The 57,671-nt window shown below is 33.4% G+C and carries 43 protein-coding genes (2 of these 43 cut by a window edge); 15 read left to right on the top strand and 28 right to left on the bottom strand.

Annotated features, from left to right (window positions below; translation table 11 throughout):
* Both ACTU6T_RS13180 and ACTU6T_RS13175 read right to left on the bottom strand, forming a co-directional pair.
* Positions 1-155, bottom strand: the 5' portion of a protein-coding gene (locus tag ACTU6T_RS13180; RefSeq protein WP_460218660.1) for a hypothetical protein. The gene continues 352 nt to the left of window position 1, outside the view; 155 of the gene's 507 nt are visible here — the first part of the coding sequence; the start codon lies at positions 153-155; its stop codon lies off the left edge, out of view.
* A gap of 17 nt (positions 156-172) precedes the next feature.
* A complete protein-coding gene (locus ACTU6T_RS13175) occupies positions 173-712 on the bottom strand; it encodes a cupin domain-containing protein (RefSeq protein ID WP_460218659.1) in 540 nt (179 codons plus the stop codon).
* A gap of 259 nt (positions 713-971) precedes the next feature.
* Here ACTU6T_RS13175 and ACTU6T_RS13170 point away from each other — a divergent pair, with 259 nt between their 5' ends.
* Both ACTU6T_RS13170 and ACTU6T_RS13165 read left to right on the top strand, forming a co-directional pair.
* Positions 972-3,806, top strand: a complete 2,835-nt coding sequence (locus ACTU6T_RS13170) for an ATP-binding protein (RefSeq protein ID WP_460218658.1) — start codon at positions 972-974, stop codon at positions 3,804-3,806.
* A gap of 50 nt (positions 3,807-3,856) precedes the next feature.
* A complete protein-coding gene (locus ACTU6T_RS13165; RefSeq protein WP_460218657.1) occupies positions 3,857-4,546 on the top strand; it encodes a DUF5025 domain-containing protein in 690 nt (229 codons plus the stop codon).
* A gap of 62 nt (positions 4,547-4,608) precedes the next feature.
* Here the strand turns inward: ACTU6T_RS13165 and ACTU6T_RS13160 are convergent, their stop codons facing one another.
* Positions 4,609-5,565 (bottom strand): phosphoribosylaminoimidazolesuccinocarboxamide synthase, encoded by a 957-nt coding sequence (locus ACTU6T_RS13160; RefSeq protein WP_460218656.1) that lies wholly within the window; start codon positions 5,563-5,565, stop codon positions 4,609-4,611.
* A 54-nt stretch (positions 5,566-5,619) separates the two neighbouring features.
* Entirely contained in the window at positions 5,620-6,573 is a 954-nt protein-coding gene (locus ACTU6T_RS13155; RefSeq protein ID WP_460218655.1) for a PhoH family protein, read from the bottom strand.
* Between the two features lie 200 nt (positions 6,574-6,773).
* On the opposite strand from ACTU6T_RS13155, the gene ACTU6T_RS13150 reads away from it, so the two are divergent.
* The 7 genes from ACTU6T_RS13150 to dnaN all read left to right on the top strand — a co-directional run bounded on the left by ACTU6T_RS13150 (position 6,774) and on the right by dnaN (position 12,467).
* Positions 6,774-7,610 (top strand): SAM hydrolase/SAM-dependent halogenase family protein, encoded by an 837-nt coding sequence (locus ACTU6T_RS13150; RefSeq protein WP_460218654.1) that lies wholly within the window; start codon positions 6,774-6,776, stop codon positions 7,608-7,610.
* Positions 7,611-7,613: 3 nt separating this feature from the next.
* Complete coding sequence (locus ACTU6T_RS13145) at positions 7,614-7,910, top strand: putative quinol monooxygenase (RefSeq protein WP_460218653.1); 297 nt, start codon at positions 7,614-7,616, stop codon at positions 7,908-7,910.
* A gap of 7 nt (positions 7,911-7,917) precedes the next feature.
* Positions 7,918-8,331, top strand: a complete 414-nt coding sequence (locus tag ACTU6T_RS13140) for a hypothetical protein (RefSeq protein ID WP_460218652.1) — start codon at positions 7,918-7,920, stop codon at positions 8,329-8,331.
* On the top strand, positions 8,331-9,059 hold the full coding sequence (gene gldF / locus ACTU6T_RS13135) for a gliding motility-associated ABC transporter permease subunit GldF (protein ID WP_460218651.1): 729 nt from the start codon (positions 8,331-8,333) through the stop codon (positions 9,057-9,059). Before ACTU6T_RS13140 ends, gldF begins: the two co-directional genes overlap by 1 nt.
* Entirely contained in the window at positions 9,056-9,550 is a 495-nt protein-coding gene (locus ACTU6T_RS13130) for a hypothetical protein (protein ID WP_460218650.1), read from the top strand. The genes gldF and ACTU6T_RS13130 overlap by 4 nt, the downstream gene beginning before the upstream one ends.
* Complete coding sequence (gene gldG, locus ACTU6T_RS13125) at positions 9,537-11,207, top strand: gliding motility-associated ABC transporter substrate-binding protein GldG (protein WP_460218649.1); 1,671 nt, start codon at positions 9,537-9,539, stop codon at positions 11,205-11,207. The genes ACTU6T_RS13130 and gldG overlap by 14 nt, the downstream gene beginning before the upstream one ends.
* Before the next feature lie 141 nt (positions 11,208-11,348).
* On the top strand, positions 11,349-12,467 hold the full coding sequence (gene dnaN, locus ACTU6T_RS13120) for a DNA polymerase III subunit beta (RefSeq protein ID WP_460218648.1): 1,119 nt from the start codon (positions 11,349-11,351) through the stop codon (positions 12,465-12,467).
* Positions 12,468-12,544: 77 nt separating this feature from the next.
* Here dnaN and ACTU6T_RS13115 read toward each other — a convergent pair whose 3' ends face one another.
* The 16 genes from ACTU6T_RS13115 to mnmE all read right to left on the bottom strand — a co-directional run bounded on the left by ACTU6T_RS13115 (position 12,545) and on the right by mnmE (position 38,332).
* Positions 12,545-12,880 carry a DUF4870 domain-containing protein gene (locus ACTU6T_RS13115; RefSeq protein WP_460218647.1) on the bottom strand — a complete coding sequence of 112 codons (336 nt, stop codon included), beginning with the start codon at positions 12,878-12,880 and terminating at the stop codon, positions 12,545-12,547.
* Positions 12,881-12,972: 92 nt separating this feature from the next.
* Positions 12,973-13,557, bottom strand: a complete 585-nt coding sequence (locus tag ACTU6T_RS13110; RefSeq protein ID WP_460218646.1) for a methyltransferase domain-containing protein — start codon at positions 13,555-13,557, stop codon at positions 12,973-12,975.
* Between the two features lies 1 nt (position 13,558).
* A complete protein-coding gene (locus tag ACTU6T_RS13105; protein WP_460218645.1) occupies positions 13,559-14,359 on the bottom strand; it encodes a sulfite exporter TauE/SafE family protein in 801 nt (266 codons plus the stop codon).
* Positions 14,360-14,457: 98 nt separating this feature from the next.
* A complete protein-coding gene (locus tag ACTU6T_RS13100) occupies positions 14,458-15,465 on the bottom strand; it encodes a LacI family DNA-binding transcriptional regulator (RefSeq protein WP_460218644.1) in 1,008 nt (335 codons plus the stop codon).
* Between the two features lie 72 nt (positions 15,466-15,537).
* Positions 15,538-17,073 (bottom strand): T9SS type A sorting domain-containing protein, encoded by a 1,536-nt coding sequence (locus ACTU6T_RS13095; protein ID WP_460218643.1) that lies wholly within the window; start codon positions 17,071-17,073, stop codon positions 15,538-15,540.
* Positions 17,074-17,416: 343 nt separating this feature from the next.
* Positions 17,417-18,331 (bottom strand): glycoside hydrolase family 17 protein, encoded by a 915-nt coding sequence (locus tag ACTU6T_RS13090; protein ID WP_460218642.1) that lies wholly within the window; start codon positions 18,329-18,331, stop codon positions 17,417-17,419.
* A 27-nt stretch (positions 18,332-18,358) separates the two neighbouring features.
* On the bottom strand, positions 18,359-19,924 hold the full coding sequence (locus ACTU6T_RS13085; protein WP_460218641.1) for an MFS transporter: 1,566 nt from the start codon (positions 19,922-19,924) through the stop codon (positions 18,359-18,361).
* Between the two features lie 25 nt (positions 19,925-19,949).
* Positions 19,950-21,395 (bottom strand): glycoside hydrolase family 30 protein, encoded by a 1,446-nt coding sequence (locus ACTU6T_RS13080; protein ID WP_460218640.1) that lies wholly within the window; start codon positions 21,393-21,395, stop codon positions 19,950-19,952.
* A 56-nt stretch (positions 21,396-21,451) separates the two neighbouring features.
* Positions 21,452-22,744: a glycoside hydrolase family 17 protein gene (locus ACTU6T_RS13075; protein ID WP_460218639.1), complete on the bottom strand. Its 1,293-nt coding sequence runs from the start codon at positions 22,742-22,744 to the stop codon at positions 21,452-21,454.
* 17 nt (positions 22,745-22,761) lie between these two features.
* Positions 22,762-24,033 (bottom strand): glycoside hydrolase family 17 protein, encoded by a 1,272-nt coding sequence (locus ACTU6T_RS13070; protein WP_460218638.1) that lies wholly within the window; start codon positions 24,031-24,033, stop codon positions 22,762-22,764.
* Positions 24,034-24,044: 11 nt separating this feature from the next.
* The gene (locus ACTU6T_RS13065) at positions 24,045-27,491 is read right to left on the bottom strand and encodes a hypothetical protein (RefSeq protein ID WP_460218637.1); all 3,447 of its coding nucleotides are present in this window, start codon (positions 27,489-27,491) and stop codon (positions 24,045-24,047) included.
* Between the two features lie 126 nt (positions 27,492-27,617).
* Positions 27,618-28,439, bottom strand: coding sequence for a glycoside hydrolase family 16 protein (locus ACTU6T_RS13060; protein WP_460218636.1), 822 nt, complete (start codon positions 28,437-28,439; stop codon positions 27,618-27,620).
* Between the two features lie 40 nt (positions 28,440-28,479).
* Entirely contained in the window at positions 28,480-30,438 is a 1,959-nt protein-coding gene (locus ACTU6T_RS13055; RefSeq protein ID WP_460218635.1) for a carbohydrate-binding protein, read from the bottom strand.
* 12 nt (positions 30,439-30,450) lie between these two features.
* A complete protein-coding gene (locus ACTU6T_RS13050) occupies positions 30,451-33,624 on the bottom strand; it encodes a glycoside hydrolase family 2 TIM barrel-domain containing protein (RefSeq protein ID WP_460220770.1) in 3,174 nt (1,057 codons plus the stop codon).
* 324 nt (positions 33,625-33,948) lie between these two features.
* The gene (locus ACTU6T_RS13045; RefSeq protein ID WP_460218634.1) at positions 33,949-36,762 is read right to left on the bottom strand and encodes a LuxR family transcriptional regulator; all 2,814 of its coding nucleotides are present in this window, start codon (positions 36,760-36,762) and stop codon (positions 33,949-33,951) included.
* A gap of 163 nt (positions 36,763-36,925) precedes the next feature.
* Positions 36,926-38,332, bottom strand: coding sequence for a tRNA uridine-5-carboxymethylaminomethyl(34) synthesis GTPase MnmE (gene mnmE, locus ACTU6T_RS13040; RefSeq protein ID WP_460218633.1), 1,407 nt, complete (start codon positions 38,330-38,332; stop codon positions 36,926-36,928).
* 153 nt (positions 38,333-38,485) lie between these two features.
* Between mnmE and ACTU6T_RS13035 the strand changes: the two genes are divergently transcribed.
* Positions 38,486-39,643, top strand: a complete 1,158-nt coding sequence (locus tag ACTU6T_RS13035; RefSeq protein WP_460218632.1) for a redoxin domain-containing protein — start codon at positions 38,486-38,488, stop codon at positions 39,641-39,643.
* Between the two features lie 73 nt (positions 39,644-39,716).
* Here the strand turns inward: ACTU6T_RS13035 and ACTU6T_RS13030 are convergent, their stop codons facing one another.
* Positions 39,717-40,367: a rhomboid family intramembrane serine protease gene (locus ACTU6T_RS13030; RefSeq protein ID WP_460218631.1), complete on the bottom strand. Its 651-nt coding sequence runs from the start codon at positions 40,365-40,367 to the stop codon at positions 39,717-39,719.
* A 46-nt stretch (positions 40,368-40,413) separates the two neighbouring features.
* Between ACTU6T_RS13030 and ACTU6T_RS13025 the strand changes: the two genes are divergently transcribed.
* Positions 40,414-41,310, top strand: coding sequence for a lysophospholipid acyltransferase family protein (locus tag ACTU6T_RS13025; protein WP_460218630.1), 897 nt, complete (start codon positions 40,414-40,416; stop codon positions 41,308-41,310).
* Positions 41,311-41,386: 76 nt separating this feature from the next.
* On the opposite strand, the gene ACTU6T_RS13020 is transcribed toward ACTU6T_RS13025, so the two are convergent.
* The 7 genes from ACTU6T_RS13020 to ACTU6T_RS12990 form a co-directional block, all read right to left on the bottom strand.
* Positions 41,387-42,322, bottom strand: a complete 936-nt coding sequence (locus ACTU6T_RS13020; protein ID WP_460218629.1) for a PKD domain-containing protein — start codon at positions 42,320-42,322, stop codon at positions 41,387-41,389.
* Positions 42,323-42,336: 14 nt separating this feature from the next.
* Entirely contained in the window at positions 42,337-44,358 is a 2,022-nt protein-coding gene (locus ACTU6T_RS13015; protein WP_460218628.1) for a phage tail protein, read from the bottom strand.
* Between the two features lie 18 nt (positions 44,359-44,376).
* On the bottom strand, positions 44,377-45,834 hold the full coding sequence (locus ACTU6T_RS13010; RefSeq protein ID WP_460218627.1) for a RagB/SusD family nutrient uptake outer membrane protein: 1,458 nt from the start codon (positions 45,832-45,834) through the stop codon (positions 44,377-44,379).
* 6 nt (positions 45,835-45,840) lie between these two features.
* On the bottom strand, positions 45,841-48,867 hold the full coding sequence (locus ACTU6T_RS13005) for a SusC/RagA family TonB-linked outer membrane protein (RefSeq protein WP_460218626.1): 3,027 nt from the start codon (positions 48,865-48,867) through the stop codon (positions 45,841-45,843).
* A 274-nt stretch (positions 48,868-49,141) separates the two neighbouring features.
* A complete protein-coding gene (locus ACTU6T_RS13000) occupies positions 49,142-50,653 on the bottom strand; it encodes an aminotransferase class V-fold PLP-dependent enzyme (RefSeq protein WP_460218625.1) in 1,512 nt (503 codons plus the stop codon).
* A gap of 23 nt (positions 50,654-50,676) precedes the next feature.
* Positions 50,677-52,065, bottom strand: coding sequence for a phosphoglucosamine mutase (gene glmM, locus ACTU6T_RS12995; protein WP_460218624.1), 1,389 nt, complete (start codon positions 52,063-52,065; stop codon positions 50,677-50,679).
* Positions 52,065-53,132, bottom strand: a complete 1,068-nt coding sequence (locus tag ACTU6T_RS12990; RefSeq protein WP_460218623.1) for an acyltransferase family protein — start codon at positions 53,130-53,132, stop codon at positions 52,065-52,067. Before ACTU6T_RS12990 ends, glmM begins: the two co-directional genes overlap by 1 nt.
* A 40-nt stretch (positions 53,133-53,172) precedes the next feature.
* On the opposite strand from ACTU6T_RS12990, the gene ACTU6T_RS12985 reads away from it, so the two are divergent.
* The 4 genes from ACTU6T_RS12985 to ACTU6T_RS12970 form a co-directional block, all read left to right on the top strand.
* The gene (locus tag ACTU6T_RS12985) at positions 53,173-53,781 is read left to right on the top strand and encodes an acyl carrier protein phosphodiesterase (RefSeq protein WP_460218622.1); all 609 of its coding nucleotides are present in this window, start codon (positions 53,173-53,175) and stop codon (positions 53,779-53,781) included.
* Positions 53,771-55,489, top strand: coding sequence for a gamma-glutamyltransferase (ggt, locus tag ACTU6T_RS12980; protein WP_460218621.1), 1,719 nt, complete (start codon positions 53,771-53,773; stop codon positions 55,487-55,489). Before ACTU6T_RS12985 ends, ggt begins: the two co-directional genes overlap by 11 nt.
* A 9-nt stretch (positions 55,490-55,498) precedes the next feature.
* The gene (locus tag ACTU6T_RS12975; RefSeq protein WP_460218620.1) at positions 55,499-56,401 is read left to right on the top strand and encodes an ATP-grasp domain-containing protein; all 903 of its coding nucleotides are present in this window, start codon (positions 55,499-55,501) and stop codon (positions 56,399-56,401) included.
* A gap of 86 nt (positions 56,402-56,487) precedes the next feature.
* On the top strand, positions 56,488-57,671 hold the 5' portion of the coding sequence (locus ACTU6T_RS12970) for a hypothetical protein (protein ID WP_460218619.1). It continues 13 nt past the right edge of the window; only the first 1,184 of its 1,197 coding nucleotides appear in the window; its start codon is at positions 56,488-56,490; the stop codon falls past the right edge of the window.

Here is a 57,671-nt window from a genome sequence, read left to right as displayed (position 1 = left end):
ACATATTGTGATGTTAAACTTTTCATCTCGTTGACCTCAATTTCCCATGTTTCTAATTGCGGTGCATTATTATCATCATCACTACTACAAGCAACTAAAACACTAAAACCAATACATAGCATTAAGATTTTTAAATACTTTTTTCTGTAATTCATAATTTTAAATTTTATTGTTAAACAAATCGGATATTATATTTTTCACAAATCTTTGACACCATTCCAAAATCAGGTGGACCAACTGGTAATTCTGCCATTTCATAAAACATGTTTTCAAGTCCTGCTGGAAAAATACTTAGCATTACCTTAGCTTTCTCTTGACCAATTACTTTCCATGAATGAGGTATTCCTCTTGGACAAAAAATAATATCTCCAGCAGACAAGACCTTAACGTTATCACCAATACTCATTTCTAACTGACCCTTTAATACTTGAAACACTTCATCTTCATCTTCATGAACATGTTTTGGTATTTCCATCCCTGGATCATTATATTGTTCAATAAGTGTGTACTGACCTTTTGTATCTTTACCTTCAAGTTTAATAGTTTGATGATCACCCAAAACAATTTGTTTAAAGCCGTCAATGTTTCTGATAAGTTTTGGATCTTGAGGCTCATTATTATCTGATATCAAATCAGTTGATGCCACTATAGATGTAAAAGATAAAACTCCTAGTCCTGCAACTGATCCTTTTATAAAATCTTTACGTTTCATTAGTATTCTTTTTAATTTCAATTTTAAATTATTAATGATGTAAAGCTAGGATGAGAATCAATAATTAATTAATACAGAATTCTTAATTAATAACACATTTGTCTTATGGAAGAACAAATGCAACATTTCTGTTAAGCGATGCTATATATCTGTTAATTACTCAACAAGACTATTCGGATATTTGTTTCATTATTAATGATAATGAGCAAATTCATTTTTGTATCTTATCAGAGATTACTACCTTAATTAGAAAAACCAAATGGTTAAAAGCATCTTTTTATTAACTGTTTTTATCTCAACATTCTGTTTTAGTCAGGACAATTATACTTTGGATACGAAATATCCTGTTCATGATCTTATGACACATATTAAGATTATAGAAGATAGCATTGGGATATTATCTGCAGAACGTATTTTAAAAGATTCTACTCTAATATTAAAAGACAGGTCTCATTTTAAAAGATATCTCAAAACACATACGACATATTGGGGTAAAATTGATATTGTAACAGAGGCACCAACAAATGCATGGACATTACACTTCGAAGATAGATTTATTGGTCCCCCAGCTTGGGTTAAAAGTAATGGTAAAGTTGATGTCTATGCTTATGTTAATGACACATTAATTTTTCATAAAAAGTCAGGTGTTGAGTATCCTAAAAAAAATAGAGACATTAAAGCAAATTGGATATTAAATCAAGTAAGTCTAAATGAGCTTCCTTTAAATATTCCTGTAACTCTTATAATTAAAGTTAAAGGTAATCAGCTTGGCTATCCTGCTTTCTTCAATACTACAATAAGGAGTCCAGAACAACCTTTCTATCATCAAATATTTCAGTTTAATAACAGCTTTAACATTTTTATGTTTGGCGTAACCTTTATCATTCTATTGTACCATGTTTTACAATTCATCTATTTAAAAGAACGGGTCTTTTTATGGTTTTCAATTTGGTTGTTATTTTGCTCATTAACTCAAGCGATGACTATCGGCTTACTCATTGGGTCAATTACATCATTTAGATTTATATTATGGTCATTAATTGCCAATGGTATTTTTTATATGTTTTGGTTTTTTGGACGCTCATTTATAAGTTCTAAACACAAATACCCAGTTCTAGACAAGTTTATCTTAGGCCTTTCCTGTTTATTAATTGCTGAAATAGCATTGACTATAATCTATGTTTCCATATTTAATATACAACCGAAATTTTTAAGTGTAGGAGTGCATACTGTAGTCTTGGGTATCTACTCTGTTTGTAGCCTAATTTTATCAATTATTTTAGTTTTTAAAAAGGATATCCTCGCCAAATATTTTGGGTTTGGATCTATAATAGCATCAGTATGCTTAATCATTGGATCTTTATGGTCATTAGGTATAATCCGAATGACAAAACATTTTATAGATCCATATGCTACAGGAATGTTTTTGCAAATCGTAATTTATTCTTTTGGAATTGCTTACCGTAGACAGCAACTAGCATTAAAAACACAACGAGATCAATTAAAAGCGCAAGAAACATATGCCGAAATGCAACGGATAAAAGATCTTGATGATATCAAAACACGTTTTTTTGCTAATATAAGTCACGAATTCAGAACACCTTTATCCCTTATCTCAGGTCCAATTAATCGTGCACAAAATGAGCATTCGTTAAATAATGAAATCATTCTGAGTAGAAAAAATTATGAAATTATAAAAAACAATACTTCAAGATTGCACAATTTAGTAGATCAACTATTAGACTTATCAAAGATCGAAAGTGGTCAAGTTCATTTATCATTAAAACAAGGAGGCATTATACAATTTTTGCGATCTATCGTATTTTCATTTGAGAGTATGTCAGAACGAGAAAATATTAGCCTCAACACAAGTTTCCCAGAAGAATTAAATTCTGCGTTTTACGATAAAGACAAACTCGAAAAAATAGTGGTTAACATATTATCTAATGCTTTTAAATACACTTCTGAAAACGGCTCTGTTACAGTAACCACAGAGTATAACGACTCACATTTAGTATTAAAGATATCAGATACTGGAAAAGGTATTTCCAAAGAAGAATTGCCTCGGATTTTTGATAGATTTTATAGAGTTGAGGGTAGTGAAAAAAAAGGGTCTGGAATTGGTCTTGCGCTAACTAAAGAATTAGTAGATCTGCATAATGGTTCGATAAGTGTTACTAGTACCAAAAGTAAAGGAACTACATTTAAAGTTCGATTGCCTTTTACATTAACTAATTTACCAGAATCTATATCAATAGTTTCAAAATCAGAAACAACAACAGAAAGGAAAGCATCCTTAGTCACAAATCTTAACAACAACCCAATCATAACGCCATCAACAAAAAACAAAGAGTTCCCTATTGCCCTAATAGTTGAAGACAACAAGGATTTACAACACTATATATCTGAAGTAATTTCAGAACATTATAATGTTATAATTGCAATTGATGGGCTTCAAGGAGAACGTATGGCTTTTGAACATGTACCAGACATTATACTTAGTGATGTCATGATGCCAAAAAAGGATGGTTATGAACTTTGTCATATCCTAAAAACAAATTCTAAAACAAGTCATATACCTATAATTATGCTTACAGCTAAAGCTGGTCAAAACAATAAATTAGAAGGTCTCACTCAAGGTGCCGATGTATACATGACAAAACCTTTTGATGATAAAGAGCTTCTTTTACAGATGAAAAATCTCATAGATTCTAGAAAATATTTATGGGAACATTTTAAAGCATTAGACATGTTATTGGTAGATGAAATTGACGTCACTTCTATAGATGACAAATTCTTACAAGATGTATTTAAAACTATAAAGCATAATTTAGATAACGAGCATTTTGGTGTTGAGGACATAGCAAGACAAGTAGGGTTTAGTCGATCACAACTTCACAGAAAACTTAAAGCATTATCAGATAAGTCAGCAAATCAACTTATTACTGAAATACGATTAAATGAGGCACATAGACTACTAACCTTAAAAACAGGATCAGTGTCTGAAATAGCTTATGCTGTTGGATACACAAATTTATCATATTTTACAAAAAGTTTTAAAGTGCGATTTGGCGAGCTTCCAAGCAAAATTTAATTTTTCGCTTTTTTTTATATAAATTGCTCACTTAACCTAACAATTATTATATGAAATTATTTAAAAACTTAGCATTCGTATTAGTAGCATTAGTATCGTTCAATTGTAGCGATAGTGATAGTAGTGATGATGGCGATAATCAAGGGTTTGATGCTTCAGATTATGTGTATTTTATCTCTGGAAAAGTGGATGGTGTACCGTTCTTTTATGGTCAACTTGAAGCAGCTACGACTTTAGATTATAACTTAATTCACTCAGGAGCCTCAACAGTAGCATGTGCTTTTTCTGACACTGCAGGAATTAATTATTACTCTGGAGTTTATCCTAATTTTGATAATGACACAGAGCCGTACATGGGCATGGAATTTGTGCGATTTATGCTGTGCACTGAACTTAGCGATACCAATCAAGCAGAAGTATTTAATGACAGATTTCCAGTTGGCGATTATCAAGTTGCAACTAATAATGATGTCTATACTGGTACTACAGGTGCTATAGGTTTTGAGTATGCACCAAATGCATCTGAAGGTCCACTATACAATACAAATGGTGACCAAACTGGAAATAGTGTTACAATTACATCTACAACACCTTTTAATAGCTATATATTGGAAGTACAAGTTGGTACAGCACAATTTGTTGAAGGCACATTTTCTGCGACATTATATAACGAGTCTGACCCTACAGATACCGTACAAATAACTGAAGGTCAATTTAAACTTAGACCAAGTCTACAATAGTAGAATAGCTAAATAATATTATAAAAAAGGCTTAATTCTTTTATGGAATTAAGCCTTTTTAATTACTTATCTGAAAGATAGCTCAAAACATTAGCTTCTACCCTATTTTGGATATCAGAGACATCAGCTTTAATAAATGGTTCTCCCATGATATTTTCATAGAGCTCTATATAGCGTTCACTTACAGTTTCGATATAATCATCGCTCATTTCAGGAACTGTTTGCCCTTCTAGGCCTTGGAAATTATTAGAAATTAACCATTGCCTTACAAATTCTTTGGACAGTTGCTTTTGAGGTTCAGCATTATCCTGACGTTCTTGATACCCATCTGCATAAAAATAACGGGATGAGTCTGGTGTGTGAATTTCATCAATAAGAACAATCTTACCATCTTTAGTTTTCCCAAATTCATATTTGGTATCCACCAAAATCAAACCTCTAGAAGCTGCAATGTCTGTACCACGTTTAAAAAGTTTACGGGTATAATCTTCAAGTACCATATAATCCTCTTCTGAAACGATGCCTCGTTTTAAAATATCTTCTCTTGAAATATCTTCATCATGATCTCCCATTTCAGCTTTAGTAGCTGGTGTAATAATTGGCTCAGGGAATTGATCATTTTCTTTCAAGCCTTCTGGCATATCAACGCCACAAAGCAATCGACGTCCTGCTTTGTACTCACGTGCAGCATGACCTGACATATAGCCACGAATTACCATTTCTACTTTAAATGGTTCACATAGATGTCCAACTGCCACATTAGGATCTGGTGTCGCAGTTAACCAATTAGGCACCAGATCTTCAGTCGCTTTCATCATACTAGTCGCAATCTGATTTAAAATTTGTCCTTTGTAAGGGATTCCTTTAGGCATGACCACATCAAAAGCAGACAAGCGATCAGTAGCAATCATGATTAATTCATCATTATTAATATTATAGACTTCTCTTACTTTCCCTTTGTAAACACTTTTTTGATTTGGAAAGTTGAAATTAGATGCTATTATAGTTTTATTTGACATTTTGTTGTTTAAAATACACTTCGACTGCACTCAGTGTGATATCATAATTATTTACTAATCTCTATTTTCTATACTTTTATAAGCATCGATTACTTTTTTCACCAGCTTATGACGAATCACATCTTTATCATCGAGATAAATCATCCCAATACCATCAACATTTTTTAGCACAAGCAAGGCTTCTTTTAAACCAGAAATGGTACGACGTGGTAAATCGACCTGACCAGGATCACCCGTAAGTAAGAACTTTGCGTTTTTTCCCATTCGTGTGAGGAACATTTTCATTTGCGCATGAGTTGTATTCTGACCTTCATCTAAAATGACGAAAGCATTATCTAATGTTCGTCCACGCATAAATGCTAAAGGTGCAATTTGAATGGTCCCATTTTCAATAAAATGTGCCAATTTCTCAGCAGGGATCATATCACGAAGCGCATCATACAATGGCTGCATATAAGGGTCTAGCTTTTCTTTTAAATCCCCAGGAAGAAATCCTAGGTTTTCCCCTGCTTCTACTGCTGGGCGTGTTAAAATAATACGCTTAACCTCTTTGTTTTTTAAAGCTCTTACAGCTAATGCAACACCTGTATATGTTTTTCCTGTTCCAGCAGGACCAATAGCAAAGACCATATCATTTTTTCGCATACTCTCAACCAGTTTCCGTTGGTTAACCGTTTGCGCCTTAATGATTTTACCATTCACTCCATGAACAATAGCTTCGCCACTTTGCTCAGAAGTTTTATAATCATCACTACTTTGACTCGTAAGTACACGTTCAATAACATTTTCGTCAATCTTATTGTACTTTCCAAAATGTTCCATAAGCATGTTCATGCGTCGGTCAAATTCTTCTAGCAAATCTTCATCGCCATAAGCTTTGATACGATTTCCTCTAGCTACAATTTTAAGTTTTGGGAAGTATTCTTTTAGTATTTTGATATTGGCATTTTGAGCTCCAAAAAATTCTTTGGGAGTAATTTCTTCTAGTTCTAAAATAAGTTCGTTCAAAAGCGACTGGAATTATAAATTAATCTGTTTTGTTTTATTAGTTTTGTGATGAGACAAATTACTACTCATTCAAACCAAAAATAATTAAAACTATTTTATTCTTAAGTCATACTAAAGCTTAAAATATGATTAGTTTTTAACAGTTTTATTTTTAGTTTGATACGAGTTAAAATCATTTAAAAAATTCTATTGCTCAATACATGGCAATCATCACACTAACAACCGATTTTGGAGAGAAAGACCATTTTGCTGGAGCCATTAAAGGAGCAATTTATAGTGAGTTGCCTGAAGTAAGAATTGTTGATATCTCTCACTCGGTAGCACCATTTAATGTGCCTGAAGCTGCTTATATAATTCAGAATGCCTACAGTAGTTTTCCTAAGGGAACCATACATGTGATTGGGATTGATTCTGAACTTAACCCTGAAAACAAACATATCGCTGTTAAATTAGATGATCACTATTTTATTTGTGCCAATAACGGGATTATGAGTATGATTTGTTCCGAAATTGCGCCGCAAAAAATTGTAGAAATAAACATTCATGATCGTGTTGCTACTAGCTTTCCTGTGCTAGATGTATTTGTAAATGTTGCCTGTCATATTGCTCGAGGTGGTACCTTAGAAATTATTGGAAAAGTGATAGACAATATAAAACCCATAAAAAACTTGATTCCGTTTGTTAATGATGAAAAGAATCAAATTATTGGCAGTGTGATTTATATTGATAACTACGGAAATGTGATTACTAACATAAAACGTAAGTTTTTTGAAGGTGTTCAGAAAACTCGAGCTTATGAAATTTCGGCTAGAAGTTATAAGTTTAAAACTATATATGATAAATATAGTGATGCTATAAATTTTGAAATTCCAGAAGATAAGCGTTATGATGAAGGCAAAGGACTTGTTGTTTTTAACTCATCTGGCTATTTAGAAATTGCCGTTTATAAGAGTGATAATGCTACAGTTGGTAGTGCATCTTCTCTTATGGGGCTTAAAGTCATGGATACCGTTACTGTTAATTTTGCCAAACTCTAAACCATGTTTGTACGTATTGTAAAGCTAAGTTTTAATCCTTCAAAAATTGATGAATTCCTAAGTAATTTTGAAGCTAATAAATTAAAAATTAGAGCATTTGAAGGTTGTGAATTTTTAGAGCTTTATCGTGATAAAGACAATACAAATATCTTTTTTACGTATAGTTATTGGAAAACTGAAGCTGATTTAGAATCTTATAGACACTCCAATTTATTTAAAAGTGTTTGGGCAAAAACCAAACCTCTATTTAACAATAAGCCAGAAGCTTGGAGTGTAGATAAGTTGGCATCTCTTAATTAAATGTGTAATGCTAGGTAAAATCCATCTCTTTTTAGGCATATCCATCGTTATCATTTTTTTGTTGACAGGACAATACATGCATCATAAATATGATCATTTAAAAGATATGGAACTAATGAATCGTGCTTTATTTAGAGCAGGTCATTTATACATTTTACTCTTTGGTTTAATAAATGTTGCTATTGGTGCATATATCAAACCCCTGAAGCATAAACTACTCAGTAAGATTCAAAATTTTGGCTCTGTACCAATTATCATTTCCAGTGCATTGATTATTTATGCTTTTTTTACAGAACTACCAACAGAACATATCGAACGACCTCTAAGTCGTTTAAGTCTTTATATGGTATTTTTTGGTGTAACTATTCATGGTTTAATATCTTTGGTGAAACATAAACTCATAAATACTAAACAAAACTAATGCTTGCAATCTTAAAAAAAGAGATCAACACCTTTTTCGCATCACCTATTGGATATCTAGTGATTGCGGTATTTTTACTACTCAATGGCTTGTTTCTTTGGTTGTTTAAGGGGGATTTTAATATACTAGATAATGGTTTTGCCGATTTATCTAACTTCTTTTTGTTGTCACCTTGGATTCTCATCTTTTTGGTACCTGCTGTTACCATGCGTAGTTTTGCAGATGAAAAAAAACAAGGAACGTTAGAACTGTTACTCACAAAACCCATTAGCCATTTAAAGATTGTTTTTGGGAAATATTTAGGAGCACTTGTATTAATTAGTATTGCACTTATTCCAACATTACTTTATGTATATACGATTTCTAAGTTAGGTAATCCTGAAGGTAATTTAGATACTGGTAGTGTTATGGGGTCCTATTTTGGTTTATTATTTTTAGTTGCAGCCTATACTGCTATTGGCGTATTTGCATCTAGTCTTACCGATAACCAAATTGTAGCGTTTATAATTGCAGTATTTATTTGTTTCTTTTTCTATTTCGGATTTGAAGGCTTATCAAATTTCAACCTATTTGGTGATACCGTTTATATAGAAAAACTTGGTATGGAGTCACATTTTAAAAGTATGAGTCGCGGTGTATTAGATACTAGGGATATTGTCTACTTTTTAAGTATTTCAATCTTGTTTATTATTTTAACAACACTAAATATTAAACGTGCTAATCGATGATTATTACTATTCCATTAATTATTCTATTGTGTATCACATTTGTGCTCGTTTTCTTGTTTGTAAAAACTATAGATCGTCGAAAATGGTTAACTGTATTAGTGAGTCTTGCATTAACTCCATTAGTATACTTTTATGCAGTATACCCTATGATTAATATTTTTAGTAATTATCATCATCAAAAATATTTTTCTTCACAATTATGGAATGATAAACCTGCTTTACGCTATGAAATGGCTGATGACATGATGGCCTCAAACCTATTAATTGGCATGTCTAAAGCTGATGTAAAAACGCAATTAGGTAACTACGAATGGTTATCTTGGAATGATGAAAACAAATCCCATGATTCAAATAAATGGAATTATGCTTTAGGAATTGAGCCAGGAGCCTTTAATACAGAAAAAGAGTGTATAGAGCTCATTTTTAAAGATGATAAAGTAATAGAAGTTAAACCTTTTAAAGACGACGTGACATTTGATGTTGAAGACTAAAAAACATATTCTCACCATTGGTATTACCTTAGTAGTATTAATTGCTATTAACATTATATCAAGTAAGTTATATAAACGCTTTGATCTCACACAAGATCAGCGCTACACCTTATCAAATGCAGCTTTACAAACCATAGAAGATGTTGATTCGCCTTTAGTTATCGATGTTTTTTTAGAAGGGGATCTCCCATCAGAATTTAGACGTTTACGAGATGAAACGCAGCAACTTCTCGAGGAGTTTACCATTAATAATCATAATGTGAAATTTGATTTTATTAATGCACTGTCCGACGATAAAACTAGAGACCAAAGACTTCAAGATTTAGCAAGACGTGGTTTACAACCCTTCCAAATTAATATTAAGGAAAGTGGAAAATCAACTCAAGAGCTTATAATCCCATGGGCTTTAGCAAGCTACAATCAACAAACGGTTATTATTCCACTTATAAAAAACAAAATTGGAGCTACAGATCAAGAACTCGTTAATAGCTCAATTCAAAATTTAGAATATGCTTTCGCAGAAGGCTTTAAAAAGCTAGTACAACCAAAACAGAAAAAAATTGCGGTGTTGCGTGGTAACGGACAATTAACAGATATTTATGTGGCCAATTTACTCCGAAAACTTGGCGAGCATTATTTTCTAGCTCCTTTTACTTTAGATAGTGTTACTAGTAACCCGACACAAACATTAAAAGACATTAACTCCTATGACTTAATTATTTCTGCAAAACCTAGTGAGCCCTTTTCAGAAGAGGAAAAATATGTTTTAGACCAGTTTACTATGAATGGTGGCAAAAGCTTATGGCTTACAGAAAGCATTGTTATGGATAGAGATAGTTTACTTAATAATGCTGGTCAGGCTGTTGCTATTATGAAGGATTTAAATTTAAATGATTTCTTTTTCAAATATGGTGTGCGAATTAATCCTGTTATAGTAAATGACTTATACTCAGCTCCTATTCCGTTGGCAATAGGAGAAGGCAATAATACGCAATATCAACCTGTTCAATGGCCTTATTCCCCTTTAGCTGCGAGTAACCCAAACCATTCTATCACAACTAATTTGGATCCGGTTAAATTTGATTTTACAAGTCAGATAGACACCTTAAAAAATGGCATTGATAAGACGATATTATTACGCAGTTCTAAGCTCACAAAATTAGAGGGAGTGCCTCGTGAAATTAGTTTAGATGTTGTTACGCAAGAGCCTCAACCTGAAACCTATAAAGAACCTAACCAAACACTAGCCGTGTTACTTGAAGGCACATTTACTTCTGTGTACGACAAACGTGTTAAACCGTTTAAACTTTCTGAAGATAAAACACGAAGTATTCCTACAAAAATGATAGTAATTGCAGATGGTGATGTGATTAAAAATGAAGTGATTCGTAATCAACCTCAAGAGCTTGGTTTTGAGTTTTTGACCAAACGTAAATTTGGTAATAAAGAATTTCTAGAAAATGCAGTTAACTACTTATTAAATGATGACGGACTTATAAACATTCGTACCAAAGAAGTGAAGTTAGCATTTTTAGATCCTAATAAAATTGCAGATCAAAAATCAAAATGGCAAATTATTAATATTGCTGTTCCTCTTGTAATATTGGGGCTTTTTGGTTTCTTTTTTAATTATTTCCGTAGAAAACGATATACATAAACATACAACTCTACGCTATGTACAAGGCTAAGTATAGAACAGATTTTGTTAATAAGTTTGTTTTATAAAACAATCCCTTTAAGATATATTTGTAATGCACAAAACAAAGTGTTATAAAGTAAAAAACAATAAGACGAACGCATGAAATTTATAGTATCAAGTACTTATTTACTCAAACAATTACAAGTTTTAGGTGGTGTAATTAACAGTTCAAACACCTTACCCATTTTAGATAACTTTTTATTTGAATTGAAAGATTCAAAACTCACAGTTTCTGCAAGTGATTTAGAGACGACCATGTCTTCTACTTTAGATGTAGAAAGTGATAACGATGGTAGTATAGCCTTACCAGCACGCTTGTTACTTGATACTTTAAAGACCTTTCCAGAACAGCCATTAACATTTGTTGTAGAAGATAACAATACTGTAGAAATTAGTTCTAACCATGGTAAGTATGCCTTGGCTTATGCAAATGGTAATGAATTTCCTAAAGCTGTAGAACTAGATAACCCTAGTACGACAACTATATCTGGTGATATCTTAGCAACTGCTATTAGCAAAACTATTTTTGCTGCAGGAAATGACGATTTGCGTCCTGTAATGAGTGGAGTGTTCTTTCAGTTTTCGACTCAAGGTTTAACGTTTGTAGCTACAGATGCTCATAAATTAGTAAAATATACACGTGAAGACGTAAGAGCAGATCAAGTTGCAGAATTCATCATGCCAAAAAAACCCTTAAATCTTTTAAAAGGAATTTTAGCAGCAAACGATGAAACCGTAACTATAGAATATAATGATTCTAACGCCAAGTTTACTTTTGAAAATTCGGTATTAGTATGCCGTTTAATCGACGGAAAATACCCTAACTATGAAGCTGTAATTCCAAAAGAAAACCCTAATAAACTAACTATAGACAGGACTCAGTTTTTAAATTCTGTACGTCGTGTGAGTATATTCTCTAATAAAACGACGCATCAAATTCGTTTAAAAATTGCAGGTGCCGAATTAAATATCTCTGCAGAGGATATTGATTACTCTAACAAAGCTGAAGAACGTCTAACATGCGATTATCAAGGTGACGACATGCAAATAGGGTTTAACTCTCGTTTCTTAACTGAAATGTTAAATAACTTAAATGCCGATAACGTTCAATTGGAAATGAGTTTACCTAACAGAGCTGGAATTTTAACACCTATTGATGGTTTAGACGAAGGCGAGCATGTAACAATGCTGGTAATGCCAGTCATGCTGAATAGTTAGACTCAATGGTATTTAAATAAAACAAAAAACGCGCACTTTAAAAGTGCGCGTTTTTATTTACCTCTATATAAAAATAACTAACTAATAAAATTAAGAGATAAAGGATATCTTGGTGATTCTCCATGGCTTGCTCTTATGGCATTCATTATTGGAAATATAAACGATAATATACACAAAGCTATAAGTCCTAAAACACCAACAAAAACAAGTATTAATGGAATACAAATTAAGCTATATACTAACATACTTAATTGAAAATTAACAATATTCTTACCTTGTTCGTCCATTTGATACACATTCTCTTTTTGTGTTGCCCAAATGATTAACGGCACTATAAGTCCGCCAAATCCAGTAATAAATGTCAGTAACTGACTTAAGTGTGTTAAGACAATAAGTTGATTATCTTGTCTCATGATGATTATAATTTTTGATTGAACACCAATAGGACGCACACAATGTCAAAACGTTACAAGGTTTTATTTTTTTTAACGAAAAATGATAGTTTTTATTTTTTCAAAAGTCTAAAAAACAACTCATTACCTTGTCTATGTGATATTGAATTATAACAGGGTTCCATAATGTCGATATGAAATCTGTTTTCAAAAAGTGATATGTAAGTGGCCTTATTTCCTCCAAACGGTGGCTTGTCATTATGTAAGGGTTGATTAAACAGTAAACCAACGAGTGCACCAGAATTAGATAAGAGATGATACATATGCTCTACATATTTAATCCTGAGCTTAGGATCTAACGCGCAGAAAAATGTTTGTTCGAGAATTAGATCAAAACACATATCTAAATCAAAAAAGTTGGCATGTACTAATTGAGACTTAGGAAACTTTGGGGCTCTAGACTGAAGATTATTTAAAGCTGTTTTGGAGACATCGACGACGTAAACATTTTTAAACCCTTTATTATGAAGATATTCAGCTTCATAAGAATTACCACCACCAGGAATTAAAATTCGAATATTCTTATCAACGATTTGATCAACATAAGTCTTGATTGGAGGAGAAATTTCTCCTAAATCCCAGCGTGTATCATTAGTTTTATAACGGTTATCCCAAAAACTCTCATTAAGTGTTTCCATGTTAAAGTAACTCTTTAAGAATAATATAAATTCCCATAACTAAAACAAACCAGCCGAAGCCTTTTTTGAGTTTTTTCCCATCAATAAAGTTAGAAAGATAGACACCTATGAAAATACCAATGATAGCAATTGACGTAAATAGTAATAAAAAGCCCCAATCAATCTCTAGATTTTCAACGTCCCCAATAAAACCAATGAGGGATTTTATCGCTATAATTAAAAGTGATGTAGCTACGGCTTTTTTCATTGGGAGTTTAGCCAACAATACCAAAGCAGGTATGATTAAAAACCCACCTCCTGCTCCTACAATTCCAGTTATCACGCCAACAATAATACCCTCTATAAGTATTAAAGGATAATTAAATGATCTTTGTTGTGAAATTTTATCATCACAATTCTCTCGCTCTCTAATCATTGTAATTGAAGCTAGTAACATAATGATTGCAAAAAACACCATGATTGCGATATCTTTTGTAATGATGAAGTTTTTAATGGTTACTATTTCAGAAGGAATAATTGGAATTAAAAATCGTCGAGTGAGATATACAGCTATTAAAGCTGGAATTGCAAAAACTATAGCTGTTCTAAAATCAACAAGACCTTTTTTAATGTTTTTAAACGCACCAAATGCAGAAGATATCCCAACTACAAACAGCGAATAAGCCGTTGCAGTAACTGGGTTTAAATACATTAAGTATACAAATATCGGAACCGTTAATATTGATCCTCCGCCTCCAATAAGACCAAGAACTATACCAACCAAAAGCGCTCCTAAATACCCTAAAAGTTGTGTGATATCCATTGCACACAAAACTAATTATAAATAGTAATTAGAAACTAATATTTACGGAAGTAATTTTAAAACAGTAATAGATAAGTAATGCTTGAGTAAATAAAATATTATTTGGTAGTTCCTCTAAGGATTAATTTTGTTTTAATAGTCTTAGTAGTATTCGCTATAGGCTCCTTAGCATTTAAACGGTTAACAAGTATCTCTACAGACGTTTTACCAATATCTACAGTATGCTGTGAAATTGTTGACAATTTAGGATCTGTAAATTGAAGAACGTTTTCATCAGAAAATCCAATTATAGAAAGTTTTTTTGGGACATCAACACCTAGTTTTAAAGCCTTTTGCAACGCAACTACTCCTGAGGTGTTATCAATGGCTAATACTCCATCAATTGTTTTATCAGAGCTTAACGTGTTTTCTATTCGATCTTCTAAAGATTCATTATTAGCGATTGTAATTATATTAGGCTTGTTTTTATATCCAGAATATTCATCTAAAGCTTTAAAATACCCTTTAGCCCTAAGCTTACCAACGCTCAACTCATCAATACTACTTATAAGAACAATATTTTGTCTACCTTCAGATAGCAGATACTTAGTTGCCTCATATGCAGCTCCAAAATCATCAATAATAACCTTATCACAAGATATGTCATCTGAAACCCTATCAAACAATACAACAGGTATATTTTGCTGTAATATTAAATTGATATGATCAACTTTATTGGCTACTTGAGTTTCTTCAGCTATTGACATAATAAATCCATCAACACTACCATTAGACAATAGCTGTAAACTACTAATTTCCTTATCACGTGTTTCATTAGAAACACAAGTAATGATATTATAACCATGCTTAGTCGCTTCCTCTTCTATAGCAAATAAAGCCTTGGCAAAAAAATGATTTAAAATATTTGGAATGATAACACCAATAGTATTGGTCTTACTATTTTTTAAACTCACTGCAAGTTTATTAGGCTTATAGTTCAAAAATTTCGCAAGAGCCTTGACACGTTCAATGGTATCTGGGCTAATCTCATCACTATCATGTAATGCTTTAGATACTGTAGATACTGAAACATTTAATTGTTCAGCGAGTTGTTTTAGTGTAACCATGGTTGAATTGAATAAAAAAGAGTGTACTCTTTATAAAAATACACTCTTTTATTTTGATTAGAAAGGGTAAAATTATTTTTTAATCAATTTTACAGTTTTACTTCCAGTTGCCGAATTAATTTTGGCAAAATATAATCCATTATTTAATGTCGAAGCATCAATCGTTATATCAGTAGCATTTGGTGTTAATTCAACTACTTGCTTACCTAATACATCAAATACTTGAATAGATTCAATGTCTTGAGTTCCTACAACGGTCCAACTATCTGTAGTTGGGTTAGGGAATACAGTAAACTCATTTCTAGTTAAATCATTTACCCCTAAAGTATTTGTTGTACTGAAAAATATATTATCGATATATACAGTTCCATTCCCTGTAAATAATGTTTGCTTAATATCTGTTCCATCCCAAGTTCCGTTTACTAATGCAGGGTAGTTAGCAAAATGAGATAATGGAATAAATACGCTCACCCATTGTCCTGTTTCTAGAGGAGCATCTAATCCTGGTCCAAATCTAAAAAATGGTTCTTCAGGATTTCCACAACAAATAGTAGCGCTTAAAGAATCATCCACTAAAGAAAAGTTAAATCCAGTAGATGTTGTCGCATAATAATTTAAATGAACATAGGTATAAGTTCCAGTGGCATTAAAATTCTCACCTAATCCACTACCAAAGAAATCTAAGTTATCTAACTTCATTACTTTATCACCAGATAATGTTTCTTCGGTGATTGTAGATGCACCTCCACTAAAATCTTCAAAATTGAACCCAGCAAAATCTGATTCATTAGCATTACCACTCAATCCGCTATAGATATAAAAATCAGATCCTGTAGACCCGTTATTTTGAGGACCAGCTGTAGGTTCATCGGCAGGACATTCTGGGCAATCTGGACCACCACAATCAACACCAGTTTCGTTTCCATTTTGGATACCATCATCACATGAAGGAGGACATTCTGGGCAATCTGGACCACCACAATCAACACCAGTTTCGTTTCCATTTTGGATACCATCATCACATGTTGGGTCTGGAGCACCAACTTGTTCTATATCGTCAATATAATATGTTCCACCAACAGCAATTGGAGGACATGAACCACCTTCGCACGCAGGATCATAATCAGGTTGGATAACAATAGTTGAATATTTCTCAGTTCCTAAAAGTCCAGCTTGATCAGAAAAATCAAAAGTAACTTCAGTCCAAGTATTAGCCGTCGCAACTACAACATCTCTATTGTAAGTAGGAAATGGTCCTTCTCCCGTTGGTGCAATTTGCACCTGAAATCTTAATTGAAGATTTGCCTTAGTCGACCAAATTTTCATAGTAAACACAGTACCATTAGCAAAATCAACTAATGTTGTTGCTTGTCCAGGTGTCTCATATCCAAAACCTGCAAACCAAGCTGCACCAACATCTTTAACAGTCTCTAAAACTCTAGACGATGTATTAATACCACTTGGATCTGGATTAGCAATATTAGCAAAACCAATTCCATCAAATTGAAATGAAGCTGTCGTTGTTCCATCTTCATAGTCAAACGGTAACGATTGACCAAATACCATGGCCGTTGCCATTAAAAACGTTAACAATGTAATTTTTTTCATAGTTATATATATTAAATTAGTAATTATTCAAAATTTTTATTAAGAGTATTTCATTTTCTTAAATTTAAGTACTTAAGTCTAAGATTTTCGTATTTTATACCGCAACAAAAAACATACAATCAAAAATTATTTTGATTTTGTTTAATTATCTCATAAAAACCAGTAAACAAAGTCAATTGGAGCTATTATTTGTTTAATTTATTTATTTAGACAAAAGCTTTTTTAACTTTTATGTTGTGGTAATGTTGTGAAAAACATCAAACATGTATTGGTTTATTTCTTTCGGGAATTCTAATGTTGTGTTATAAATTTTCAGAATTCTAAAAACTCAAATACATTATTATTAAAACTTAAGGTTTTCATGCTTATCCCAAAGCCCCCAATATGCACCTACATCACCTTCATCTCCAGTTTTCCATGACTCGTCAAACGATGAGAAATAAAATATTGGTATATCATTTTCTTTAGTCCAAAGCATTGTATCAATAAAGTACTTCATTGCCTGTTCAGGACCTGCTTGAGCTCCTTTTAGCCCTCCTCCTTCACTAGGCCAACCAGTTTCAGTAATAATAATAGGTTTACCTTGAGCAGCGTCAACTACTTGACCATACATTGCTTGCATATGTCCTAAAGCATATTCAATTGGACAGCCTTCCCAATAGGGGTATAAGTTGGCTAATACAACATCAGAATTCTCTACTAACTCTGGGTGACGAGAAAACTCATAATATGCATCTACATATCCAACAGGTATATCTAAACCTGAAAGCGCCTCTCTAACTCTTTTGATATAATTAAGTAATTGTTCTAAAGACAAATCATTTCGATATAAGACTTCATTACCAACGGCAGCAACATCTACGTGACCTGCTTTAGCCAAGGCAATCAATCCTTCAATTTCCTTTTCGTTGTCTTCCAAATCATCACTCAACCAAGCCCCTACTAAGGTTTTTAAACCATGTTTTTTAGCAACAACTGGAATGTGCTCATTACCTTCTATACATGAAAACGAACGAATAGCTCCTGTAAAAGGCTTTAATATAGCTACACGACGTTCTACCTGTTCTATACTAATTTCATCACCAGGTTCTTGTCCATCTTCATACATACTAAAGCATATACCATGCATACCATCCTGAATAGTTTTTCTCCATAAAGCTTTTAATTCTTCTAAGGAATACTTTGTTGTGTCAATACCTTGCGTATTAATTTGACTATAGCCATTAGATTTATAATACGATTCTACTCTATACGACATTCTTTAATTCTATTTATTTGATTTGATTTATAATTCGCCTCGTCGTTCAACAAGTTCTTTCTTAATTTCTCTAGATCTGTCCTCACTTAAGTTATACTTCCACATAACCCAAACTGCGAGAGCAGCGGTTAGAGATGGAACTATGATATCTGCTATCCTTAGATTATTCATAGTTTCTACAGATTGCTCTGTAACATTTGGATCAAAACCAACAATACTTAAAATTACACCACCTAATACAAGTGCTATGGATTGTCCAATTTTAACCATTAACCAATAGATAGCTCCAAAAGTCCCTTCTTTTCGAGGCATCCCATTTTCTAATTCATCTAAGTCACATACATCTGCAGTCATGGACATCATTAAAGTAAACAGACCTCCCATACCAAAAGCAAACAAAGGAATTGGCAGAAAAATCAACCATGGCACTTCTGTACCTGGATCAATACTAAACCAAGACATTCCGATACTTTCTAATGTAGGGTTTATGGATTCAAAAATTGAACTTACACCAGCATTTAAAGACTGACCAAAGTCAGTTTGATTAAATTGATTATTTAAATCTTTATCAAAGCCCCACCATTTTAAAATATAGCCGACAATTGATAAGATTGTTGATATTATAAATGCTTTTTTCTTACCCCATTTATTTGCCATTCTTGAAATGATTGGTATTACAATAAACGCTGTGATTATAGCATTAATAGTATTAAACCACGCAGGCCACGTTCCTGCTAATTCATAACTTCCACTATACATGTAAAACACTATGATAAAAACACCGAACGCAGCTACTAATTGAAATCCGTTAAATACTAAAAAGGTAGCCCCACAAAGTTTCATAAAAGGCTTGTTTTTTGTGACTTGCTTAATACCTTCCCAGAGGTCTTTCATATTTGTAGCTAAAGACTTGAATGTTATTTCTTTTCTGTTTTTCATGTGAGATGAATCGATTCCTTTACAGAATAATGCAGGTAAAATTCCAAAAACAACACACATGGCACCAACAATAAGCGCCATTGTTCGAACACCTTCAGTTTGTGTATTAAAGGTGTCTGTATCAGGAATAATAACATACAACCAAGGAACAATCATCCAAGCTATTTGTCCCATGGTATTAGAAAATGCCATAAGTCGAGTACGCTCATTGTAATCTGAAGTCATTTCATATCCAAGTCCAACTAATGGTGTCGCGAACATCGTATTACCAATTAAGAATAATAATTGAATAACCATGACATGCCAAATAATGTAAGACTGTGATGCATCATCATCAATTTGCCACATTAAAAAGAAAAGTATACCACTAATGATTGCACCAACAAAAATGTAAGGTCGACGTCTTCCCCATTTTGATTTGGTGTTATCAGAAATGAATCCCATAATTGGGTCAGTAATGGAGTCAAATATTCGTGGTAAACCACCTAATAGACCAGCCCAAAGTGGATCAACACCCCAAGCTGTCAATAAGAAGAATTGAATAAAAACACCGAGTGTACCAGGTAAAATATTTAATATAAAATGACCTGCTCCAAAGGCTGCTTTTTGTCCCACTGGAACTTTATCTTTTGCTGCTGTTTTAATGTTCGACATAATTTTATTGGTGTTAGTTAATTTTCTATGATTTCGGAATTACAATCGTTTGAATTGCTTGACCGTTTATTTTAATATCTACATCGTTTTCGTATAAATTAAGAGTAAAATCTTTTGCAATATCACCTTCATTAAAGACTACTACAGCAATAGAACCATCCGGATTCTGAGCAGCAGTTATCATTAAATCTTTATCAGGATTTTGTACATCAATTACCATGGCATTTGGGCGAATGTATTTGCTGAAATGCGCCATTGTGTAGTATAATGGTGTAAAATACACTTCATCCGTATCAGGATTAACAATAACAGGAGCTATACACCAGTTTTTAAACCAATTTGGACCACCTTTGGTATCCAAAACCATATTCCAATCTACCCATCCATCTACCCAATTATTAAGGCATCCAATGATATCTCTAGCATATCGGTTAACAGGTGCGTATTTAGGATGATAATGTTTATCCTCTTCTGGAGCCCAAGTGTAACCCCAATCTGTTGCTTCTTTCTTCCAATACCATGTATCATCTTTCCATACAGGAATCTCTGCATCAACACAGGCTTCAGATTGTATTAAAAGTTTATCTGGAGCTTTATTGTGAGCATATTGTAATTCTTCAGGGAATACTTCAAATGTGCTGGCATACCAATGAATAGCAGTTCCATCAAAGTATTGAGACGATGCTTCGTCTTTAAATTGAGAATCTATCCATTCCTTTAAATGCTCTCTATTTTGATCATATCCTAAAATTTTAAGATCTCCCTTCCCATCTGCCTCCAACTTTGGCCCCAAATAATTCTGAACAAAGTTTGTCATTTCATCAGGTGTATAATGCATACTTTCCCAATTACTCCCATTTCCAAGAGGTTCGTTTTCTACTGTAAATCCCCATAAATCAATACCCTCAGCTTTGTATGCATCGGCATACTTTGAAAAAAACAATGCCCAAGTATCGTAATATTCGGAAAGAAGTTTACCTCCAACCCATTTGTTATTATCTTTCATCCAAGGTGCCGCAGTCCAAGGAGAACCAAAAATTTTAAATCCGTCTGTAGAAGCAGCCATAGCATCTTTTATAAACGGTATTAAGTCTGCTTTATCTTCCTCAATACTGAAATGCTCTAGATTTTTATCACCTTCAACTGGGGTATAAGAGTAATTACTCAATGAAAAGTCACAAGAATTCATATGTGTTCTTGTTAATGAGTAATTAGCGCCATCTTTACTGAAATACGCATCAATGATTTTTTTACGATTAGTTTTACTCATTTTATTTAACAAGTAAGCCGAAGCTTCGGTAAAAGCGCCTCCAAATCCTGTTATTTTTTGATATGTTTTATCAGGATTTAGTGTAATTACAATAGAAGAATCATTAGTAGATAAATTGGCTAGTTTTGTTAACTGATGTCCACTTGCAGACGTTTCATATACATCAACTTGTAATACCTTTTGTTTTTCAGTGCAACTCATACCAATGATAACTAAAGACAGGATTGAAAAAAATTTTACGACTCTCATTTTTACTGTTAATTTGACTTATGAGCAGTTATTTCTGCTTCTGTTGGCGGCACTAATACATCTTTCATTAAAGCCTCTTTATCTCCATTATAAGTTTTGGTGATAGGATTACCACCTCTTGTTAATCCTTTAAACACACCATTATCAACCATATCCCATAATGCAAATTTTGCTTTACCATCCACTGTAAACAAACCAAAATGATTTTCTGAACCTTCTGGATTGGCTGCATCTTTCCATGGCTCATCAAAGCCTTCAAAATAAAAGCATGATATGTTATTTTGATTTGTCCAATCTCTTATCAATTGATGGAACTTAGCTTCTTTGTACTCATCGGTTGCTTTGGCTCCTTCAGGACCATAAAAACTATTAGACACAGAAGCCCAACCTGTTTCTCCTATGTGAATGGGTTTATCTACTCCAATACGTTTCATATAATCATATACACTTTGATACTGAGATATTGAATAAGCCAAGGAGCGATCCATAGCCGAATCAATTTTTTCAATATCAGATAATTCATTCTCACTTTCTGGAACACCCCAAAAATCAGGATTGTAGTGGGTGTCATGCATTGGATATGTATGCATAGAAATGAAATCTACTGCCTTAATTAAGTCATTAAGATCCTCAACATGATAACTCTCTTCTCCTCCGCCCCATGACGCAAAATTATCTGAACTAGTCACCCATAACTCTTTTGGTAATTTTCCTGATTTTTTTAAATCTTGTAAATGGTTAACCCATTTTAAAATAATCCAAGGTTTTACATAATATTGCGCTTGCCATGTAACCATAGCTTCATTACCTACAGCTATAATCTTTACAATATCTGGGTATTGATTCGCTAAGGACACAGCTGTATCTATTTCTATCGCATTAGATGGATTATCTTGATTGTGATCTGGTTCCTTATCAGTAAATGCATCTTTACAATTAATCCAAACCCCAAGCATCACATACATTTCGAAGTCAGCGTCTTCTTGTTTCAATTCTGAAATTGCTTTTAATACATTGGTAGCATGTGGTAAATGCAATTTATAAGTTCGTAAGATACGGATGCCCATTGCGGATAATAATTTCATATCTTCCTTAAGTTCTTTGATTGTTGGTTCAATATCATGATTGGAATGTCTATAACCACCATAAGACATTGCTAGATATTCCGGATTACCTAATATATCCTGAGCCGTCATCTCTTTTTCTACCACTGTTTCTTCTTTAGATTTTGGTTTTTGGTTACATGACCACATAAGTACCAATACAACTGCAACAAAAACAATATATTTAGTCAATTTCATAATCTTGTTAATATTTATTAGCAATAACTCTTTATTGGCGGCACTAAAACATGTGACATCAATTCTTCTTTATTACCATTATATGTTTTAATTATAGGATTTCCATTTCTGGTTAAACCATTAAAGACCTTATTATCTACCAATTCCCATAATGGAAATTTAGCTTCTCCATTTATTTTAAATAAACCGAAATGATTTTCAGATCCATTAGGGTGATGTGCATCTTTCCATTTCTCATTAAACGCCTCAAAGTAAAAGCAAGAAATCCCTTCGGTATTAGTCCATTCGCGCATCATTTTATAATATAAGCCTTGCTTATACTCATCTGTTGCACGAGAACCATTAGGTCCATAAAAACCTTTAGATACTGTCGCCCAACCTGTTTCACCAATATGAATTGGTTTATCTACTCCAATATGTTTTAAATAATTGGATACATTAGTATAATGTTGCTTCGCAAAATCAATTGCACGTGTCATTGCCGAATGAATTTTATCAAATTCTAACAAATCTTCTTCAATATCAGGAACACTCCAGAACTCCGGATTATAATGTGTGTTGTGATATGGATAGGTGTGCATTGATATATAATCGACAGCGTGAATTAGTTTATTTAAATCTTCAGTGTGATAGAGGTGATCTCCTCCTCCCCAAGATGCAAAATCATCAGAACTTGTAATCCAAAGGTCTTTTGGGAGAATCCCTCCCGATTTTAAAGATTGTAAATACTCGACCCATTTTAAAATAACATTGGGTTGCACATAATAATTCTCAGCCCATTTTACCATAGCTTCATTACCAACAGCAATGATTTTAACAATTTCAGGGTAAGAAACTGCCAAAGAAACTGCTCTATCAATTTCACCAGCATTATTAGGACTCTCCACGTCATGATTAACCGGATAATCTGTCCATGCATTTAAGCAATCAATCCAAGCACCAAGCATGACGTACATTTCGAAATCACTATCTTCCTTATTTAATTCGGTGATAGCCTTTAAAATATTTGTAGCTTGTGGCAATTGTACATTATAAGTTCTTAGAACTTTAATGCCCATTGCTGATAATAGTTTCATATCTTCTTTGATATCATCTATTGTAGGTTGATGATCTCTAGACTTTTCACGATATCCACCATAAGATATAGCCTGATACTTCGGATTTCCCAAAATATCTTTAGCAGTTATCTGTTTTCGTGTATGCATTTCTTTTTGAGGTTTAGAATTTCCATTAAATGATATACCCATTGAAATCAAGACAAATACTATGATATTTAATTTCAATGTCATGATATCACTGTTTATTTTAATATTGAATTGCTAACATTAACTATAATCTTCTCTATTACACCCGAGCGATTAAAAATAGTATGACTTGAATCTTTATCTAAGGCCAAACCATTGACAGTAACACTTGAATTATCTGTATTAACAACATTGATATTATTGTTGTTAGCTAATTGGTATACGATAGGAACTTGACAATATGTAAATGCCAACGCACCTGCTTCCAGCTCAATATGCTTCCAATCTCCATGTACATTAACATATCTATACGTTTTTTCACTTTCCAAAAATTCATCCTTTCTCAACAAACATGGATTGAATGTTAATTGCCCGTCATTAACAAAAACACCTAATTCTCCAATTCTAGACAGTATATCTTCTTTTACTTGACCAGTCATTCCAGGCTGTTGTGCCCCTTTACCTCCAGGCGTATGTGAATAAGGATCTGTAGGAAATGCTCCATATAATTGAGGAGACTTATGTGCTCCAATACCTTCATTAATTTCATAATAGTGTTCCAATAATCTTCCAACTATCTCATCAGTTTCTTTGTCTTCTATTGCTTTGAGACAGCTCTCTTGAACCGCTAATTGCAACTTCGAAACCATGTGCCAATAAATTGAACCTAAACCTTCATAACCATAAAAAGTTCCAGAACGTCCAGTAAACGCTTTATGATTAAAGACGTCTTCAAAAGTTTTCAATAATTGAGCCTCTTCGCTTTTGGCTAATTCCGCATATTTAGAATCTTTAAATGTAGCTAGTGCCTCTTTTAAACTATTAGCATTATTGAAATTTCCATTGAAATGGTATTTACCTTCAATATCTCTAGTTATAATTTGAGCATTACCATCGTCTACGAGTTTAGTCAATAATTGCGAATCCTTAACTGCACTTTCAGGAATCGTATTTTTCTGCATAAAACGCGGTAATTCTTTATTAGGATACAGCAAATAACTATACTGATCTTCTCTAAACAATTTACTTTGCTTCATAGCATCTAGCACTTTCAATGACTCAACTCCAGACAAATATCCTGAACTTAAAGCCGCTACTTGACCTTCTAACATTTCGTCTAGATGAGAAATAGAGACTTCAGAATCATTCACTAAAGACATTAAATTATAGGCATGATGCAAATTATCAGTACGTTTATTTGCATCTATAGTATGCTCTAAATATTGCAAAGTGATGTTAATAAAATATTGCAATTTATCTAATGAAATTTGTTGTTTTGCTCCTGAGAATGCCTTATCATAGATAGTAGTTCTATATACACTTCCTGCTTCACCTAACCCATCCAAAATCATTTTTCTATCTGTATCAGAAATTGTTCCAGAGAGGATACTCTTGTTGGTATCTAAAGTATCTACTACACTATTGAAAAAAGTTACTAATTCCTCTGAAATTTCAGTAGAATTGGTAGCTGAACTTGATACCACTTTTTGAAAGAAATGAAGAAAGCGTCTCAAGTAATTTAAAGTCACCATAGAAACACCATTTCCAACTAAAGCGTTGTTAGCATCATTCCATTCAGGTCTCTGTGTATTTAACCAAATACCACCTTCTGGAATGAAATTAGATACTTTAGCTAAGACTGTGGCTAATATTTTTTCTACGAAGTTTACCCTACAAATTATAGCATTTTGATTTCTTAACAAAGCGCCATCAGCACCAATCTTTAATCGCAATTCATTAATTCTTTCGTCTGAAGCATCATCAAAATCGATGGTATCTTTTGGATTGTTTAAAGTCTCTTGATATGTTTTAATTCGATAAGGCACATTGGCATATACAAATACATCTTCATTGAAATAACTGGACAATAATCCAGGCTTATGATCTTCTATAAACTCTAAAAACTTTAACAAATAAATAATCTGATGATCTCCCCAATACCCAATGTAAGACCAAGGATCGTCTGGTTCAATAGTTTCCCAATCAAAACCTCCTTTAGTTACTCTATAAGGATTATAACCATCAAAAGTAGTAGCATTTAAAAATTTATGAATCATACTTTCTATAAACTCAGGATATGCATGTGCTAAAGCTTCCCAGTTTTGAAAAATATCTCTCCAATTGCCTTCATAATCTAATATTTTAGACCCATCTATTTCATTTCGTGTATTGATTGAAAATTTATTCCAAGGTCTACTAGGATCTCCGTGTCTTCGACTAAATTTCAATGGCATATATTCTAAGCAAAGACGTCTAAAATTCTTATCATCACTCTTATAGGCTATTGCTTTCAATTCTGAAACTGAAAACACTTCAGGCAATTCATTTAAAATTGAAGTCGCATTTTCAAACGCATTACGATTTGCGTTTTGCAAATAATTCTTAAAATCCCAAGTTTCAATATTATAATTATCATCAAAGATTCCTCCTCTCATGATATTAAACAGCGTATTAGCAAAATGTCTTGTATCTCTCTGTGAATCTGCAGTAAGTTGTATTCCATCTGCAGAAGCATTGAGTTCAATTAAGCGACGTGTACCATTATCAATATCATTTTGAACAGCACTTGTAAGTTGTTTATCTGCTTTGATACGATTCATAATCGCAGCAATTGAAGCATGATCTTGATTAACATTTCCTATTAATAACCACTCTCTTTTTCCATGAGGAGATAGTTCAATATCGGCATTGATGAAATAAGCACCTTTTTCAGCTCGTACATCAATTTCCTCTTTGATTCTATTATTTTTTCGAAAATCGTTAAGTTGAAGTGAAGATAATAGGTGCTTTGGGTTTTCAAACCCAACAGACCAAGCGATATTAGCTTTTAAAGCTTCACTTGGCTCAGCCTTGTCTACAATTATTGCACTTAAGGCATAAATACCTAAACCTGCTTCTTTCTCCAACTCACTTTTCTTGTAAGCATCTACCAGATTACTCACTCTGGTTTGCGTATCTGAAGGCACACCATAAGGCACAATATTTTGGAATCCATCAAGTATAGAAATACTTACTTCAGCATCTGAATCATTAATTAATGTCGATTGTTTTACAAACCCAAACTCATTACTTGAATTCCATTGATATCTAAAGGTGATTTTTAAATCATGATTAATTTCTTCGAAGATAATTTTGTTTCCGTAGATATTCTTATAGAGATTTCTAGTTGTGTTGTAAATTCCTTCTTGTCGAATTGAAAAAGGCTCCCAAAGATGTTTTGAATTTATCCAAAAAATAGATTTACTTCCAGTGATTTCAGTAGACTCTGTAATTTTATCATCAGTATAATATGGGAAGAATGAATATTCACTATTCTTTCTACCTGCTGACAAGCCTCCATTACTTGATATGAACATCCAGTGATTAGAATCACTAACAATGCTCATGAAAAATGGACGCATTTCATCACTATTAGATATCTTAAAATAAGACTCATTATCTATTACAAGTTGTTCCATGTCTGAACTTATGTTTAGAGTTTCTTCTGTAGGGGTATCTATCATAGTTGATTTCGTAAAATTATTATTCACTATATATTAGTTCGTTGCTAAAGCTGACTTTAGTTAAGTTAGTTATGAAGGTTGAAAGTTTATAATGCTCTCAACCTTCTATATTGGTAATTAAATTTGTTATTGGTATACCCTTACGTAGTCTACCATCATCGTTTGTGGAAAAACTGAATTAGCATTTGGTGGTCCTGGATAGTTTCCACCAACTGCGACGTTCAAAATGATATAAAATGGCTGATTAAAAACCCACTCTCCATCAACATCATCTGGTGTAATTTGATTGTACAGTTTATCATCTACATAGTAGTTGATATAATTTTCTCCCCATTCGACACCAAAAATGTGAAATCCAGTATCAAAACGATCATTTTCAAGTTCAAAAGCTTTTGTTACAGCTTCACCAGCAGAATAACCAGGTCCATGAACACTTCCATTGATTAATGTAGGTTCTTGACCTCTATTCTCCATGATATCTATCTCACCACATTGTGGCCAAATAACTTCATCGGAGTTTTGACCAAGCATCCAAAATGCAGGCCAAAGACCTTGACTCCATGGTAATTGGATTCTTGCTTCGAATCTTCCATATTGTTGCTCAAATTTATCCTTGGTTTGAATTCTAGCTGAGGTATATCCTGCACCTTCAAAAGATTCTTGAATAGCCGTGATTTTAAGCATTCCGTTTTCAATCTTAATGTTCTCAGGTCTGTCAGTATAGTACTGTAATTCATTATTTCCCCATCCAGGCAAACCGATATCCGAACCATCACCAATGTCATAGGTCCAAATACTTGAATCTGGAGCACCATCAACATCAAATTCTTGTGCAAGAGTTAAATTATTAAGTGTAGTTACTGTCTGTGTTTCATCAGTATCACAACCTACAAAGGTTAACAACATAGCGCAGATAAATGCAACTGAAATTTTAGATATCTTCTTCATTTTATAATGTTTTATATTATTACTATTCATCATAGTGTTTCTAATTTAATATCTGAATATCATCAAAGTAATATGTACTTCCATCACCAGCAAGACCATCAATAAATTCAAAAAACACGATAATTCTTTGATAATCTAGACTTGAATTATATACACTCGCAAAGTCCCATTCTAATTCCACCCATTCATTAGATGAAGTAACAATGGCATCAACAAAAATTTGGTTACCTCCACCAGCTGTCTCTAATGCTGCCCTAATAGGGATATTAGCTTTTGGCGACCAAATTTTCATCCTCAATTTCTGAGAAGTAGATAAATCGATTGGTGCATCTAAATCAAGTACATTTCCTGCAAAAAATTGTGCGCCAACAGTTTTAGTTGATCTCATTACATTGTTTGTTGGGTTTATACCAGTTGGGTCAGGATTAGCTTCAATAGCTGGATCGGCTCCTTCAAATCCAAAGAAATTATACGTTAATGTTGTAGATTCAAACCCTACAGGCAATGCAACCTGAGTAGCACCAGAATCATCAACATTATCAGTTGGGTCTAATACCTCTTTATAGTAATAGATATTATCGACAAAAATATTAGATACTGTTGCATCTGAAATAAAGAATAGTAATCCTAATTGATCACGTTGCGTCAAACCAGAGAAGTCTCCCAAAGGAATATCAAAACTAGCCCAACCATTTTCTACCAATTCAGAACTACCTAGAGTTACAGAACCAGAAATTTCATTAGATGTTTGAACTCCATTAAGAATTTCTAGTCTTACAAAATCACCAGCATCAATAACCTCTTGTACATTAATATCAACATGTAAATGCGTCATTTGAGTAGCATTAATAGGTGACACGTTTAAAAATGTTCCTATACCAACAAAATTTAAATCTGTATAGTTAATAACTTGTCCACCACCAATATTAAGAGGTGGAGCACCACCTTGAGTTGTTTGGAATGGAGCAAAGAACCCATTATAATAATCTACAGGAACATTTGCATAGGCATCACTAAATACAGAAATCACATTTTCAGGATCTCTAGTAGGTGTTGGTGCTTGAGTAAATTCGCCTAATGAAATAATAGATAGAGAACCATCAGCATCCACGCCATTTAAACTGGCGGTAATTACAGTTGGGATAGGCTCTCCCATAGGATCAAGTGGGCTAGCTCCAACTATATTAACAACACCTTGTTCATTAACTGTTGCGACACTTGTATTAGAAGACGTAAAATCAAAATATGCTGGCGCAGCAGATACGGTTATATCTTGACCATTAGCTATATTATTCGTTTGAGTTAATCCACCTAAAGTACGTTGCGACCCAATAAATGTAGTTTCCTCGAGGTCATTCCCATCCAAAATTGCAGGTCTTGGTTGCGCAATGGTTCCTAGTTTTTCAAATCTAATTTCATCAAACCATAACACATAACCAGAACCACCTGTGTTCTGAGTTCCAGCTGCATACCAAAACACACCGCGTTCAATTTCTAATTTTGAAGCATCAGGAATTGGAACAGTATATTTTGCCCAATTTGTACCAACACTAAAATTTGTTAGTGTAGCTTGATGTTTATTTTCAAAAAAGTCTTGACCAAAACCAACAGCATCTACACTAACTCCTTGAGATGCTTTAGCCCAAAATGTTAAGGCATCAAAACGTGTTAAATCTCTACCTGCTCCATCAATTCTAAGAATAGCACCTGCATAAGCTCCGTCTGGATTATCAGCATTTGGCACATCTATTCTATAAGACGCATTACTCTCATAACCTTCAGTATTATCTACAGAAAATGCATCAAACTTAGAATCGCCAAAAGGTTTATAAAAATCTTCTCCTAATCCAACAAAATTATCGGTAAACACATCTCCTTCAGAAGAAAATGTTGCGTCGACGACATCGTCAGAAAGATCTCTTTCACATCCGTATGCTAGGATTAAAACCAATCCCAGTATCAATGCTTTATTTAATTTTATTAATTTAATATTTTTCATGATATGCAATATTTATTTTCCAATATTAATGTGTACGTAAGTTCTAATTTCCCACTCTGAACCATCAGGAAATCCAACTGGGCTTAATGGTGGATCTTCAAATTCTGGCGCTTGATTTGGCAAGTATCTTGGAGAAAACTGATCTAATGACCTCCATGTTCCTCTAATTCCTATTCTGGTATTAGGCAAAATGAACCAATCTGGTTTTCCAATTGAAGTAGACACATCTAACATTAATTGTAATGGGAATGTTAAGTTGAAATCTCTATGGTAATCAAAAGGCCCCCAATCATTGATTTTAACATGCGTTTGAACGCTCATTTTCTTATAGATCATTCTAATATCTCCGCCAAAACGATCAATTGTTCGATCACTATCACCATTAGCTTGTCCATTACCATAATAGAAGTTACCAATCAATCCAAGTTCTGGGCTCATTTTAGATACCATTCTTGAATGCACTTCCCAAAGGTCTTCTGCAGGTACAGAATTTGGAAAAGCAAAAAATGTACGATTAGCTTGGAATCCAATGTGAGCATCCATAGTTGTTGGTAAGTGACGATATACAAATCCAAGGTTCATTGCAAACTTTGCATCTTCTGCTCTATCGTTATCCCACGAGTACATCCATGTTCCAGGTGTTGGGTCATAAGTGAATAAAATTTCACCAGCAGTAGTTTCTCTATTTCCATTTCTTACTGCAAAAGGATCATCAATTACATTACGTAATCGTCCAGGAGCACCTACGCCATCAGGCATTGGGTCTACTAGAGGCTTTTGCCACAAAAAGTTTGGAGCAATTTGGAAATCACCTAAAGAATATGTAAATCCACTTAATACACTAGAAACATTTCCACTTCCAGAATCTCTAAGTTTCCACCCTGTAAACGTTTGGGTTTGATCTGCTCCACCATTTGCTACTAATCCCATTACAGCACCTTGCGCGTACCAATTAAATTTTCCACCAGCATAAGTAATTTTAGCTTTACCTCCCCAATTGTCTTTTCCTTGAACTTCGTCCAACACCACTGAACCATCGTCGGCAATATCCTGGAAAGTACTACCATTAAGTGGACTTCCTCCCCAAATAGCACCAACAGTAAGACCTACTTTTCCAAAGTCTCTTTCAACAACAAGTGTTGCTCGTTCTGTCGGCCAAGCAGGAATGATACCACTTCGAACCTGATTAGCATCTAGGACACGTTGTCCATTCTCATCAAATTCAAGATCAGTTTCAATATCTCTATGATAAATACCTGTAACTTCATAATTACCAACTTTACGCTGATATTTCAGTAAGGTTGTTGGATTTGCTCCCCACCATAGTTGAGGACCAAATGCAGCTTTCAAACCATTTAGAGCTCCTTTACCATCAAATTCCATCCCTAGGATTTCACCATTGTAGATATCTAAATTTGGCCCATAATTTGCTTCAGGATATAATCCAAAGAAATCACCTTCATACCCCCAATGGTAATGTCCTGTTCTGTAAAACCCTTTAATATCAGCTAGCTTAGTATTCCATTCAAATTCAGCATTATAAACTCTTAACCTGTTAAAATCTTGGATTTGTACATCTAAATCATTTCCGCCATCAACACCAACCACTGTGATTGGTCTTCCTACGTTTTCATAAAATACTTCATCAATTGGGTTTTCAGCTACATTACCTAAAATATTGAAATTAACATTAGCTCTCATATTTGGTGCTGGATTACCTTCAATTCCTACAAAATAAGATTGCATGTGATCAAAACCTAATTGATTTGGAAAGGTATTCGCATTAGGATCTTCTGTATCTGGTGTAGTTATCAAACTTCCACCAGTATTAAAAGTAGTAAATCGCGCACCTAGGTTGCTAATTCTAATTTTTTGACTTCCTCCTCCACCAAGTGCGGCCTTATCACCTCTTGCTTTAAGAACAGCTTCCATTAACTCGATGTTATCAAAATAATTAGCCATAAATTCTGGCGTCATTTGTGGGTTATACGGATCTATCTTATGAACTTCTTTAAGTGCATAATAGGCCGCTCTAGGATATAATGTGTAAAGGCCTCTAGCATCAGTTGGTCCTTTAGCACAAATACCAAACCACTCTTCGTTCATATTAAGATCACCTTCTTTAGCTTGATCTCTACTATAACCACCATTTGGCCATACAGCAACATTATCATGAACATCTAAATTTTCTGTTTGTTTATATTTCCACCAACCATCACTAAATTGAAAGGTAAATCCACCAATAGAATTGTTAACTTTACCCATCCCAGCAGCATTTTCATATATATCTTTCCAATTTCCGACATTGTAATACGCTTGAGAATATTGATCTTCTTGGTTGTCTCTAGCATTAAATGCATCACCACCAAATTCTGCAAAAAGAATTGGTAAATCTAATTTATCTTTTACAACCTGAAATGCATCTCCAAATGAAATACCTCTATACATATTAGTACCATATATATCTATATCAGTACATTCATCTTTAACAAGATCGATATATAATAAGTCTCCATTACATATGGCAACTGGGTGTGTTTGATCTATTGCTTTAACTTCCTTAGATGCATCATTAAATGCTTTGTACAATGCACGAGCGGCCGCAATTTTGTTTGGGTCTTCTGCTCCATCAATTGGAATTGCTTCTGTTTCGGCACCAGTCCAAGACAAATGATAATTATTCTCATTACCTATCATGTATATCAATAACCCTGGAGTATCTTTATAAGTATTTGCCATATCTCTGGCTTCTTGCATTAAGATTGCTCTAGTAGCTTCATCTGCATAATTAGTTTGAGGAGTCCAAGCGCCATCAATAGTTAAACCATACGCTCCAAATGTTATATTCAACATTGTATAGATACCATAATTTTCATAGATATATGTTATCCATTTAGGAGGTAATCCATAAGTTCTAATTGCATTAACGCCCATATTTTTAAGTAGAGGCATTTCTCCATCTAAAGCAGCTCTGATAACATCATCCGATTCTGCCCAAATTCCGGCATCTGTGATTGTTGTCCCAATTGGAACATAATCCCAGTTGACACCATTTACCATAAAATCTTTTCCATCAACTTTTAATATCATTCCTTCACTCGAACGATCAACAATGACATTGTTGGATTGTGCAAAAACTGAAAATGTTACTAAGAAAAGAAAGAGTCCAAGAAAATTGTTCTTCATCATTTAGTTGTTTTTAAATTAGTATTAAAGGATAATTACACTTACTTAGAAATTGATTATGCATCTAAGGTGTATTGAAAACTATATAATTGAGTTCGACCTTTGAGATAAATGTAGTTTTATGCATTAATAATTTTGTAATATATACCTCAACAAAAAACATACAATTCAAAAAAAAGGACAATTCGTTGCGAAAAATTCAGCGATACTTCTGTTTAACGCATTTTAAAGCTACGTTAAACAATAATGAAAAATAAAAGGTATTTGTTAAAAAAAACTAAATGTATAGGAATTGTATAGGTAAAAGCCTCTTCTGTATGGTCTTTAAATTTCCAAAATGTAATTTGTTAAGCTAGATTCATGAGGAAGTTCCATTTTTTTTCTTAATCTATAGCGTTTAACTTCGACGCTTCTTGACGAGATATTTAGCAATGGCGCTATTTCTTTTGAAGATAAATTTAACCTCAAATATGCACATAATTTAAGATCATTTGGTGTTAGTTTTGGATGTTTAGCTTTTACTTTCTTAAGAAAATCTTTATCAGCATTATTAAAAGCCTCTTGAAAAAACTTCCAGTCATCTGTATTGTTTAGGTTTTTATCAATGATTTTGATTACAGATTTTAAATCGTCACTTCTATTAGTACTATTAAGCTCTTCTTTAATATTATTAAGAAATTCATTCTTCTTTATGAGGCTCATTGTTGAAATTGCTAGTTCTCGATTCTTATTATCAATATCTTGCTGCAATTTTTCATTTTGCACCTGCATAAGTTGCTGTTCATTCTCAAGTTCTCTTAATTCCATCTCACGCCTGTTAGACTCTAATAGCGCTTCTCGTTGCTTTTTATAATAGCGTTTGTAAACATTATGCATAAATAGCGAGAATACAACAATTCCCATAACATAAAGTATTAACATCATATTAGTTAAATACCATGGCTTTGCAATAGAGAATTTATATGTTGCCATATTAGAACTCATTTTATCTCCAATTTTAGCTCTAACATTAAAAGCGTAATCACCAAAAGGTAGGTTTTTAAACAATTCTGTAGAACCTGTTGACCAATCACTCCAATCATCATAAATACCTTCAAGCTGATACTGATATTCGGCCTCTACATATTTATCATATTCTGAAATACTAAAGTTAAACTGTAAGTTGTTTTCTTTATTTTCAAAATCACCAAACGCATTTCTATCAATTGGTATTTGTTCATTATTAATAGTTAGTTGATTGATAGAATTAATACTTATTTCATATTCTTTTTCAATCAGTTTTTCCAAGTCAATCATTAAATAGCCAGATGAAGACCCAAATAAATACTTATGATCTTCAATATGCGCGATATTCTCATAGCCTCCCATACTATTTCTAATCGCATTTGGAAGAGAAAATGTTTCTATATCTGGTCTGTCGCTTAAGGTGCCAGAAGTAATGTAATTAATACCTTCTTCTGAAAAACACCAAAGCTTATTCGTTTTATCTGTAGCAACCAATTTACCAGAAGTATAGGTTTGATCTTTAAACACATCACTATACAAGCTATCTCTAATAAATGATTGTCTGCTAGAATCGTATTTAAATAATCCTTCCTTATAGGCATAAAAAATATGATCATTGTATTTCAATAAACTGGAATTTTGCCCTTTCGTAACGGAGGTGTCTTTTTCTATAGCTAAAACTTTTGAGAATTCTGGATCGACGCGAATTTTATAAACTCCTTTGTATTCATGGCTTACAAAGACTATATCTGACTCAAGAGTTTCAATATAACGTGAAGAGATATCAAATCCGTCAATTTTATTTCTAAGAATCCATCTTCCATTATCCAGAGCAAGAACATTAAGCCCGTCATAACTTCCTTCAAGTAGCAGATCATTAGTATTTGCTATTGGTTTAATATTCCAAGTCCCATATGTATTGCCAATTAAATTTGCTTGATTGCCATTAATGACATAAGTACCCGAATTATGTGCGCAAAAAAGTGTATCATGTAATTCAACTAGAGACCATACTTGACCTTGAGTATCTTTAATAAACTGAAACTCTTCGTTAGAGCCTAATGGTTTATAAAATAAACCTTGATTTGTTCCCAAATACAAATTTCCTTTATAAACTTTAGAACTATATACAGTACCTATAGTTCCTTTTTGATCATTATAAATACTAAAAGGAGAATCGGTATTAATGCAATTAATACCATTATCTAATGCCAGCCAAATATTATGATCTAAATCTTCAAAAAGGGACAAAACGGTGTTATTACCTAGCCCTCTAGACTGATTAATTTGGTAATGAAGAGATCCATCTGGCTTCAAATAAATTAATCCATTTGAAATTGTTCCGAGTGCAAAACTATTATTCTTTAATCTTATACTATTATAAACACTCACCTGAGAAAGCAAATCATTAGATTCGATATCCCATTTTGTCAAAGCGTTACCATCATATAGGTAAAACCCATCATTTTGAGTTAGAACCAAAAGTTCACCATCTTGATCAAACATATTTACGACTAGATTATCTCTAACCAAGTCATCTTTAATATGCAATTCTGCATTTCCGTTTTCTATTCTATAAATACCTTCATTAACACTCTGAAAATAAATAGTATTCTCTACTCTATACATCTTAGTCAATGACGTTAGAGAGTCTACAATTTTAAAACTTGAATTTTGAGTATTGTAAATAATAATTCTATCTAAAGACTGGAATAACACATAATTATCTAAACTTATAATATTCCAAAATTGCTCGTCATCAACAACAGGAACCGCTAATTGCTTAGTCAAAGATGTATAGTTTAAGGTACCAAACAAGTCGCGCTTCCAATACCCAAATTCCATATAACTTCCAGAATAGATTAAACTATCTACAACATGTACAGTTCGCATTACTGTTTCTTCAGGAGAAGGATATAAACTCCAGTTTTCACCATTAAATTCTAAAAGCCCTTTGTTATTGGCAATGAACATATGATTATCTGCAGATTGTGAAATGGCCCAATTTTGATTAGCAGCTTTATACTGGTCGGGAGAATATACTTGAACTGGAGGTAATTCTTGCCCACTTAAAAACAAACAGCATAGTAAGCCAAAAATTATTGTGAATCTACTGAAGTCATTATTTTTCATGTGTTCCAATTTTCACCATTGTATAGGTATAGAACTACAAAATACTATTTAAATATTAGAGTACAAAGGACTTTAGATATCTTAAAACTTTTTATGATGTGTCAAATAATAGTAATTGTTTGGTTTTAAATCACTTATTATAATTACTTGTATAGTTGATGATTTATTTTCCGATACAGAAATTAGCAAAAATATTACCCAATAAATCATCGTTAGTAATCTCGCCAGTAATCTCACCAAAGTGATATAAGGCTTGACGAATATCTATCGCTAATAAATCTCCAGATAATCCAGTATCTAACCCGTGTTTTACTTTCTGAATTTCCTCAAATGCTTTTAATAAAGCATCATAATGTCGAGAATTTGTAACAATAGTTTCATTATTACGCAGCGATCCAGTATTAATCAAATCCAATAACGAATTAGTTAATTGCTCTACCCCAATCCCAGTTTTTGCAGATAATTTTATAAAATGAGAGCTATCGACTGCGCCCAAGACAACATCTATCATTTTTAATTCTTTTTCTGAAAGTTGATCAATTTTATTAACAATTACAAGCAATGGCTTTTGCGGATATTTATTTTTAATTTTTTCAATTTCAAATTGAATAGCCGATAAATCTTGAATCTTTTGAGAACTATCAAACAAATAAACAACAACTTGGGCTTGGTCAATTTTTTCAAAGGTTTTTTTAATTCCTATTGACTCGACAATGTCTGTAGTATCTCTAATTCCAGCTGTGTCTATAAACCTAAAACCAATACCTCCTATCGAAATCTCATCTTCTATTGTATCTCTTGTAGTTCCAGCAATTTCAGAAACAATAGCCCGTTCTTCATTTAGCAACGCATTTAACAATGTTGATTTACCTACATTGGGCTCACCTACTATCGCCACAGGAATTCCATTTTTAATCACATTACCAACGGCAAAAGAATCTATTAATCGCTTCAATACAAAAGTAATGCGATCAACTAATGCTTTAAATTGCGTGCGGTCTGCAAATTCGACATCTTCTTCAGCAAAATCCAATTCAAGCTCTATTAATGACGCAAAATTAAGAAGCTCTTCACGTAACTTAGCAATTTCAGAAGAAAAACCTCCACGCATTTGTTGCATCGCTACTTGATGCGAAGCTTGATTATCACTAGCAATTAAATCGGCTACTGCTTCAGCTTGTGACAAATCTAGTTTCCCATTTAAAAACGCTCTTAGGGTAAACTCTCCTGCATTAGCCATACGACATCCTTGTCTTAGAAATAATTGTATAATCTCTTGTTGAATATATACGCTGCCATGACAAGATATCTCAACCACATCTTCACCTGTATACGAATTAGGATTTTTAAATACTGATATTAGCACTTCATCAAAAACACGGCCATCTTCAATAAGATGTCCTAAATGAATCGTGTGAGTGGGCTGATTAGCAAGTAATTTGTTTGGTATTACCGATTGAAAACAATCATCGGCAATCTTGATCGCCTCGTTTCCTGAAAGCCTAATTACAGCAATCGCTCCACTACCTGAAGCCGTTGCTAATGCAACAATAGTATCTTGGTGAGTCATTCAAAATTATTTTTTTACAAAAGTATTGTAATTTTCTATGAATAGTAGATTTAGATTCGTTCTTTAAGTATTTATTAATAATTGTCATTGAATATCTTTGGTCTAACTTAGTATATTTGCAATACAAATCTAAATATCATAATATACATACACATGAAAAAGATAGTTACAATTTTGTTAGTAAGCGTTTTAATCGTTGCTTGTAAAACTGAAAACAAACAGGAAGAACAATTACTAGATGGATATATCATTTCTGGAACAGCTCCGGGAGTTTACAATGGTATTAGAATGTATCTACAATCTAATGGAGAACGTGGAAGAATGGTAAATGTTGACACTGCCATTGTAATGAACGAACGCTTTACTTTTGAAGGCAAAGTTAATAATCCTCAAGTATTATTATTATCGGGAAATAGTATTACTGGAACGGTCCCTGTAATTGTTGAAAACAAACGAATCACAATTGAGCTTGATAAAGACAATATTAAAAACTCAACAATTAGCGGAACAAAAGCAAATGAAGATTTAATTGCTTATCAAAATAAATTAGAAGATCTAGCAAATGAACGAAGTGCGCTTGGTGTAAAAATTAGAGCAACGGTTGAAGCAGAAGAAAAGAATAAATTAAGTGAACAATACAAAGTTCTTAATGAGCAACATGCCAATTTACCAATAGATTATATTGAAAAAAATCCTAAAAGCTTATATTCATTAGTTCTACTAGATAACTTAATTGGTGGTCGTAATGCAAACTTTGAAATTATTACGAGATTGTACGATAGTTTAGATGACGAGATGAAAACTACCGCTTTTGGCACTAGAGTTAATAACAAACTTGTATCGTACCGAAGACAACAACAGGCATTACAAGCAACTCAAATTGGGAAAAAAGCTCCTAATTTTACAGCTCCTACACCTGACGGTAAGGAATTAGCATTAGCAGATGCTTTAGGAAAAGTAACTATTATTGATTTCTGGGCCGCTTGGTGCGGACCATGTAGAAGAGAAAATCCAAATGTTGTAAACATTTATAATAAATATCATGATAAAGGTTTAGAAATCATTGGTGTTTCACTTGATGGAACCTCTAGGCAAAAAGACCCAAAAGCAGCATGGACAAAAGCAATTGAACAAGACAAACTAACTTGGAATCATGTTTCCAACCTTAATTATTTTAATGACCCTGTGGCTAGAGCTTATAATATAAGATCTATACCTGCTACATTTATTTTAGATGAAAATGGAACTATTATAGCAAAAAACTTAAGAGGAGCTGATTTAGAAGCCAAAATTGCAGAACTTCTCAATTAAAACTGAAAATAAAAAGTAAAAGGAAAGTCTTCATTCTATTTATAAAATGAAGGCTTTTTTTATTGCTTCTTTTTTAAATCTTTCCAGTTTTATGCATGACAAACAATATAACAATCGGAATAGCTAATAGTCCAATCATTAATAAATCGGTTTCAAATAGTGAAGGTTTTAATAATAAAGTGATTACATAACCACCAACAGCGCCCCCAAAATGTGCGTCATGCCCAATATTTCCTACTTTATTTTTCATTCCATAAATAGAATATAAAAGATATACTATCCCGAAGATATATGCAGGAATTGGAATTGGAACAAAAAAGAGATAAATATCCATACTAGGATCCAATAATATTGCAGCATATAATATTCCTGTTACTGCACCACTAGCTCCCACAGCACTATAATGGTATTCATTTTTATGAAAATATAAAGATAAAAGACTTCCAAGAACTAAACTACCAATATAGATTATTAAGAAATTAAGCTCTCCAACATATTGAATAACACGATCAGCAAAAAAGTATAAGGTCAGCATATTAAATAGTAGATGCTGCATATCGGCATGAAGAAATCCAGAGCTAAACATTCTAAACTGTTCACCACGTCTTATTCCACCAACATTAAATTTATAGCGTTCAAAAAACCCGTAATCATTAAACCCTTTATAGGATATTAACGCATTAGCTGCAATAATAATGACAGTAAATAAACTTAAACTCCTCATAGACTTATATTATAATTATATTTGCCGTTACAAATCTAACATATTAATGCAATTTCTTGTTTACATTTTAGTATATCCATTTCTATGGCTAGTATCTATCCTTCCATTTAGGCTATTATATGCGTTTTCAGATGTACTATATCTATTTATCTATCGCGTTTTTGGTTATCGTAAAAAAACTGTGCAATATAATTTAAGACTTGTTTTTCCTGAAAAGGATGAGCAAGAGATTAATCGTATTACAAAAAAATTCTATCATCACTTATGTGACATGATGGTTGAATCAATTAAATCACTTACGATTTCAAAGCAACAAATGTTAAAGCGGTTTACATTCACTAATATTGACCTCCTTCAAGACATAGAAAATCAAAATCGTAGTGTTATACTAATGTGTGCACACTATGGAAGTTGGGAATGGATTTTTATTGCACAAACGTATGTCAAATCTAAAGGCTATGCTGTATATAAAAAATTACAAAACAAATACTTTGATCGCTTGGTAAAGCGTATTAGAGCTAAATATGACAGCCATCTAATCACGACAAAGGAAACGGTTCCTACTTTAATTAAATTGAAGAAAGAAGGCGTTACAACCATTAACGGATTTGTCTCTGATCAATCTCCTAAACCTAGAAAAGCATTTCATTGGACCGAGTTTATGAACATTAGGGTGCCAGTACATACTGGAGCAGAAATGTTAGCAAAGAAATTAGATATGACTGTGGTGTTTTTTAGAGTAAAACGTCTAAAACGCGGCTATTATGAAACAACATTTGAAACCCTTGCCGAATACCCAAAAGAGTTTAAAGATTATGAGATAACCGATGCGTTTTTAAAACGTGTTGAACAACAAATTTATGAAGCTCCAGAATATTATTTATGGACACATAAACGTTGGAAACACAAGGATAAATCTCCTGAAGATTATAAATCATCATAATGACTTAATAAAAAACGACCAATAACAAATGCTATTGGTCGTTTTGACTATAAATCAAATAATTGTAGGCATATTTTTAATCGTTTGGATTGTCTGTTTGAAAAACACAATACCAAGCAAAACCTGGCTCAGTTACCCTAACATGCAATCTATCTTCAGTAATTGTAATAATTTCAAAATTACTATTGGCAACATACCAACTCATAAAACCTCCATCAGTAATACTAATTGTTGTTCCTCTGTAGTCCCCATCAACAGTAGCGATAGACGACGATGGCACTAACTGTACATTTTTAACGCCTCCCAATGAAGGAACAACATCAACTCCATGACATGTATCTCCATCAACTCCAAGAGTTCCTGAAAATGTTCCAGGTATGTAAGCTTCTCCTACTGTTTGCTCAAAAGTTAAATCACCTTCTGCAGACTGTGTAAATACCATTTCTGCATCATACATACACAGTTTATCAGGATGCCAAGCCAAGGATTGGAACCAAGCATTAAAGGTATGTGAGCCATCTTCCATGACTTCATTTGGACCTAAACCAATATTCTGCGGTTTATCTGCCGCCCAATACCATGTCTTACTAAAGCCAGCTCCACCACTCAATAAATCTTTTGCTTCTTGATCTTCAAAAGAACTAAACACATCAACATTTATACTTTGAGAAGTAGTAACCCCTCCTGTTCCAGAGGCTAAAACTGTTACGGTATACGTATTAACTCCTGTTCTTGCAAATACATGAGAAGTTGTTCCTGTTGGTGCAGAATCTATATCAGAGCCATCACCAAAATTATAGCGAAAGGTTAAAGCATTATCTGCTGTACTCACAAAATTCACTAGTCCAGATCCATCACCAAAGGGATTGTCTGCATCTTGTCCAACTATTTCTACACTCACCTGAACATTAGTAGGAGCTACAATATCTCCAAATTCCTGATCCTCGTCTTGGCAACCATAAAAGGCAACAAGACATAAAGCAAGTGCAATTAAACTTTTTAATTTTTTCATCATCCTTTTTTTTATTAATTAGTAAGTGTAAACTCGTCAAAATAATAGATTGAATCATCTCCCGAATTTCCGAAATCGAAAAATATTACTACAGTAACATAATCTGCGGCAGGAGCTTCAGAAAAATCATACACTAATTCTTCCCAACCATTGGCAACTGAATTTGTGATATCAACTTCATATGTAATACTAGCATCTGCGTTTTCAAGTTTTAATTTTACAACGATTCCGCTTGTTGGTGACCATGTCTTAACACTAATTTGGTTATATGTAGTTAAGTCAAGAGGGTCATCCATTACAAATAAGGTACCTGCCCATACTTCAGATCCTGAAGTTTTTGTAAACTGTGCTACATTTGCTGTAGTATTAATTCCTGAAGCATCAGGGTTAGAGATTACTTGTGTATCTGCAATATTTCCGAAGGAAATGAATGATGGCGCTGTACCTTCAAAATCTTGAAATGAAAAATCTTGTAACGTTCCAACAAGTTCAACATCATCATAATAGTACACTGAGTCATCTCCCGAGTTTCCAAAATCAAAGAATATTACGACTTTCACATAATCAGCAGCTGGTGCTTCGTTAAAATCATATAATAAATTTTCCCATTGATTTGCTACGGTCGTTGGAAGATCTACTTCATACGTTGTACTTGCATCAGCATTTTCAAGCTTAAGCTTAACCACTGCTCCAACATTAGGAGACCATGTTTTGACGTTAATTTGTCCAAAAGAAGCAAGATCAATTGGAGCATCAGTTTCGAATAACGTACCAGCCCAAACTTCAGAACCATTAGTCTTTGTTAATTGAGCTACATTCGCACTTGTGTTAATTCCAGACATATCTGGATTTGCAACTACTTCTGTATCTGCTATATTTCCAAAGGAAATAAATGTTGGTGGTGTTCCTTCAAAATCTTCGATAATTTGAGAGACAACTACACCTGCAAAATCTTGCCTGATATTATCCACATAAAATGTCCAATCGGCACCACCATCTCCAGCAGTTCCAAGATCAAAGAACCACACAATCTTTTGATACGATTCTGTTTCTAGATTTGGTTCTTCACTAAGATCAATTGAGACTTCCTCCCATTCACTATTTCCAACTAAAGGAACCGAAACTTCAATAAATGTATTGGCATCATCAAGATTCTCTAATTTCAAAGTAAATGTTCCTCCAGGGCGTGGAGACCACACATCAAATTTCATAACTTTCTTAGTGCTAAAGTCAATTGGTGATGATGCTACAATAACATTCCCTGCCCATACTTCTGGAGCACCTTTAACAATCTTTGCAACTTTAGCAGATTCATTTCCATTGGTATCAGGATTATCAATTATTTCACCTGTTGCTCCGCCAAATCCGAAAAATACGGTAGTATCAAAAATTTCAAAATCTATTGGTAATTCAGTTGGTGTTGCTATCGTAACGACAACAGTGTCTTCAGTAGTTTCAACACCTCCACTTAGAGCTACAACTCTAACTGTATAGTCACCAACGAGATCATATTCAAAACTAACTTCATCACCAAGTGCTAATGGAGTAGCTTCTTCATCTGGATTTGATGTATCAAAATACACTTCAAACGAAGCTGCATAATCTGCTGAAGCAGAAACATTCACTTGAAATGGATTAGACGCATCAATCTCTGCAGTAATTTCTAAATTTTCTGGAGCTCTGAAAGACACAACTAATTGTTGTGTTACTTCAGTTGTAAGTCCATTAATACTAACAGCTTCAACGGTAACTGTATAAGTACCTTCATCATAAACATGTTGAGTACTTTCACCTTGGTTTATTGCTACTGGTGTTTCGGTTCCATCACCCAAAGTAATGTTATAAGTGGCAGCACCAACTGCATTAGGCGTTATTAAGACTGTTCCTGTATTATCCTGAGATACATTAAAGGTAGCCGAAACTTCTGTTGGTGCAGTTAAATCATTTAGAAGATCTAAATTGTCATCATCATTTTGACAGCTAGTAACTACACTAAATGCTACAAAAAGAGTTAATACATATTTTATTGTTTTCATAATTTCAATTTTTATTTTTTAGTATCCTGGATTTTGTTCCCAATTACCTCCAGCAAGTTGTATTTCAATTAATGGAATTGGAAATACTTCATGCTTTCCTGCTTGAAAACCATCAATTTCTTGAGCTGCTCTTCCAGTTCTAACTAAGTCGAAGAAATGATGTCCTTCTCCAACTAGTTCTACGCGACGCTCTTTATAAATAGCGTTCGTTAAATTTGTTCCTGTTACATTAGCATCAGGTAATCCTGCTCTAGAGCGTACTCTATTCAAATATTGCTGTGCTTGCATGTCATTTATTCCTCCACGATTTAAAGCTTCAGCTGCCATTAGTAACACATCGGCAAAACGAATCGCCCTGTAATTATTCGGGTTTGTTAAGTTAGCGTCTCCAGTATTTAAATCGCCTTGCCTAGAAATATACTTTCTGTTAAAGTATCCTGTGTGCTCAAATCCTGTAGCAAATGTTGCTCCAGTATCTGCAGCCCAAGCATCAATATCTAAAATTGCGGTATCCTTACGAAGATCTCCATCCTCAAAGGCGTCTACCACTTCTTGAACTGGCACATTAAAACTAAATCCTGATTCAAATTCTGGACCTGTATAATTTCTTATACCATTAAAACCGACTGCTACATTTCCTTCACTACACTGCAAACAATCGAAACCTGCTCCCTCTTCGTCAGAGTATTGCACTTCAAATACAGATTCTATATTATTTTCATTATCATTCTCAAACATTGTTGTGTAGTCTGATAATAAATCATACGGGCCATTAGCAATTAAATCTTCCAAAACAGGAGCAGCTTCACTAAATTTATCTTGGTACAAATACACTTTACCGAGTAAAGCTTGCGCAGCACCTTTAGTAACTCTTCCAGATTCTGATGCTGTATATGTTAAGTTATCGGCAGCAAAAATTAAATCTTGTTCAATTTGCGCATACACTTCAGCTTTAGGCGTTCTTTCGATAGAAAATTCTTCTCCAAGAACAAATCGTCTATCCACAACAAATGGAATATCACCAAACCATTTTACCAATTCAAAATAATAATATGCTCTTAAAAAACGTGTTTGAGCAAGTACTGAATTCTTATTAGGAAAATCCAATTTATCTTGAAATTCCATAATAAAATTAGCTCTATTTACACCGCCATACATCCAACTCCAGATATCTCTCAATTGCTGATTCACTGGCGTATGTATCATATCATCAATTTCCTGAATCCCAGGAACATCTGTTGCACTTTCACCACCAGCTAAGGTATTATCAGATGCTATTTCTCCTAACATGACATTTAAATATGTAGAATGTAATGGATCGTATGCAGCAATTAATGCTGATTGATACTCTTCTTCAGTATTAAAAAAGGTATCAGAAGTTTCATTTTGTGGATCAACATCAATAAAGTCATCTCCACAAGAAGAAAACATTATTAAGGCTAATACTAGTATACTTTTAATTTTTATCTGTTTCATAGCTCATTAAAATTTTAAGTTAACTCCTAATAAATATGTTTGTGGACTTGGGTAAAATCCTTGGTCAATTCCACCTCCAATTGGAGCTCCTGTTGATGCGGTTGGATCATATCCTCTATACTCGGTTAATGTTACTAAGTTACTAGCAGATACATATATACGAAATTTATCAAGCTTAGAGTTCTCAGATTGATTGAACGTATATCCCAATTGTACATTTTGCAAACGCACAAATGAACCATCTTCAACGAAATAATCTGAGAATAATCCATTAGATGTCGCGCCAGTTGTAACCCTAGGATCTGTATTACTTGTGCCAGGGCCAGTCCAACGATCTAAAAACACTACACTTCTATTAGTAAGAGGTTGATTACGCTCATAATTTCTAACAATTTCATTTCCAACAGAAGCAAAAGCATAAGCTGAAAAGTCAAAATTCTTAAAATCAACAGAAAGATTAAGTCCCATTGTAGCATCAGGAATTGGATCTCCTAAATTTGTCTTATCATTATCATCAATCACACCATCATTATTGATATCTACAAACTTAATATCTCCAGGAAGTACCTGATCATTTATTGTAGTAGATGCATCAATCTCTGCTTGTGTTTGAAAAATCCCATCGGTTTTAAAACCTCTAAAATATCCTATAGGGAAACCAGCTTCCATTCGTGACGGTGGATCTTGTCCAACTCCAAATGATCCTCCAGCAATAAATCCGCCTTCAGTGTTCACTGATAACACTTCATTTTGAATTGTTGTTACATTATATCTTACACTGAATTTAAAATCATCAGACACTCTATTAGTATAACCAATAGCGAACTCAAACCCTTTGTTTTCAACTTCTCCCCCATTAACAACGGGAGGACCAGCACCAGGAGCACCAACACCAAGTATACCAGATACCTGAGGCACTACTAATAAATCATCAGTGGTTCTTTTAAAATAATCTGCTGTTATATCAAATTTGTTATCTAAGAATCTTAAATCTACACCTATATCGAAAGTTTTTTGTTTTTCCCAGCGAATTTCAGGATTAGAAACTGGTCCTAAGGCTGCTCCGGAAATAATACCATCGTCAAATACATAAGTTCCTTCTCCATCTAATAAGGATACAAATCCGAAATCAGCAATCCTATCATTACCAAGCACACCATAAGACACTCTTAATTTAAGAAAATCTATAAAATTATTATCACTTAAAAAATCTTCTTCGGAAGCAATCCATCCAATTGAACCAGAAGGAAAATAACCAAATCTATTATCTGGTCCAAATCGTGTAGATCCATCACGACGAATCACCGCCGATAATAAATATTTTCCATCGTAATTATACTGTACTCTAGAAAAATAAGACAAAAGTCTGTTATCAAACCTTGGATCGAAACCAAGTTCTTGGTTAATATTTTCTGCATCTTGAGCCAATTCTACGCTTGCATTTTCGACAGAATTCCCAGAAATATCAAATGCTCTATTACCTGTAAAGATACCTGTGGTTTGAAACACTGAAGCACCAAGTAACACTTTTAAATCGTGAACATCATTAAATACATTTTCATAGGTTAAAAATGCGTCAAATGTATAATCTCTAAATACATTGAAAGTTTCTACTACTTCACTTCTATCAACATTAAACACTTTACCACTACCAAAGTTAGCAACAGGTCTAAAGACTTTTCCTTTAACCTCAGAATAATTTGCTTGAATATTAGCTTGAGCAGTAAAATGATCTAAAAACTTATAAGATAAACCAGCATTACCGCTTAATCGATTTACTTTAGTTCTATCAAAAGTACCGTTCAACTGTGCTATTGGATTAATAACTTCGTTACCAAGACCTTCAGCGATAGTAAAATTGCCTGAGGCGTCACGAACACCTTTAGTAGGATCCATATTTAATGCATTAAATAATACTGATCCCAAAGCATTTTCACTTAAGTTTCTTTTATTAGTATGCGTATAAATTAATCCTGCATTAAATTTAAAATTGTCAAGAAAATCTAGACTATAGCTTCCACGTTTAGTAAAACGCGTGAAATTATTTTTATTCCCCCCTACAATACCATCTTGAGTTAAAAAGGAAGACCCAAATGCATAGGTAGATTTCTCTTTTCCTCCTTTAATAGTTATTGCGTGATTATTAATAGGTGCCGATTCAAAAACTTCATCCTGCCAATCTGTTCCAATACCTAAATTAGAAATGTCTGTAAATTGAGGGTTTTGACCTCCAGCTACAAAAGCTTCATTTACTAAAAGCGCGTATTCCGTAGCATTTAGCACAGGGATTTTTCGAGTAGTTTCTTGAAAACCTGTATAGGCGTTATACTCAACAGTTAACGGCATTTCTTTACGTCCAGATTTTGTTGTTATAAGAATTACACCATTTGCTGCTCTTACACCATAAATACCTGCAGTTGCATCTTTCAACACATTAACTGATTCGATATCACCAGGATTAATTACACTAAGGTCTTCAATAACGTTACCATCAACCAAAATAAGTGGACGGCTATCGCCATTTGTTGAAATACCCCTAATACTAATTGTTGATGATGCTCCAGGAGATCCAGAATTTGAAGAAATATTGACCCCAGCCACTTGTCCTTGTAAGGCTTGTTCAATCCTAGTAGGTTTCAAGTTTTCAATAGTCTCTGAACTAACAACAGATACAGCACCTGTTGTTTCCTTCTTTTTCTGAGTACCATAACCAATAACCACTACTTCATTTAAAGACTGTGCGTCTTCTACCAAAGCAATAGCTAAAGGATTATCATTAGCTACTGTAACCTCATAATCTTTATATCCAAGATAAGAGAATACAATAACCGAGTTAATTGGGACATTTGAAATTGAAAAATTCCCATCAAAATCTGTAGAAGCACCATTAGTTGTGTTCTTAACCAAGACATTTACCCCTGGTATGGGTTGCCCGGTTGCTTGATCTGTCACTGTTCCTGTTACAGTTACATTTTGACTGATAGCCAATGATGTAAAGAAAAAGAACAACAGTGTAAAAAGTTTTGTTGTCATATAGATTGATTGTTATGACGTAAACTTAAAAGATGCAATTGATAATTCCTTAAAATTAGCCTATACAAAAATCATACACTTCAAAAAAGAACTATTCTTATTGCAAAATCATTAAAATAACTGACTTTTCTCTGTGTTTTGTTTAATCTATTATCCAAATAAATTTAACATAACAAACAATTGTTGTGGTAATGTATAGGAAAAATGACAGTGGTTTTAAATTTGTATTGCTGAATTAAAACAATGTAGTATTCAATTGTATAAAAAAGGAAATTTAAATACTAAACCATGAATTCATCTGAGCATCATTTTGAGGCATATTATTCAATAAGGATTTATGAACAAATTCATTAGTCCCGCCATCGTATTCATAATCTTTTGCCCATTCAGTATGATTTTTAGCAAGTTCAAGAATACTTTGACATACAAAATCAATCTCATCATTAGTGGTTGTTGGGTGAATGGACATTCTTATCCATCCTGGCTTACGAACCAAATCGCCAATAGAAATTTCATTAGTCAACTCATTACTCGTTTGTTGATCTACATGCAATAAAAAATGCCCATAAGTTCCTGCACAACTACAACCTCCTCGAGTTTGAATTCCAAATCGATCGTTTAATAATTTGACACCTAAATTGTAATGCAAATCGTCTATGTAGAAAGAAATGACCCCCAATCGATCTTGATGCTGACCTGCTAAAATATGAATATGCTTCTCAGAAGATAAACTCTTAAAAATATGCTCTACAATATCATGCTCACGCTTTAAAATATTAGCAACTCCCATTTTCTCCTTTAACTTAATAGCTAATGCAGTTTTAATAGTCTGCAAAAAACCAGGAGTTCCTCCATCCTCTCGGTCTTCTATATCATCTATATATTTATGCTCTCCCCAAGGATTAGTCCAACTTACAGTCCCTCCTCCAGGACAATCAGGAATCATATTGTTATATAGTTTCTTATTAAATATCAACACGCCAGAAGTACCTGGCCCTCCCAGAAATTTATGAGGTGAAAAGAAAATAGCATCCAAACTTTGCAATTCATTCTCTGGATGCATATTTATATCTACATAAGGTGCAGAACAAGCAAAATCTACAAAACATACGCCACCATGTTTATGCATTAATTCGGCAATATCATGATGAGGCGTTTGAATCCCAGTAACGTTAGAACCGGCTATAACTGAAGCTATTTTTAGCGTACAGTCTTTATACTTATTAAGCAAAACTTCTAAATTCTGAAGAGAAAATAATCCATTATCATCTGGTGGAATCACTTCAACTTTGGCTATGGTTTCTAACCAAGACGTTTGGTTTGAATGATGCTCCATATGAGTTACAAAAACTACTGGGCGAATCTCATCAGGAACTGTAGTGTAAGCTCTAAGATTCTCAGGGACTTTAAGACCTAATATTCTTTGAAATTTATTAACCACGCCAGTCATACCATTACCACAAACTATAAGCACATCCTCTTCATTACAATTAACATGAGATTTAATAATATGCTTTGCTTCGTGATAAGCTTTGGTCATTGCAGTTCCAGAAACTGTCGTTTCCGTATGCGTATTAGCTACAAAAGGCCCAAACTCATTACATAATTTTTCTTCAATAGGTCGATACAAACGACCAGATGCTGTCCAATCTGTGTATATGATTTTTTTAGTTCCAAATGGAGATTCAAACTCTTGGTCTATCCCTATAATGTGTTGCCTGAACTGATTAAAATAATGTTCAAGTTTTTTAGACGATTCTTGCGCTTGGGTTTCAATAGAAATCATAACAATAAATGTATTTAAAGATACTAAATATTTGCAATACCCTTAATTTCCAAAATTATTCTATCGGCAAGTATATCTGCAGCATCTTGTGATGGTGCTTCTGTATAAATTCGAATAATAGGTTCTGTATTACTCTTTCTCAAATGAACCCATGAATCTTCAAAATCAATTTTTACGCCATCTATGGTTGTGATATTTTCGTGACTGTATTTATATTCCATCGCTTTTAATAAAGCATCTACATCCAATTCTGGTGTAAGTTGAATTTTCTTTTTACTCATAAAATAGCTTGGATAAGATGCTCTCAAGTCACTAACATTGATTTTCTTATCGGCCAGCAAACTTAAAAATAAAGCAACTCCTACCAATGCATCCCTTCCGTAGTGCAACTCAGGGTAAATAATCCCTCCGTTACCTTCTCCTCCAATTATGGCTTTGTTTTTTTTCATTAAATTCACCACATTCACCTCTCCTACGGCACTTGCTTCATACGTTCCACCATGTTTTTCCGTAATATCACGAAGCGCTCTAGTAGAACTCATATTACTTACTGTATTTCCAGGAGTTAGACTTAGCACATAATCGGCACAAGCTACGAGTGTATATTCTTCTCCAAACATCTCTCCTTTTTCATCCATAAAAGCTAAGCGATCAACATCAGGATCAACAACAATACCAAAATCGGCATGTTCTTTTACAACAGCTTCAGATAAATCTGTCAAATGTTCTTTAAGAGGTTCTGGGTTATGTGGAAAATGACCATTCGGCTCACAATATAACTTAACGGGATGAACACCAAGGCGTTCTAATAATAAAGGAATTGCAATTCCTCCTGTTGAATTCACGCCATCAACAACAACTTTAAAATTAGCCTTTTTGATCGCTTCAACATTTACTAAATCTAAATCTAAAACATCATCAATGTGCAAATCTATATAGGCATCATTAACTGTAATTTTACCTAAACTGTCTACATCGGCAAACGACATGTCATCAGCTTCGGCAATCTCAAGAATTTTTGCTCCTTCTTCTGCATTTAAAAACTCACCATTAGCATCTAATAATTTAAGTGCATTCCATTGTTTAGGATTATGGCTTGCTGTCAAAATAATACCTCCATCTGCATGCTCCATTGGCACTGCTACTTCTACTGTTGGTGTTGTAGACAACCCAAGATCAATAACATGAATTCCTAGACCTACCAATGTATTCATAACCAAATTTTGAATCATCTCACCCGAGATTCTGGCATCTCTTCCAACAACAACTCTATAGTTATCTTTATCTCGTTGTTGTTTTATCCATGTTCCATAAGCTGATGCAAATTTTACAGCATCTATTGGAGTTAAATTATCACCTACATGTCCGCCAATGGTTCCGCGTATTCCTGAAATCGATTTTATAAGTGTCATTATCTAAATTTGGTTTTTAGTTTTAAAAAATAAGATTCAAAATATTTATAGGACAAATGCGCCATAAGTATCGTGAGTGCAAAAGTCAGTATATAAATTAAAAGCATCGTTATGGTACCATTAAAAATTTCGGCAATATTTGATTTCAAGGTAAAAAACACAACAACATTTAATGCAATTACATGATACATATAAATTCCGTAAGAGATCTGTCCGAGATAATTTAAAAACTTATTACTGATAGTTCTTCCATAATTATTATAAGCCAAAGTATGCACAAACAAGCTAAACATTACCATTACAACTAAGTTTTGTATCAAAGCTATTTCAAATTGAAATACATCAGTAACAAAATATAAAGCTGTAGTTATAACAATAAGAATAGGTATTATAGGTGACTGTTTCAAAATTTCTAATCGCTTTTGTTCTTCAAGAATTGCAACGATGCCTCCTGCAAATAATAAAAAGTATACAAACATATATTGTTGTAAGACATAAAAGGCTTCCATATGAAACACAAAGAAGTAAATTATAGTTAAAAGAGAAAGAACCAAAAGTATTTTATGCTTCCTAACACAATAAAGCAAAGGTGCTATCATTATATAAAATTGCTCTTCAACACCTATAGACCATAAAATTTCTAGAATACCTCCAGGTGCATAAAGTTTTGAAAAAACATTAGGCATAAAAAACATGGTCATAATAATACCTTCACCGAGATGATAATTATTTTCAAAAGGAATGTTTAAAACCGGTAAAATGCACCAATAAAATAAAAAGCCAAATAATACTATCAAATAATACAAAGGAAATATTCTAAGAATACGTCGCATATAAAACTTCTTAATTGAAAATGCATCACGCTGTTTAAGTCTGTAGATAAGTCTAATAATCAAAAAACCGCTCAATACGAAAAACATATAAACAGCTTCGGTGCCACGATTAAACACTGGCGCATCCAAAAAGTATGGAAGGCCTTGATTTCTACTAAGTTGTGGGATATGGAAACATATAACCAACGAAGCCAAAATAAAACGTAAAGGATCTAAATTTGGTAATCTGTCCAAGTATCTACATTTTGAACTCAAAAATACATATATTTATTAAATGAATTTTCTTGCCCATATTTACCTATCATTTGACGACGATCAAATAACTATCGGAAACTTTATTGCTGATGGAATAAGAGGTAAACGGTATAAAAAATTCCCCATTGATATTCAAAAAGGAATTCTTTTACATCGCCACATCGACACCTTTACAGACGCACATCCAATTGTAAGACAAAGCACTAAACGTTTGCATAAAAATTATGGTCATTATAGTGGTGTTATTGTTGACATATTATATGATCATTTTCTAGCAAAAAACTGGGCACGTTATTCTAAAACAACATTAGAAGATTTTATTGAAAATTTTTATGATTTAATTCGAAATAATTTTGAAATACTCCCTCCAAGAATACAAAAAATGATGCCACATATGATTGCCGAGAATTGGTTGCTAAGTTACGCTGAAATTGAGGGTATTCAAAAGGTATTAAATGGCATGAATCGTAGAACCCAAAACAAATCAGGAATGCATACAGCTACTACAGAACTCAAAGCATTTTATACTGAGTTTGAAACAGAATTCACCGCATTTTTTGAAGATTTAATTGCTTTTACTCAACGCTCCTTACAAGACATAGAAATCCAACTAGAGAATGAAAACTAAAATCCTAATTTTAGCTATTGGCTTAGCCTTTATTGCTTGCAAAAAAGATACTATTACAAAACGAGGTGTTACTACTTCAAACGCCATGGTCGTTTCTGCAAGACAGGAAGCTTCAAGAATTGGAAGTGATATTTTAGAACAAGGAGGCAATGCTTTTGACGCTATGTTTGCAACAGAAATGGCTCTCGCTGTTATTTATCCTTATGCTGGAAACCTTGGTGGTGGTGGATTTATGATTTACCGTCTCAATGATGGTGAAACTGGTGCACTCGATTATCGTGAAAAAGCACCTTTAGCTGCCACCAAAGACATGTATTTAGATTCCCTTGGAAATGTTATCAAAGACAAGAGTACTGTTGGTGCTCAAGCAGTAGGTGTCCCAGGTACAATAGCTGGAATTTTCACTGCACATCAAAGATTTGGCAGTTTACCAATAGAAACCCTACTAGAACCAGTTATTAAATTAGCAGAAAATGGTTTTACTGTTACAGAAAAGCAACATAAACGCTTTGGTAAATATGATAGCATTATAACTGCTGTTAATAAAAAACAGGTATTAGTCAATAAAGACGTAGCAACAAATAGTATGTTTAAAAACATGGCGTTAGCAGAAACTTTAAAACGAATTGCAATGCATGGTCGTGACGAGTTTTACAAAGGTCAAACCGGACAATTATTAGTTGAATATCTAAAAGAGCGTGGCGGTATTATTACCATGGAAGATTTGGCATTATATAAAGCGCAATGGAGAGATCCTATACGGTTCCAATATGATGATTTAATTATCATTTCAATGTCTCCTCCTTCTTCAGGAGGACTTTGCTTAGCTCAGATAATGAAAATGTTAGAGCCTTATGATTTGAGTCAATATGAACACAATTCCTTGAAAGCCATACAAATAATTGTTGAAGCTGAAAAACAAGCTTATGCTGATCGTAGTTATTATTTAGGTGATCCAGATTTTGTGAATATTCCAATACAAGAATTGTTAGATGACAACTATCTTAAAAACCGAATGTCAAAATTTTCATTCGACAATGCCACACCATCAGATTCTATTTCCTATGGACATCTTCCAGATTATTCAATGGAAATTTCTGAATCATTTCAATTTCAAGAACATGAAGAAACCACACACTACTCCATAGTAGATCAATTTGGAAATGCGGTCTCAGTGACTACAACGCTTAATGGCGCTTATGGTTCTAAGCTTTATATTGATGAATTGGGCTTTTTCTTAAATAATGAAATGGACGATTTTAGCAGCAAACCTGGTGTTCCCAATGTATATGGACTTATTGGTGGAAAAGCCAATGCCATTGCCCCACAAAAACGAATGTTAAGTGCAATGACACCAACTATCGTAGAAAAAAATGACAAACTATATATGGTCGTAGGTACCCCTGGAGGTTCTACTATCATTACTTCAGTATTGCAAACTATTTTAAATGTTCACGAATTTAATATGACTATGCAAGAGGCAGTTGATGCTCCTCGTTTTCACCATCAATGGTTACCTGAAGAAATTAGAATGGAGCCCGAACGTTTTAATTCATTACTCCTAGAGCAACTCATAAATAAAGGATATACTATTAACGAAGAACGAACCCCAGTCATTGGAAAAGTAGATGCCATTCTCGTTTTAGATGATGGAACTTTGGAAGGAGGAGCCGATTTCAGAGGAGATGATACAGCAGTTGGTTTTTAAAATTTAGGTATGAATACATTATATGACATCGTAATCTTAACAGACCATCGCTATTTAAGCGATTCTAAAACAGACATATATAAACATAATGTTTACTATGAAGATCGTTTAGTATATCATGCTCTAGAACAAGTTGGACTCAAAACCTTACGTTTAGCATGGGATGATATGTTTTTTGATTGGTCAACAACTAAAACCATACTCTTTCGGAGTACATGGGATTATTTTGATCGTTTTGAAGAGTTTTCAAAATGGTTAGAAAAGGTCTCCAAACAAACAACATTAATCAATTCTGAAGCTATAATTCGTTGGAATATTGACAAACATTATCTATTAGACCTTCAAAAAAATGGTATCCATATTGCTGAGAGTCATTTCATAAAAAAAAATGCCAAAGTTAGTTTAGCTCAATTGCATGATATTCTCAACTGGAAAAATACTGTTTTAAAACCTTGTGTTTCTGGAGCCGCAAGACATACATATAAATTAAATCCTGAGAATTTAGAGAGCCATGAAGCTATCTTTCAAGAATTAATTTCTAATGAGGCTATGATATTGCAACCCTTTCAAAATAATATAGTGAGTAAAGGTGAAGTATCTATGATGGTCTTTAATGGCAATTTTTCTCATGCTATTTTGAAAAAAGCAAAAGCAGGTGATTTTAGAGTTCAGGATGATTTTGGAGGCACTATCGAAGATTACATGGCTTCTGAACAAGAAATAACTTTTGCCGAAACCTCAGTAAAAGCATGCCCAGAATTACCTATTTATGCTAGGGTTGATATTTTTGAAGATAACAATGGTGCTATTGCGCTTTCTGAATTAGAACTCATTGAACCCGAATTATGGTTTAGACATAAAAAAGACGCGGCATTGTCTCTAGCTGAAGGCATTAAGTTAAAGCTAATATAGTAGATACTGGAATGCAATTATTTGTTGTCAATTATAAAGTCTCACGTCATTTAAGATAAGAGTTCTATACCTTTGAAAAAAAATCAATGCCAAAACCTAAAAAAATCCTTAAAATTATTGGAGGTGTGATTATCTTTTTCACCTTACTCTCTCTTCTGTTCTTTGCCTATATGTATTTTAAATACAATGAAGAATTACCAACAGGGCAACAAGGTCAAACTGCAGATCAATTAGCTTATAGCATGCTAGACGTTTTAGATTATGAGGCTTATAAAACCACAGATTATATAGAATTCACATTTAAAAAAAGACATCATTACAAATGGGATAAAGCTAAAAATACTTGCATGGTAATATGGCAAGATTATATTGTGAATCTGGATTTCAATGATGCTTCAAACCATAAAGCATATGCCTACAACTTAGAAATTGTAGACAATGAGAAACTCAAATTAGATTTAATTAAAAAAGCTATCAAATTATTTAATAATGATACTTTCTGGTTAGTAGCTCCTTATAAAGTTTTTGATTCTGGAGTTGAACGCAGACTCGTCATTACTAAAGATAATAAAGAGGCCTTATTGGTAACGTACAACTCTGGCGGTTCTACACCTGGAGATTCTTATTTATGGCATTTTGACTCTAACGGAAAACCGACAAGCTTTCAAATGTGGGTAGATATATTACCTATTAACGGACTAGAAGCTACTTGGAACAATTGGACAACTACCAATACTGGAGCACAATTACCAACCTTTCATAAATTGCTATTTCTTGGACTGGAGATTGATGATATTAGAACAAAAACTTTATCTGTATCATGTACAACTGAAAGAACTCCAAATCCAAATAACGATGGATCTACCGATGAACAGTTAGATGATATTTATATCAAATCATGTAAATTCAGAAACTATAAATCGGTTTCTATAAGCGATCCTGACTATCAAGGGAGAACCTCTTGGAATTACACTCTATTTATGGACAACCAACCGTCAAATAATTCAGATCTCTTTACTTCAAATTTAAATGAACTAGAACTACTGCTTAATAAAACGTTTAAAGAACAGTATGTCAAAGATTTTAGTATTCCAGAATTAAAAGAATGCTTAAAATCGATACCTTTTAAAGAAGCAATAATTGATGACTATGCTATAGAGTTTAATGAAGATAACACGATAAGATTTTTCAAGCAATATCCTGTCACCAATGCTTGCTTAAATTTAAGTTTTGCTAGTAAATCATTTAACATCAAAGACCTGACAAAATA

This window comes from Psychroserpens citreus, from assembly GCF_055686305.1.
Note: the sequence above shows the minus strand (reverse complement) of the source record. Positions and strands in the feature narration are given on the sequence as shown.

Excerpts from the sequence above, each read along its gene's own strand:
- ACTU6T_RS13175 (WP_460218659.1), bottom strand. The coding sequence starts at position 712 with ATGAAACGTAAAGATTTTATAAAAGGATCAGTTGCAGGACTAGGAGTT.
- ACTU6T_RS13170 (WP_460218658.1), top strand. The coding sequence starts at position 972 with ATGGTTAAAAGCATCTTTTTATTAACTGTTTTTATCTCAACATTCTGT.
- ACTU6T_RS13165 (WP_460218657.1), top strand. The coding sequence starts at position 3,857 with ATGAAATTATTTAAAAACTTAGCATTCGTATTAGTAGCATTAGTATCG.
- ACTU6T_RS13160 (WP_460218656.1), bottom strand. The coding sequence starts at position 5,565 with ATGTCAAATAAAACTATAATAGCATCTAATTTCAACTTTCCAAATCAA.
- ACTU6T_RS13150 (WP_460218654.1), top strand. The coding sequence starts at position 6,774 with ATGGCAATCATCACACTAACAACCGATTTTGGAGAGAAAGACCATTTT.
- ACTU6T_RS13145 (WP_460218653.1), top strand. The coding sequence starts at position 7,614 with ATGTTTGTACGTATTGTAAAGCTAAGTTTTAATCCTTCAAAAATTGAT.
- ACTU6T_RS13140 (WP_460218652.1), top strand. The coding sequence starts at position 7,918 with ATGCTAGGTAAAATCCATCTCTTTTTAGGCATATCCATCGTTATCATT.
- gldF (WP_460218651.1), top strand. The coding sequence starts at position 8,331 with ATGCTTGCAATCTTAAAAAAAGAGATCAACACCTTTTTCGCATCACCT.
- ACTU6T_RS13130 (WP_460218650.1), top strand. The coding sequence starts at position 9,056 with ATGATTATTACTATTCCATTAATTATTCTATTGTGTATCACATTTGTG.
- gldG (WP_460218649.1), top strand. The coding sequence starts at position 9,537 with ATGTTGAAGACTAAAAAACATATTCTCACCATTGGTATTACCTTAGTA.
- dnaN (WP_460218648.1), top strand. The coding sequence starts at position 11,349 with ATGAAATTTATAGTATCAAGTACTTATTTACTCAAACAATTACAAGTT.
- ACTU6T_RS13115 (WP_460218647.1), bottom strand. The coding sequence starts at position 12,880 with ATGAGACAAGATAATCAACTTATTGTCTTAACACACTTAAGTCAGTTA.
- ACTU6T_RS13110 (WP_460218646.1), bottom strand. The coding sequence starts at position 13,557 with ATGGAAACACTTAATGAGAGTTTTTGGGATAACCGTTATAAAACTAAT.
- ACTU6T_RS13105 (WP_460218645.1), bottom strand. The coding sequence starts at position 14,359 with ATGGATATCACACAACTTTTAGGGTATTTAGGAGCGCTTTTGGTTGGT.
- ACTU6T_RS13100 (WP_460218644.1), bottom strand. The coding sequence starts at position 15,465 with ATGGTTACACTAAAACAACTCGCTGAACAATTAAATGTTTCAGTATCT.
- ACTU6T_RS13095 (WP_460218643.1), bottom strand. The coding sequence starts at position 17,073 with ATGAAAAAAATTACATTGTTAACGTTTTTAATGGCAACGGCCATGGTA.
- ACTU6T_RS13090 (WP_460218642.1), bottom strand. The coding sequence starts at position 18,331 with ATGTCGTATAGAGTAGAATCGTATTATAAATCTAATGGCTATAGTCAA.
- ACTU6T_RS13085 (WP_460218641.1), bottom strand. The coding sequence starts at position 19,924 with ATGTCGAACATTAAAACAGCAGCAAAAGATAAAGTTCCAGTGGGACAA.
- ACTU6T_RS13080 (WP_460218640.1), bottom strand. The coding sequence starts at position 21,395 with ATGAGTTGCACTGAAAAACAAAAGGTATTACAAGTTGATGTATATGAA.
- ACTU6T_RS13075 (WP_460218639.1), bottom strand. The coding sequence starts at position 22,744 with ATGAAATTGACTAAATATATTGTTTTTGTTGCAGTTGTATTGGTACTT.
- ACTU6T_RS13070 (WP_460218638.1), bottom strand. The coding sequence starts at position 24,033 with ATGACATTGAAATTAAATATCATAGTATTTGTCTTGATTTCAATGGGT.
- ACTU6T_RS13065 (WP_460218637.1), bottom strand. The coding sequence starts at position 27,491 with ATGATAGATACCCCTACAGAAGAAACTCTAAACATAAGTTCAGACATG.
- ACTU6T_RS13060 (WP_460218636.1), bottom strand. The coding sequence starts at position 28,439 with ATGAAGAAGATATCTAAAATTTCAGTTGCATTTATCTGCGCTATGTTG.
- ACTU6T_RS13055 (WP_460218635.1), bottom strand. The coding sequence starts at position 30,438 with ATGAAAAATATTAAATTAATAAAATTAAATAAAGCATTGATACTGGGA.
- ACTU6T_RS13050 (WP_460220770.1), bottom strand. The coding sequence starts at position 33,624 with ATGAAGAACAATTTTCTTGGACTCTTTCTTTTCTTAGTAACATTTTCA.
- ACTU6T_RS13045 (WP_460218634.1), bottom strand. The coding sequence starts at position 36,762 with ATGAAAAATAATGACTTCAGTAGATTCACAATAATTTTTGGCTTACTA.
- mnmE (WP_460218633.1), bottom strand. The coding sequence starts at position 38,332 with ATGACTCACCAAGATACTATTGTTGCATTAGCAACGGCTTCAGGTAGT.
- ACTU6T_RS13035 (WP_460218632.1), top strand. The coding sequence starts at position 38,486 with ATGAAAAAGATAGTTACAATTTTGTTAGTAAGCGTTTTAATCGTTGCT.
- ACTU6T_RS13030 (WP_460218631.1), bottom strand. The coding sequence starts at position 40,367 with ATGAGGAGTTTAAGTTTATTTACTGTCATTATTATTGCAGCTAATGCG.
- ACTU6T_RS13025 (WP_460218630.1), top strand. The coding sequence starts at position 40,414 with ATGCAATTTCTTGTTTACATTTTAGTATATCCATTTCTATGGCTAGTA.
- ACTU6T_RS13020 (WP_460218629.1), bottom strand. The coding sequence starts at position 42,322 with ATGAAAAAATTAAAAAGTTTAATTGCACTTGCTTTATGTCTTGTTGCC.
- ACTU6T_RS13015 (WP_460218628.1), bottom strand. The coding sequence starts at position 44,358 with ATGAAAACAATAAAATATGTATTAACTCTTTTTGTAGCATTTAGTGTA.
- ACTU6T_RS13010 (WP_460218627.1), bottom strand. The coding sequence starts at position 45,834 with ATGAAACAGATAAAAATTAAAAGTATACTAGTATTAGCCTTAATAATG.
- ACTU6T_RS13005 (WP_460218626.1), bottom strand. The coding sequence starts at position 48,867 with ATGACAACAAAACTTTTTACACTGTTGTTCTTTTTCTTTACATCATTG.
- ACTU6T_RS13000 (WP_460218625.1), bottom strand. The coding sequence starts at position 50,653 with ATGATTTCTATTGAAACCCAAGCGCAAGAATCGTCTAAAAAACTTGAA.
- glmM (WP_460218624.1), bottom strand. The coding sequence starts at position 52,065 with ATGACACTTATAAAATCGATTTCAGGAATACGCGGAACCATTGGCGGA.
- ACTU6T_RS12985 (WP_460218622.1), top strand. The coding sequence starts at position 53,173 with ATGAATTTTCTTGCCCATATTTACCTATCATTTGACGACGATCAAATA.
- ggt (WP_460218621.1), top strand. The coding sequence starts at position 53,771 with ATGAAAACTAAAATCCTAATTTTAGCTATTGGCTTAGCCTTTATTGCT.
- ACTU6T_RS12975 (WP_460218620.1), top strand. The coding sequence starts at position 55,499 with ATGAATACATTATATGACATCGTAATCTTAACAGACCATCGCTATTTA.